The sequence below is a fragment of the Oceanobacter sp. 3_MG-2023 genome, assembly GCF_030688925.1.
Taxonomy (GTDB): Bacteria; Pseudomonadota; Gammaproteobacteria; order Pseudomonadales; family Oceanobacteraceae; genus Oceanobacter.
Map to the genome: position 1 here is coordinate 1 of NZ_JAUYVX010000008.1, position 57,671 is coordinate 57,671.

General features: G+C 51.8%; 45 protein-coding genes and 2 CRISPR repeat arrays (1 of these 47 running past the window's edge). Of the genes, 23 read left to right on the plus strand and 22 right to left on the minus strand.

Annotation, left to right across the window (positions count from 1 at the left end):
• Positions 1-414: 414 nt before the first annotated feature.
• Positions 415-963 carry a glutathione peroxidase gene (locus tag Q8W32_RS08740; RefSeq protein WP_305414554.1) on the minus strand — a complete coding sequence of 183 codons (549 nt, stop codon included), beginning with the start codon at positions 961-963 and terminating at the stop codon, positions 415-417.
• A 336-nt stretch (positions 964-1,299) separates the two neighbouring features.
• Positions 1,300-2,304: a CRISPR direct-repeat array (repeat unit 36 nt; unit sequence GTAGAAAACCAACCCTGATTTAAAAGGGATTAAGAC).
• Positions 2,305-2,567: 263 nt separating this feature from the next.
• On the opposite strand from Q8W32_RS08740, the gene cas10 reads away from it, so the two are divergent.
• From cas10 to csx16, 9 genes are read left to right on the plus strand one after another with little or no spacing between them, the layout of a single operon-like run.
• Positions 2,568-5,267, plus strand: a complete 2,700-nt coding sequence (gene cas10, locus Q8W32_RS08745; protein ID WP_305414555.1) for a type III-A CRISPR-associated protein Cas10/Csm1 — start codon at positions 2,568-2,570, stop codon at positions 5,265-5,267.
• 10 nt (positions 5,268-5,277) lie between these two features.
• Positions 5,278-5,733, plus strand: coding sequence for a type III-A CRISPR-associated protein Csm2 (gene csm2 / locus Q8W32_RS08750; RefSeq protein WP_305414556.1), 456 nt, complete (start codon positions 5,278-5,280; stop codon positions 5,731-5,733).
• Between the two features lie 30 nt (positions 5,734-5,763).
• On the plus strand, positions 5,764-6,471 hold the full coding sequence (gene csm3, locus Q8W32_RS08755; RefSeq protein ID WP_305414557.1) for a type III-A CRISPR-associated RAMP protein Csm3: 708 nt from the start codon (positions 5,764-5,766) through the stop codon (positions 6,469-6,471).
• A gap of 10 nt (positions 6,472-6,481) precedes the next feature.
• Positions 6,482-7,519 (plus strand): hypothetical protein, encoded by a 1,038-nt coding sequence (locus Q8W32_RS08760; protein WP_305414559.1) that lies wholly within the window; start codon positions 6,482-6,484, stop codon positions 7,517-7,519.
• Positions 7,516-9,162 carry a hypothetical protein gene (locus tag Q8W32_RS08765; RefSeq protein WP_305414561.1) on the plus strand — a complete coding sequence of 549 codons (1,647 nt, stop codon included), beginning with the start codon at positions 7,516-7,518 and terminating at the stop codon, positions 9,160-9,162. Before Q8W32_RS08760 ends, Q8W32_RS08765 begins: the two co-directional genes overlap by 4 nt.
• Positions 9,162-10,133: a CRISPR system precrRNA processing endoribonuclease RAMP protein Cas6 gene (gene cas6 / locus Q8W32_RS08770; RefSeq protein ID WP_305414563.1), complete on the plus strand. Its 972-nt coding sequence runs from the start codon at positions 9,162-9,164 to the stop codon at positions 10,131-10,133. Before Q8W32_RS08765 ends, cas6 begins: the two co-directional genes overlap by 1 nt.
• Positions 10,130-11,335 carry a Card1-like endonuclease domain-containing protein gene (locus Q8W32_RS08775; protein WP_305414564.1) on the plus strand — a complete coding sequence of 402 codons (1,206 nt, stop codon included), beginning with the start codon at positions 10,130-10,132 and terminating at the stop codon, positions 11,333-11,335. The genes cas6 and Q8W32_RS08775 overlap by 4 nt, the downstream gene beginning before the upstream one ends.
• 4 nt (positions 11,336-11,339) lie before the next feature.
• Positions 11,340-12,665, plus strand: a complete 1,326-nt coding sequence (gene csm6, locus Q8W32_RS08780; protein WP_305414565.1) for a CRISPR-associated ring nuclease Csm6 — start codon at positions 11,340-11,342, stop codon at positions 12,663-12,665.
• On the plus strand, positions 12,662-13,006 hold the full coding sequence (csx16, locus tag Q8W32_RS08785) for a CRISPR-associated protein Csx16 (protein WP_305414566.1): 345 nt from the start codon (positions 12,662-12,664) through the stop codon (positions 13,004-13,006). Before csm6 ends, csx16 begins: the two co-directional genes overlap by 4 nt.
• Before the next feature lie 362 nt (positions 13,007-13,368).
• Positions 13,369-15,136: a CRISPR direct-repeat array (repeat unit 36 nt; unit sequence GTAGAAAACCAACCCTGAATTAAAAGGGATTAAGAC).
• A gap of 145 nt (positions 15,137-15,281) precedes the next feature.
• Here csx16 and Q8W32_RS08790 read toward each other — a convergent pair.
• From Q8W32_RS08790 to Q8W32_RS08820, 7 genes are all read right to left on the minus strand, one after another.
• Positions 15,282-16,040 (minus strand): type 1 glutamine amidotransferase, encoded by a 759-nt coding sequence (locus tag Q8W32_RS08790; protein WP_303433601.1) that lies wholly within the window; start codon positions 16,038-16,040, stop codon positions 15,282-15,284.
• Between the two features lie 55 nt (positions 16,041-16,095).
• A complete protein-coding gene (locus Q8W32_RS08795; protein ID WP_303433599.1) occupies positions 16,096-16,902 on the minus strand; it encodes an ABC transporter permease subunit in 807 nt (268 codons plus the stop codon).
• On the minus strand, positions 16,902-17,843 hold the full coding sequence (locus Q8W32_RS08800) for an ABC transporter permease subunit (RefSeq protein WP_305414569.1): 942 nt from the start codon (positions 17,841-17,843) through the stop codon (positions 16,902-16,904). Before Q8W32_RS08800 ends, Q8W32_RS08795 begins: the two co-directional genes overlap by 1 nt.
• Before the next feature lie 15 nt (positions 17,844-17,858).
• Positions 17,859-19,025: an ABC transporter ATP-binding protein gene (locus Q8W32_RS08805; protein WP_305414570.1), complete on the minus strand. Its 1,167-nt coding sequence runs from the start codon at positions 19,023-19,025 to the stop codon at positions 17,859-17,861.
• Positions 19,026-19,113: 88 nt separating this feature from the next.
• A complete protein-coding gene (locus tag Q8W32_RS08810) occupies positions 19,114-20,208 on the minus strand; it encodes a polyamine ABC transporter substrate-binding protein (protein WP_305414572.1) in 1,095 nt (364 codons plus the stop codon).
• A 430-nt stretch (positions 20,209-20,638) separates the two neighbouring features.
• Entirely contained in the window at positions 20,639-21,721 is a 1,083-nt protein-coding gene (locus Q8W32_RS08815; protein WP_303433591.1) for a polyamine ABC transporter substrate-binding protein, read from the minus strand.
• A 300-nt stretch (positions 21,722-22,021) separates the two neighbouring features.
• Positions 22,022-23,347, minus strand: a complete 1,326-nt coding sequence (locus Q8W32_RS08820) for a glutamine synthetase family protein (protein WP_303433589.1) — start codon at positions 23,345-23,347, stop codon at positions 22,022-22,024.
• Positions 23,348-23,504: 157 nt separating this feature from the next.
• On the opposite strand from Q8W32_RS08820, the gene Q8W32_RS08825 reads away from it, so the two are divergent.
• The 3 genes from Q8W32_RS08825 (at position 23,505) to Q8W32_RS08835 (ending at position 26,604) form a co-directional block, all read left to right on the plus strand.
• Entirely contained in the window at positions 23,505-24,200 is a 696-nt protein-coding gene (locus Q8W32_RS08825) for a GntR family transcriptional regulator (RefSeq protein WP_305414574.1), read from the plus strand.
• 203 nt (positions 24,201-24,403) lie between these two features.
• A complete protein-coding gene (locus Q8W32_RS08830; protein WP_305414575.1) occupies positions 24,404-25,801 on the plus strand; it encodes an aspartate aminotransferase family protein in 1,398 nt (465 codons plus the stop codon).
• Positions 25,801-26,604 carry a helix-turn-helix transcriptional regulator gene (locus Q8W32_RS08835; RefSeq protein WP_303433583.1) on the plus strand — a complete coding sequence of 268 codons (804 nt, stop codon included), beginning with the start codon at positions 25,801-25,803 and terminating at the stop codon, positions 26,602-26,604. The genes Q8W32_RS08830 and Q8W32_RS08835 overlap by 1 nt, the downstream gene beginning before the upstream one ends.
• Before the next feature lie 117 nt (positions 26,605-26,721).
• Here the strand turns inward: Q8W32_RS08835 and Q8W32_RS08840 are convergent, their stop codons facing one another.
• A complete protein-coding gene (locus Q8W32_RS08840; RefSeq protein WP_303433582.1) occupies positions 26,722-27,255 on the minus strand; it encodes an NADPH-dependent FMN reductase in 534 nt (177 codons plus the stop codon).
• A 167-nt stretch (positions 27,256-27,422) separates the two neighbouring features.
• On the opposite strand from Q8W32_RS08840, the gene Q8W32_RS08845 reads away from it, so the two are divergent.
• Entirely contained in the window at positions 27,423-28,337 is a 915-nt protein-coding gene (locus tag Q8W32_RS08845) for a LysR family transcriptional regulator (protein WP_305414578.1), read from the plus strand.
• 255 nt (positions 28,338-28,592) lie between these two features.
• Positions 28,593-33,173, plus strand: coding sequence for an NACHT domain-containing NTPase (locus tag Q8W32_RS08850; RefSeq protein ID WP_305414580.1), 4,581 nt, complete (start codon positions 28,593-28,595; stop codon positions 33,171-33,173).
• Between the two features lie 280 nt (positions 33,174-33,453).
• Here the strand turns inward: Q8W32_RS08850 and Q8W32_RS08855 are convergent, their stop codons facing one another.
• Positions 33,454-34,392: a LysR family transcriptional regulator gene (locus tag Q8W32_RS08855; RefSeq protein WP_305414582.1), complete on the minus strand. Its 939-nt coding sequence runs from the start codon at positions 34,390-34,392 to the stop codon at positions 33,454-33,456.
• A 160-nt stretch (positions 34,393-34,552) separates the two neighbouring features.
• Between Q8W32_RS08855 and Q8W32_RS08860 the strand changes: the two genes are divergently transcribed.
• Complete coding sequence (locus Q8W32_RS08860) at positions 34,553-36,487, plus strand: FAD-dependent monooxygenase (RefSeq protein ID WP_305414583.1); 1,935 nt, start codon at positions 34,553-34,555, stop codon at positions 36,485-36,487.
• 54 nt (positions 36,488-36,541) lie between these two features.
• Here Q8W32_RS08860 and Q8W32_RS08865 read toward each other — a convergent pair whose 3' ends face one another.
• The 5 genes from Q8W32_RS08865 to Q8W32_RS08885 all read right to left on the minus strand — a co-directional run bounded on the left by Q8W32_RS08865 (position 36,542) and on the right by Q8W32_RS08885 (position 42,801).
• Positions 36,542-37,711, minus strand: coding sequence for a benzoate/H(+) symporter BenE family transporter (locus Q8W32_RS08865; protein WP_305414585.1), 1,170 nt, complete (start codon positions 37,709-37,711; stop codon positions 36,542-36,544).
• A gap of 19 nt (positions 37,712-37,730) precedes the next feature.
• A complete protein-coding gene (locus tag Q8W32_RS08870; protein WP_305414587.1) occupies positions 37,731-38,129 on the minus strand; it encodes a RidA family protein in 399 nt (132 codons plus the stop codon).
• A 167-nt stretch (positions 38,130-38,296) separates the two neighbouring features.
• Complete coding sequence (locus Q8W32_RS08875) at positions 38,297-39,931, minus strand: amino acid ABC transporter ATP-binding/permease protein (RefSeq protein WP_305414588.1); 1,635 nt, start codon at positions 39,929-39,931, stop codon at positions 38,297-38,299.
• Positions 39,928-41,685 carry a thiol reductant ABC exporter subunit CydD gene (cydD, locus tag Q8W32_RS08880; protein WP_305414589.1) on the minus strand — a complete coding sequence of 586 codons (1,758 nt, stop codon included), beginning with the start codon at positions 41,683-41,685 and terminating at the stop codon, positions 39,928-39,930. The genes Q8W32_RS08875 and cydD overlap by 4 nt, the downstream gene beginning before the upstream one ends.
• Before the next feature lie 192 nt (positions 41,686-41,877).
• Positions 41,878-42,801, minus strand: a complete 924-nt coding sequence (locus Q8W32_RS08885) for a LysR family transcriptional regulator (RefSeq protein WP_305414590.1) — start codon at positions 42,799-42,801, stop codon at positions 41,878-41,880.
• A gap of 162 nt (positions 42,802-42,963) precedes the next feature.
• Here Q8W32_RS08885 and speB point away from each other — a divergent pair, with 162 nt between their 5' ends.
• On the plus strand, positions 42,964-43,938 hold the full coding sequence (gene speB, locus Q8W32_RS08890) for an agmatinase (RefSeq protein WP_303433566.1): 975 nt from the start codon (positions 42,964-42,966) through the stop codon (positions 43,936-43,938).
• Positions 43,939-44,510: 572 nt separating this feature from the next.
• On the opposite strand, the gene Q8W32_RS08895 is transcribed toward speB, so the two are convergent.
• From Q8W32_RS08895 to Q8W32_RS08920, 7 genes are all read right to left on the minus strand, one after another.
• Complete coding sequence (locus tag Q8W32_RS08895; RefSeq protein WP_305414591.1) at positions 44,511-45,230, minus strand: hypothetical protein; 720 nt, start codon at positions 45,228-45,230, stop codon at positions 44,511-44,513.
• A 105-nt stretch (positions 45,231-45,335) separates the two neighbouring features.
• The gene (locus tag Q8W32_RS08900) at positions 45,336-45,932 is read right to left on the minus strand and encodes a hypothetical protein (RefSeq protein ID WP_305414593.1); all 597 of its coding nucleotides are present in this window, start codon (positions 45,930-45,932) and stop codon (positions 45,336-45,338) included.
• 89 nt (positions 45,933-46,021) lie between these two features.
• On the minus strand, positions 46,022-47,482 hold the full coding sequence (locus Q8W32_RS08905) for a hypothetical protein (protein ID WP_305414594.1): 1,461 nt from the start codon (positions 47,480-47,482) through the stop codon (positions 46,022-46,024).
• Between the two features lie 312 nt (positions 47,483-47,794).
• Positions 47,795-48,022 carry a transposase gene (locus Q8W32_RS16605; RefSeq protein WP_370693676.1) on the minus strand — a complete coding sequence of 76 codons (228 nt, stop codon included), beginning with the start codon at positions 48,020-48,022 and terminating at the stop codon, positions 47,795-47,797.
• 179 nt (positions 48,023-48,201) lie between these two features.
• Positions 48,202-49,266 (minus strand): hypothetical protein, encoded by a 1,065-nt coding sequence (locus Q8W32_RS08910; protein WP_305414595.1) that lies wholly within the window; start codon positions 49,264-49,266, stop codon positions 48,202-48,204.
• Between the two features lie 70 nt (positions 49,267-49,336).
• Complete coding sequence (locus Q8W32_RS08915) at positions 49,337-50,431, minus strand: serine/threonine-protein kinase (RefSeq protein ID WP_305414596.1); 1,095 nt, start codon at positions 50,429-50,431, stop codon at positions 49,337-49,339.
• Between the two features lie 3 nt (positions 50,432-50,434).
• Positions 50,435-50,845, minus strand: a complete 411-nt coding sequence (locus tag Q8W32_RS08920) for a DUF3010 family protein (RefSeq protein ID WP_305414598.1) — start codon at positions 50,843-50,845, stop codon at positions 50,435-50,437.
• Between the two features lie 833 nt (positions 50,846-51,678).
• Here Q8W32_RS08920 and benA point away from each other — a divergent pair.
• The 7 genes from benA to Q8W32_RS08955 form a co-directional block, all read left to right on the plus strand.
• Positions 51,679-53,034 carry a benzoate 1,2-dioxygenase large subunit gene (benA, locus tag Q8W32_RS08925; RefSeq protein WP_303433559.1) on the plus strand — a complete coding sequence of 452 codons (1,356 nt, stop codon included), beginning with the start codon at positions 51,679-51,681 and terminating at the stop codon, positions 53,032-53,034.
• Between the two features lie 11 nt (positions 53,035-53,045).
• A complete protein-coding gene (benB, locus tag Q8W32_RS08930) occupies positions 53,046-53,537 on the plus strand; it encodes a benzoate 1,2-dioxygenase small subunit (RefSeq protein ID WP_303433558.1) in 492 nt (163 codons plus the stop codon).
• Positions 53,538-53,600: 63 nt separating this feature from the next.
• The gene (gene benC, locus Q8W32_RS08935; RefSeq protein ID WP_303433557.1) at positions 53,601-54,611 is read left to right on the plus strand and encodes a benzoate 1,2-dioxygenase electron transfer component BenC; all 1,011 of its coding nucleotides are present in this window, start codon (positions 53,601-53,603) and stop codon (positions 54,609-54,611) included.
• Positions 54,612-54,669: 58 nt separating this feature from the next.
• Positions 54,670-55,455, plus strand: a complete 786-nt coding sequence (locus Q8W32_RS08940) for a 1,6-dihydroxycyclohexa-2,4-diene-1-carboxylate dehydrogenase (RefSeq protein WP_303433555.1) — start codon at positions 54,670-54,672, stop codon at positions 55,453-55,455.
• A 154-nt stretch (positions 55,456-55,609) separates the two neighbouring features.
• Complete coding sequence (locus Q8W32_RS08945) at positions 55,610-55,912, plus strand: hypothetical protein (protein ID WP_305414600.1); 303 nt, start codon at positions 55,610-55,612, stop codon at positions 55,910-55,912.
• 115 nt (positions 55,913-56,027) lie between these two features.
• Positions 56,028-56,591, plus strand: a complete 564-nt coding sequence (locus tag Q8W32_RS08950; RefSeq protein ID WP_305414601.1) for a CBS domain-containing protein — start codon at positions 56,028-56,030, stop codon at positions 56,589-56,591.
• Positions 56,592-57,180: 589 nt separating this feature from the next.
• Positions 57,181-57,671 carry the start of a multidrug effflux MFS transporter gene (locus tag Q8W32_RS08955; protein ID WP_303433550.1) on the plus strand. Its footprint extends 700 nt past the window's final position, so only the first 491 of its 1,191 coding nucleotides appear in the window; the start codon lies at positions 57,181-57,183; its stop codon lies beyond the right edge, outside the window.

A 57,671-nucleotide genomic window follows, 5' to 3' on the forward strand; every position in this document is an offset into this window, starting at 1 on the left:
CGTCATTTCGCTGCATTCGTCGCCTTGCCCTGAACAACGGCAACACTCGCGCAGAGCCGTGCAGGATTAAATAGATGTCCCCATTAGTGCTTCGCTAGCACGTTGATAGTCAAAAAATCACCAGATAGTGGGCTTCCAACACATCAAGGAGCGTAACGACTCAAACTCGGCATTAAAAAAGCGGGCCTGCAATATCACTGCAATAATTGATCCAGACAAACCAGAAACGCCAACCGCCACAAAACAAAGCATGGCCAGACAGTCCGCGCCCGGTTATAGGGAGAAGTGTGAACTAACACATAGAAAACGAGCTAAAAGAGTGCAAAGAAAGGTCACGAAAATGAGCCACACCCCCGGATGGATGGCCAGCCCCAGCCAATAACCGTCGCCCGGCAGCACCGGGCGACCCGCAGATCAGAGCGCCAGCGCGGCATCGATTGCCGCTTGCAGAACCGGCGAATTCACCGTCATATCCGGAGCAAAACGACCGATCACCGTACCGTCTTTACCGATCAGGAATTTTTCAAAATTCCACATCACATCGCTGTCATCGTCCGACAACAGATTCATACCGGCCAGCTTGTCCCTGAAGCCACTCCCCTCTTCGGTCGTACGCTGTGGCTGGGCAGCAATCAACTGCTGATACAAGGGATGACGGCCCTCACCGTTCACCTCAACCTTGCTGAACATCGGAAACGACACGCCATAAGTCAGCGAACAGAACGACTTCACCTCTGCTTCGCTACCCGGCTCCTGACCCAGAAACTGGTTACACGGAAACCCCAGAATCTCCAGACCACTGGCGTGCTTCGCCTGATACAAGGCCTCCAGCTGCTCGTACTGTGGCGTCAGACCACACTTGGACGCGACATTCACCACCAACAATACCTTACCGGCATAGTCAGACAGCGATTGAGAAACACCATCAATGGTGTTTACCGTGGTGTCGTAAATCGTACTCATAATCTATCTCCAGAAGCAGTGCGTTTCAGCCATCCATCAAGACAGCCAGACTCTCACCGTCAGCATAGCAGCCTCAAGGATAAACAGACGCTCCGTTCGTGACCGGTTTCGTCCGTGGCCGTTTTGCAGCAAACAGCCCCCGGCACAGACAACAAAAGCTTTTAACCATCATCAGGCTGACTTTGCTGCGGCAACGGGGTAAAGTACTCAGGTAAGAAATAACGGGTGCTTTGGCAACCATATGCTGTTTAAAAATCAGTCAACTTTTGCAAATGCGGTGATTTTTGCAACCCCCTTGGCAAGCCATTGTTTTATAAGAATTTTTCACAAGGAGGGGTAGAAAACCAACCCTGATTTAAAAGGGATTAAGACTGTAATAGAAAATCCTCATATTGAATGCCGCGTTCGTAGAAAACCAACCCTGATTTAAAAGGGATTAAGACCCAAAGCGGCTGAAGGTGTCAGCATGGCCGCCGTAGAAAACCAACCCTGATTTAAAAGGGATTAAGACGGTTTAGCGCGAGATGCGCGAGGCTTTGGAGCAGGTAGAAAACCAACCCTGATTTAAAAGGGATTAAGACTAACGCACCGTGTTCATCAGATAACCTTATAGTGTGGTAGAAAACCAACCCTGATTTAAAAAGGATTAAGACTCACCACTCTCTTTACTTGCTGCCATCCAACGGTAGAAAACCAACCCTGATTTAAAAGGGATTAAGACACAACTACTTCCCCCACTTCACCATATGCTACATGTAGAAAACCAACCCTGATTTAAAAGGGATTAAGACCAAATAACTTCGGTTTGAATATCCTCCAGATCAGTAGAAAACCAACCCTGATTTAAAAGGGATTAAGACGGCTTCCTGACGCTGCATGTCAGTTCGTGCGCACGGTAGAAAACCAACCCTGATTTAAAAGGGATTAAGACCATAGGCATGGCTTATTTTGTTGAAATAGTAACGTAGAAAACCAACCCTGATTTAAAAGGGATTAAGACCCCTCTTGGTTGTAATTGACAAAAGTGACTGATGTAGAAAACCAACCCTGATTTAAAAGGGATTAAGACTGGTAGCTCGTTCCTCCGGTTTCAATGGACGTGTAGAAAACCAACCCTGATTTAAAAGGGATTAAGACTGTGATAAACCCTGCACTCTTGCGAAGTCGATGTAGAAAACCAACCCTGATTTAAAAGGGATTAAGACTTTTTGTGTGCCGCGCTGATGTTACGGTCGGGTAGAAAACCAACCCTGATTTAAAAGGGATTAAGACGTTTCAGCCTCGCAAATTACCCGTATTCCTGCGGTAGAAAACCAACCCTGAATTAAAAGGGATTAAGATAAACCCCACCGCCGTTGCGAGCAGCCACGGTAACATCCCTACGCTGTTGTCAGATGTGTCAATACAGTGTTAATCCGGCGTTAGCTACTACTTTTTTCTCATTTCTCAGAAAAAAGTGCTACCGTTACGTACCTTCTGTCATGGACGATGATCATTCAGTGGTATGTCAAAAGCTTTTAAGCCGCTGATTCCCGCCTCTCCGTGACAAGCTTGGTGCTGTTCCCAGGTTGTACAACGTAGCCATAGCTACCACGGAGTCATACATGCCTACCCCTTTACTGGAGCCGTCTACCCGAATCGCACTGGCGGCCTTCCTGCACGACCTTGGCAAATTTGCTCAGCGGGCGGATTTACCCATCGCCAAAGAAGTACTGGATTTTGAAAAGCAGCAATACTGCCCTCAAGCGGCCAAAGCCAAAGGTGGTTATCGAACCCATGTTCACGCTGCCTATACCTCGGCAGCACTGGATCTGCTCGAACCTGCCATGCCTGAGATGAAAGGCCAGGACTTCTTTCCCTTTGGCAGCTGGAAAACCCGCGAGGTCGACAACTCTCTGCTGAATGCCGCTGCCATGCACCACAAACCCGATACTTTTTTACAGTGGATCGTCGCAACCGCCGATCGGGTCGCATCCGGCTTTGAACGAGAAACGTTCGAGAACTATAACCACAAGGAAGATATTACCGACACAGGTAAAAACCACTATCAGGCTCGCCAGCTCAGTCTGTTTGAAGCTATCCGCCTGAACGGCAGTAAACACCCGGCATTAAAAAGTGCGGCCGACCATCAGTATCGTCAACCATTACAAGCCTTGTCTGCCGCCAGCCTTTTCCCACAAAAACGCAACGACTGTGAACCAGGCAAGGATGCACTTGCACGCCAGCAATACCGGGTACTCTGGGATGACTTTATCTCTGCCATGGCCAAAACCCCCGACAGTCATCGCCAGTCACTACCGCTTTGGCTCGACCACTTCGACAGCTGTTGGCAGGCCTATACACATGCCATCCCTTCCGCCACCGTCAAGGGCACCCGCCCGGACGTATCCCTGTACGATCACAGCCATACCACCGCCGCTTTGGCTACCGCGTTATGGCGCTACCACCACGAACGCAACGACAACCAACAGCACACGTCGCAAGCCATGCGATTGCATCAGGATTGGGATGAACAAAAACTGTTGCTGATTCAAGGCGACTTTTTTGGTATCCAGTCGTTTATTTTTGCCAACGGTTCAGAAACCACCAAAAATGCCGCCCGCCTGCTGCGTGGACGCTCACAGTATGTCTCACTGATTACGGAATGTGCCGCCCTGCGTATTCTGGATGCACTGGAATTGCCTTCCACCAGCCAAGTAACGAATGCCGCCGGTAAATTCCTGATCGTTGCTCCCAACACTGCTAACAGCCGTCAGAAACTGGCCGAAGTCCAGGCAGAATTTGATCAATGGTTCCTGCAATACAGCTACGGGGAGTCCGGTCTCGGGATCGCCAGTCTGCCGACCTGCTGTAATGACTTTGTTACCAAGGAACAAGGCCAAAGCCGCTTTACCGGGTTAATGAAACGCCTGTTTGAACAGCTGGAAATCAGCAAATACCAACGTCTTGATCTGTGTGGCCAACAGCCAGCGCCAGCGGTCTTTGAGCAGTATCTCGACGACGTCTCCATTGCTGGCGGTATCTGCCCGATTACCGGCAAGGCCCCTGCTACCGCCGACCCCAACCGCCAGTTCGTCAAACTCAAGGAAAATACCCTTAAAGTCTCGGACCTGGCTGCCGATCAAATTGAGATTGGCCGCTTGATTGGCGGAAAAACACAACGCCTGGCCATCACCACCGATGCGCTCAAGGGCAAACAGCTGAAAGTCAGCCTGTTTGGCTACCACCTGCATTTTACTGGCGACGAAGACGCCAGCGGCAAGTTTGGGGCAGAGGTCATCAACGGCAACCTGCGCCGCCTGTTCGACTTTTCATTGCCCGAAACGACAGAGCAGGTGCTCTGGAACGGCTACGCCCGCCGCGCTATTAATGGTTATGTACCCAAATTCAGCCGGGAAGATGAGCTCGACGGATTCCGCTACACCAACTTGCCAACCGATGCCGCTGAAGTAGAAGCTGGCAAGCTGAAAGAATTCAGCCATATTGCCTGCGAAGATCGTGAGGCCTCGCTACTTGGCAATAAAGCATCCGTCGGCATCGCCGGCCTGGGTGTATTAAAAGGCGATGTCGACAACCTCGGTGCTATTTTTCAGCAAGGGCTGCAGCAGCCAACCTTTGCCAAAATGGCCGCCCTGTCACGACAGATGAATGCCTTTTTCTCGGTGTATCTACCGGCCTTGTGCGCCAGCGAATACCCCAACACCTACACCGTGTTTGCCGGTGGTGATGACTTTTTCCTGATTGGCCCCTGGCACAGCCTGATGCAACTGGCGGCCCGCCTGCGCGACGACTTTAGCCGCTACGTTGCCCATAACGGCGATATCACCTTTTCTTCTGGCATTGTTGTCTGCAAGCCCGGTATGCCCGTCCCCCAGCTGGCCCGGCTGGGTGAAGAAGCACTGGAAACCGCCAAAGGTTTTATCGGCAAGGATGGCAGCCATAAAAACGCCCTGCATGTCTTTGGTGAAACCGTCGGCTGGGATCAATACCAACAACTGACAAAAGCTTTTGATGAACTGAATGGCCTGTCTTATCGGGCACAATTATCAACAGCATTCACCTACAGCCTGCTTGGCCTGATAGACCTTGCCAGCAAGACTGACGAACCAGAATCCGGTTTATGGCGCTCACGGTTGTCGTATCGCGCCATTCGCCATCTGGAAAGCGTGATCAAAAACAAAGAAGAACGCCAGCCAGTACTCGACGAACTGTTGAACCTGTTTGCGGGCAACAATGGCATCCACGAACACCATTCGGCCTACCGGATTCCGGTAACCACCTACCTCTACAAGAATCGGGATTAAGGAAAAGATCATGGCAAACGAACCTCGCGCAACCCTGCGCCCACGCAATAACGACAACAACCGCGAACACACACCGGCTGCCGTATTGGATACCAACGCCATCCAGCTGGAAACACCCGTGGCCAGCCTGTTCGACACCATCGCCGACAATACGGCCAAGACCATTGCCAATCCGAGTAACAACAACCACAACAAATCTACCCAATTACGCGGGTTTTACGACGAAATTGTGTCCTGGGAACAAAAAAGTCGAAATATGAGCCAAGAACAGTTTGAAGAAGTGCTGCCACTCATCCGTATGATCAACGCCAAGGTGGCTTACGCCAAAGGCCGAGGCCTGGTCGACCAGAACTTTTTCGACCTTATTCGCCACTGCCTGCATCAAGTGAAATCACCCGCCACCATGCGCAGCTGCAAACTGTTTCTCGAAGCCCTTATGGGGTTTTTCAAAGTTTACGGCAAATAACCAGTTACCAAGGAACAAGGACTCTCTACTATGCAACTGAACAAAATTCATACACTGGAAGCGACTCTGGAACTGGTGACTGGCCTGCACATTGGTGGCAGTACTGGCGAAATGCATATCGGCGGTATCGACAACTCGGTGCTCAAGCACCCCTACACACTGGAACCTTATATTCCTGGTTCCAGCCTCAAGGGCAAAATGCGCAGTCTGCTGGAATGGCGGGCGGGCGTCGTTGGCGAATGCAGCGGCAAGCCAGTATCTGCCCAGGCCATCAAGGAATTAAGTGGCGAGAAAAAAGAACGCGCCGAGCGTATTGCTCGCCTGTTTGGACTCTCCGGTGATGCCAAGGATGATTTTATCAAAGAGATCGGCCCAACCCGTTTGTCATTCTGGGATTGCGCCCTAAAACCCGAATGGGTCGCCCAGCGTCAGGCGGGGGAGCTGCTGACCGAAGCCAAAAGCGAAAACCTCATCGACCGCATCAGCGGTGTGGCACAACATCCGCGCCAGACTGAACGCGTCCCTGCCGGTGCCTTGTTCGACTTCAAACTTTCGTTCAAGGAATTGGATATCGACACCGCTTTGCTCGATACCATTCTGCAGGGCCTGAAACTGCTGGAACTCGATGCGATTGGCGGCTCTGGCTCCCGAGGCTACGGCAAGATCAAATTCAACCAACTGACCCTCAACGGCGAAGCCATTGACGAGCGTTTTGCCACCATCGACCCATTTGCCTGAGGGAACCGGCATGACCCACCGCCTGTATAAAATTTGCATCCGGCCCCGCAGTGCCTTCGCCACGCCGCTGCGTGGCGACACCTTGTTCGGCCAGTGCTGTCAGCTGATCAGCGAAAGCGGCCCGGACGCCTTGCCACCACTGCTGCAAGGCTACACCGAAGGCAACCCGTTTCTGGTGCTATCAGATGCCTTTCCAGCTGGTTATCTGCCACGCCCGAACCTGCCATTAAGCTGGTTCGGCTTTGACTCAACCGATGCAACCGGCCGCAAGGCCGCCAAAAGCCAACAATGGTTACCCGCCGAACACAGCAGCAGACCGCTCTCCGCATGGAGCAGCCATTTGCAATCATCCAGCAAACTGAGTGAGGTGCTGGCCGCACTGTATCAGCAGCCCAAAGCTCCGCTTTGGCAAGAAGCCGTTCGCACTCATAACAGCATTAACCGCCTGACCAGTACCACCAGCAGCGGTATCGAAGGCTTTGCTCCATTTGATCGGGAGCTCACCTGGTATCACCCACAACTGTCTCTGGAGCTGTACGCCGTTACAGACGAACGTTTGCCAACCGAACAGCTACACCAGCTGCTGGAAGGTATCGGAGCCTTTGGTTACGGCAAGGAAGCCAGTACCGGCTGCGGCCGATTTACCCTGGAATCCATCAGTGAATATCAACCAGCTGTTCACCCAACAGCCAATGCCTGGTTGACGCTGGCCCCTTGTGCACCACAAGGCTGGCAAGACCAGGATGGCAACAGCTGGCAGTCAGCGCAGTGCTTCTATCAGATCCATGTACGCTTTGGTCGCCACGCCGGAGGAATACAACCCACCCTGCCAGGCAAACGCACACCATGGAAAAACCCGGTACTGATGGCCGATCGCGCTGCCCTGCTCACCCCGATCAACATCAATACCCACACCCTGTTTTGTGGCCAGGGCCTGAGCGGCTTGTCACATCTGCAACCCGGCACCGTACATCAAGGCTACAGCCCGGTAATACCGGTTTATCTGGACACAGACACATCGGCAACCCAAAAGGATATCTGTGCATGAACCCATTTATGCAAAGCCATCGCTGCACACTGAGCACACTGGGGCCGGTACATCTGGGTACCGGTGAAGATTATCTGCCTACCCACTATATTATCGACGACGGCTACCTGCATGCCTTCGACGATATGACCCTGTTAAAAGGGCTGGGGGCAAAGGGACTGAACAACCTGCTGAGCATTGTTGAGCGTGGTGACGACAGCGCCCTGTTGGCGGTACGCCGCGAAATTCTCAAACACAAGGACAAGCTGATTCCTCTGGCCAGCCACAGTGTGTACGTACGCAGAGGCATTGAAAATACCTACCAGAAACGCGTCGTTAACATTGCCCAGCGAGAAGATGGTCAAGCAGCCCGCAACATCAACAACGCCCTGAAAATCGCCCGTACAGCGGCCAACCCTTACAGCCACCAGCCGGAACTGACCGGTTCAGCCATCAAGGGGGCAATTCGTACCGCCTGGCTGGACACTCTGTTGAAGAAAGACCCACAAGCCCAGAACGACCGCGATTTCGATCAGAATCACAGCAAGGTACTGCTGCAAAACCACAGTGTCACCGACGACCCGTTCTACAGCCTCAAAGTCAGCGACGGCAGTTATCACCACCACGAAGGATTGGCCCCTACCGAAACCCTGTTTGCGGTTAGTGTCCGTCGAATTCATTCGGCAGATCGCGACGCTCAAAAACTGAACACCATGCTCGAATGCATCAGCCCCTGGCGTGACCGCTGCTTCAACTTTGATATCCGTTTTCTGGATAACCGCCTGCGTACTGAAACCGGCAAAGACTCCGGGATTGTGCCGACCTCGCTGGCAGAAATGGCCAAAGCCTGTAATGACTATTATCTGCCCAAGCTCTACGACGAACTGGCCCAACTGGGTGATGAAGGCCAATACCTGGAACAGGACTGGATCAACAGCTTCAAAACATTACTCAGCGGCCAAAGCCCATTACTGAAAGCTTTGCTGGGGCAAAAAGCCATGCTGCTGCGCATTGGCAAACATTCTGGAGCCGTAGATAAAACCCTGAACAAGGCTCGCAGTATCAAAATTATGGGAAAAAAAGGTGAAAAACCCACCGATCGCGATACCACCACGGAGGTTCGGTTGGCAGGCAGTCGCGAAAACGAACAATCCAACTTACTGCCATTTGGCTGGGTAGTGATCGAATTCGACGACACTAACATTCCAGAACTACGGCAGATAATGCACCAACAATCGGCCAATGCCCGTCAGCGCCTGGTAAAAGAACAACAACGCCTGCAAGACAAAAAAGAAGCCGCTCGCAAACTGGCCGAAGCGGAAGCCGAAAAACAACGTCAGGCTGCCGCAGCAGAAGCCCAGCGGAAGGCCGAAGACGCCGCCGAACAAGCACGTCAGGCCGAACTCGCCAACATGAGCGAAGAGCAACGCCTGTTAGCGCAGCTGCGCCACACACTGGCCAACAGCCAACAACTGCAAGGCAGAGGGCCGGGGAACCCACTCTACGAAGAACTGAGAGTCCTGGTTGCGGCAGCAACCAACTGGAACAATACAAACAAGGCTCAGGCACGGGAGCTGACCACAGACATCTTCACCCTGTTGGGCATCAACCGTAAAAAAGCCAAAGCCGCCAAAAAACTCTGGGATATGCTCAAGGACGCCTGATGACCGAACCTGCCCTGACCTTGCCACCGCTACAATACGCCCGCTTCCGTTTTGACGTCGCCCCCACGGCCGACTTCAAACTGCCCGACTACGCTGGTTCCATGCTGCGCGGTGCGTTTGGTCATGCGTTTCGACGACTGTCCTGCATGACCCGGCAGCCAGGCTGTAGCGACTGCCCGCTCATCAACACCTGCCCCTACACACAGGTGTACGAAAACAGCGCGGGCCAGCTACATACCAACCGCTATGTTATCGAACCACCCCAATCCGGTTATCGCTGGCTCAAGGCCGGTGAAATCTTCACCTTTCATATGGTGTTGTTTGGTTACGGGCTGGCCCAACTGCCACTGATTCTACTGGCCTGGCAACAAGCGCTGGAACGGGGATTAGGCAAGCACAACACGCCCGCCAGACTGATCGCCGTTTACTGCGATAACGATGACCAGCCCTGCTACCGTCCGGGCGACCAGATTGGTCATTGGCAACCCAGTCAGGCCGAGCTGCCACCGGTGCCCGAACAGGTCGTATTGCAACTGCACACCCCCGTGTACCTGAAACACCAGGGCAAACCGGTGCGTAAAAACAGCCTCAGTGCCTACCCACTGCTGATGGCACTGGCCCGGCGTTACCATATGCTAACCACCAGCAACCCCAGTCGAACCGCGTCCGAGATCGACTTCAAACGCCTGACAGCACTGGCCAACACCATCAAACTTGACGAACAAGTCCACTGGCAGGAATGGACTCGCTACTCCAACCGCCAACAACAAACCATGCAGCTGGGTGGCTTGATCGGACAAATAACCCTGAGCGGCAAGCTGGCACCGGTCTGGCCGCTGCTGATTGCAGGCCAATGGACACACCTGGGCAAACACGCCAGTTTTGGATTAGGGCAATACCACTGCCACTTGCCAACACAGCAACCATCCCCATCACACAATCAGGCCATACAGGAAGCAACCAACGAATGAATATCCAGATTTGCATACTGACCGGCCAACCCCTGGCTAACCTGATTCCACTGCTGCAATACAAGCCAGATCGAATTGCGCTACTGGTTTCAGATGAACTAGCACCCAAACTGCCCGGCTTTTTAGAAACGTTACACATCGCGGGCTGGCAACAAGATCAGATCGACTGCTTCGAGCACATGCCAGATCAGGGCTATGAACAAATCATCAACTTTGTTGAGCAACTCGGTAACCAACTCAAACAGCAACACCCTGCTGCCACTCTGTCGGTTAACCTCACCGGCGGCAACAAGCTGATGAGTCTGGGCACCATGATGGCACTGGACAGCTACGACAACGCCCTGTTCTATACCGACACCAAACACCAACAGATCGAATTTCTGAATCACAACCGTATGGGCGTCGAACCCATGCAAGCCGTGCTCAACTTGCCACTGTGCCTGAAAGCCGCCGGGCTGACGCTCCGTAATCAACAAGACACCGACACAATCTGGATAGAACGAGCCATTCAACGCAAAAAAGCCACCAAATACCTGGCCGACCATGCCGACGAACTGGCAGTCCTGATCAGCCAACTTAATTACAACTATGCCAACGACAGTCAGCAGGAATACAGCAGTCGCCCATTCAATCTGAAGAACAACCCCAAAGGCCCCTGGCGGATCGCATTAAAAGAGCTACAACAAGCTGGCGTACTCGACTGGGGAAACAATACCAGCCACTGGCGGCCCGCCCAGGAAGATACTGCCCGTTATCTTAGTGGTGGCTGGCTGGAAGAATACGCCTGGCATTGCGCTCGCGACGCCGGGCTAGATAGCGGACACCTCGGAATCAGCGTCGTCGTTACCGACGACAGCAACCGCAAGGCCGACATTCGCAATGAAGCCGACGTCATGCTGGTCGCCAAAAACCGCCTGCTACTCATCGAATGTAAAACCGGCAACCTGGCCCGTGACGGCAAAGACCAAGACACCATCAACAAACTGGCTATATTGGCTGACAAAACCGGCGGCATCATGGCAGAAGGATTGCTGATCTCATCCCAACCCCTGGAACGTGAAACCCGCGAAAAACGCACCGTCAACAGCCGTGCCCGCGCGCGCAGCATGGATCTGCGCACCTGTGAAGCCGGAGAGCTAAAAACCCTGAGAAAACAACTGGAATGCTGGATAAAACAAGGCCATTGGCTGGATGCGAAATAACCCAATGAAACAGCTGCTCCTCGCCGTTACCGGCATGTCACCCCAGGTTATCACCGAAACCCTCTACGCCCTGCATCACCAACACAACCAATGGCCGGACGAACTCTGCCTCATCACCACCGCCAAAGGCCGTGATCGCGTTTGGCAAGGACTGATCACCGACGGCCACCTGCAAGCACTGGCACAACAACTCGGGCGACCCTGCATCCCACTGACCGCAGAACAAATACAGGTTGTCCCCAATGCCCACGGTACACCGGTGGACGATGCCCGCTCCCTCGAAGACCACGAAGCCCTGGCCGACTTCATCACCCACACCGTACGCAACCGCACCGCCGACCCCGAACTGGCCATCCATGCCTCCATTGCCGGAGGTCGCAAAACCATGACGTTTTACCTGGGATACGCCATGAGCCTGTTTGGCCGCCCGCAAGACCAGCTATCCCACGTACTGGTCAGCGAAGCCTACGAAGGACGGGCCGATTTTTACTACCCGACCGCCACCCCCCAGCCACTGGCTCAGCGCAACGGCGACACAAACCCACTGGATGCCAGCCTGGCCCAGGTCACTCTGGCCGATATCCCCTTTGTACGCCAGCGAACCCAAATCAACGACCTGCTCCAGTCCGGTGAAAGCGAAGGCCTCAGCTACCGGCAACTGACCCGCATGATCAACCTCGGTGACAGCCCCGGCAACCTGCGACTCGACATCGACGAAACCCAAGCCAACATCCGGCTGATCGACGCCAGCCGCAACAGCCAGGTATTACAACTATCACTTGGCCACAACCTGCTGCGATATGCGTTTTACCTTATGATTATCGACGCCACCCGCGAACAGGAAAACGACCTCACCCGCCCTACCGGCGACAACCAGCAAGAACAGCAAAAAGAACAGGCACTGCTGGGCAAACAACTGCTGCAAAGACTGTATCGGTTACTGCCACATCCAAAGACCCTGCGACTCGACACCCTCCACCGCGACAGCTGTGAAACCCTGGCCACCCGGCTGCTGGAAGACGACTTCTACCTGCCACTGCTGAACAAACAACTGCCCGTCAAAACACTGGAAAGCCTGCAAAAGCATCAAGGCCTCACCGCCGGGCAATTCGACAACCTGCTCGACCGGCTAAAACGACAATTCACCACCCGACTGCCCGCCAACCTCTGCCAGGCCCTGATACCAGCTCCCATTGCAGGCATCGGCATCGACAGCAGCGTCGATAACAGCCACACCAACAGCCGAAAAAAACACCACAAAAAAGCCGGTTATCAACTTCGCCTGAAGCCAGAACAAATCCACTATATTCATCAGGACACAACATCATGACCATATGGCTGATTACCCGGCACCCCGGTGCCCTCAATTGGGCCAACCAACAGCAACTGCCCTACGACCAACATTGCAACCACCTGGCCATCACCCAGATCCGGGCTGGCGACCTGATATATGGCACCTTGCCCATCCCTTTGATCGCCGCCGCCAACAAGCGGGGAGCACGTTATTTTCACTTGGAAATGAATTTGCCAGAAACACAGCGAGGAACAGAACTCACAGCAGAACAGCTGGAGCAACTCAAAGCCCATTGGGTCGAATACCGGGCCACAACAATCAACAATAACGACCAACCGGAAAAACAAGCGCCACTTCTACAGAGAGACCGCCACTAATTCAGTGACTTGCGCAAACGCCGTGGATCACGAATATCGTAAGCAGCCAAATACAACTTCCGTACCGCCATCGCCTCTCTCCCGATTCTGTGATCGTATGTATCGTAATGATCGCGCTGTTGTGATCATGTTGTGATGCCGACATCTTGGCCGCCAGCACGGCCCGCAGTGACGACAAAAGCTTTTACCCAACATCATGCTGACTTTGCCGCCACAACCGGGTAAAGTGCTCTGATGAAGGAAAAGAAGAGGGGCTTCGGCCACCTGATGCTGTTTAAAAATCAGTCAACTTTTGCAAATGCGGTGATTTTTGCAACCCCCTTGGCAAGCCATTGTTTTATAAGTATTTTTCAGATCAAGGGGTAGAAAACCAACCCTGAATTAAAAGGGATTAAGACTAGACATAAGATGGATTGCCGTTGATATTATACCGTAGAAAACCAACCCTGAATTAAAAGGGATTAAGACCAAGGCGCAGTGGGCCGACAGTGACTTTGACCTTAGTAGAAAACCAACCCTGAATTAAAAGGGATTAAGACACATAGTTTGACTTAATAAGTTTTGCAGCTTCGTAGAAAACCAACCCTGAATTAAAAGGGATTAAGACTTGTGATCTTCGTCCGACACCATTAGCGTGTATCGTAGAAAACCAACCCTGAATTAAAAGGGATTAAGACACTTTTTCTACGTAATCTGTAACTGCTTGCGATGTAGAAAACCAACCCTGAATTAAAAGGGATTAAGACTTGGTTTATATTGTATTTATTTAATAGCGCCTTTGTAGAAAACCAACCCTGAATTAAAAGGGATTAAGACCAAAGGCCCGACTGTTATCTTGACCCTGTCACGTAGAAAACCAACCCTGAATTAAAAGGGATTAAGACATGACTGCGCAAATCAATAATTGTTTTCATAACGTAGAAAACCAACCCTGAATTAAAAGGGATTAAGACTCCTTTGATAACGTGGAATTGTGGGTACTTTTCACGTAGAAAACCAACCCTGAATTAAAAGGGATTAAGACCGTCATCAGCCTGGGGCAGCCCATCGGGAACGTAGAAAACCAACCCTGAATTAAAAGGGATTAAGACATGTTTCAATATCCATGGCATTGTAGTCGTCCCAGTAGAAAACCAACCCTGAATTAAAAGGGATTAAGACGCCTTTGCAACCAGTTCGCCGTCTTTGCTGAGGTAGAAAACCAACCCTGAATTAAAAGGGATTAAGACACAAACGACAGCGCCTCATCTATTTCTGCCATTGGTAGAAAACCAACCCTGAATTAAAAGGGATTAAGACAGTGGATACAGCAGTACATTGACAAGAGAGAAAAAGTAGAAAACCAACCCTGAATTAAAAGGGATTAAGACCTGGACGGCTTGTATGCAAACGGCAAAGCAGGTAGAAAACCAACCCTGAATTAAAAGGGATTAAGACCAAATGAAGTCGCCAAACAATCCTGGTTCTGGCGGTAGAAAACCAACCCTGAATTAAAAGGGATTAAGACTTCGTCCAACTCTGTAGAGCTGAACAGTGAGCGTAGAAAACCAACCCTGAATTAAAAGGGATTAAGACTAAATAGATATTTTTAGCTATTTATCATAAAAAGTAGAAAACCAACCCTGAATTAAAAGGGATTAAGACACTTCGGCATACGCTTCTGTGTATTCCCGGATGGTAGAAAACCAACCCTGAATTAAAAGGGATTAAGACAGTGGATACAGCAGTACATTGACAAGAGAGAAAAAGTAGAAAACCAACCCTGAATTAAAAGGGATTAAGACCTGGGCGGCTTGTATGCAAACGGCAAAGCAGGTAGAAAACCAACCCTGAATTAAAATGGATTAAGACTAAATAGATATTTTTAGCTATTTATCATAAAAAGTAGAAAACCAACCCTGAATTAAAAGGGATTAAGACCGCATATTTTGAGTTGTGGCCGCGTTTCAGCTTCTGTAGAAAACCAACCCTGAATTAAAAGGGATTAAGACCTGTCCGCTCGACTGATTTCTTCCTGCAGCTCTTGTAGAAAACCAACCCTGAATTAAAAGGGATTAAGACTGCCGGGAACTGTTCAGGCTCAGCAATGCATTCGTAGAAAACCAACCCTGAATTAAAAGGGATTAAGAGCACCCACACCGCCGTTGCGGACAGCCATAGCGAGCGTCTCTACGGTCGTGCGGAGGATTCCGGGGCAAGCCCGGAATGACGCGGATCGCCGCTACGGGGACAACCCCGGACGGCGTCCCTGCGGCTGTTTATTGTTGCAGCTGTTTTATTGTTGCTGCAACACAGCCACCAGCCAGCCTGCGATCACTGGGGAATCCAGGCAAGCGTCGGGTTGACGAACGCTGATCAGTCCTTGTTCGGTGTCTTGCAGCGGGATGCCTTTGCCTCCCCGGTCGGTGAGCAGGGCGTCTTCAAAGTCGAGGGTGAATTCCGGGTGCGGTTGCAGGCTGACGATGCGGTTGTTGAAGTAGCCCAGAACGGCATAGCGGCAGAAGTCGGAATGCGCCAGTACGGTGGCACTGGCGGGCAGAATGGTCACCTGGTCCTGATGCACGGCGTTGATGCTGAGTGTTTGTGGTGCGTGCCCGGTGGCTTGTTCGAGCTGTTGGGCAAAGCCGTTGTCGAGCTGGTAGGTGTTGACTCCGAGACCCCAGCCGCCGTGGTATCTTTCGACCTTGCCGCCAAGTGCTTCGGCAATCAGTTGGTGACCAAAACAAATCCCGACTAACGGTCGTTCGGAATCAGCAATCTGGCGGACAAAATCCTTGAGCTGGACAATCCAGTCCAGTTCTTCGTAAACGCTGTGTCTGGAGCCGGTAATTACCCAGCCGTCGCAGTCGTTTGCCGCCGCCGGGAAGTCGCCCCGGCTGACGCTGTAAACGGTGTATTCAAAGCCGGGGTTATGGGGTTGGAACAGGCGCTGAAACATATCGGCGTAGCTGCCGTATTGGTCGATGAGGGTATCCGGGGTGAGCCCGGTGACCAGAATACCGATTTTCATAAAGTGCTCGTTGTTAACGGTCATAGGGTACGCATAACGCACCGTGATGCGTTATGCGGCTGCCGGTTGGCGGCAGGTATTACGGCTTGGGCCGCTTTCGCATTTGTAACATGGCCACGACAACGCCCACGGCAACAATCAGGATCATCAGGGTGGCCAGGGCGTTGACTTCCGGGGTCACACCCAGGCGTACCTTGGAGAAGATGACCATCGGCAAGGTGCTGTCCCCAGGCCCGGAGACAAAGCTGGCGATCACCAGGTCGTCGAGCGACAGGGTAAACGACAGCAGCCAGCCTGATAAGATCGCCGGTGCAATTAATGGCAGGGTCACCAGAAAAAACAGCGAGGAGGGTTTGGCGCCCAGGTCCATTGCGGCTTCTTCCAGCGAGGTATCAAAGTCTGCCATGCGGGCTTGCACCACCACCGCCACATAGGCCATGCAGAAGGTGGTATGGGCCAGAATAATGGTCAGGGTGCCCCGTCCGGCAGGCCAGCCAAACAGGTCTTCCATGGCGACAAACAGCAGCAGTAACGATAGGCCGGTAATCACTTCGGGCATGATCAGTGGTGCCGAGATCCAGCCCGACAGCAGCATCTTGCCGCGAAAGCGCCCCATCCGGCTGAGGGCAAAACCAGCCATGGTGCCGAATACCACTGCCAGCGAGGCGGAGATAAACGCAATTTTGATACTGAGCCAGGCGGCGCTGAGAATCTGCTCGTTCTGGAACAGTTCGCCATACCACTTGAACGACCAGCCGCCCCAAACGGTCACCAGTTTGGATTTGTTAAAGCTGTAGATGATCAGTGAAATTATCGGCACGTAGAGAAACAGGAACCCCAGTGCCGAGGAGGTATATAAAAACCAGGAACGACGTTGCACGGCCATTATTCAGCCTCCTTGCGGTTGCGCAGCAGCATAATGGGTAGCACCAGTACCACCAGCATCACGGTGGCAACGGCGGAGGCCATGGGCCAGTCGCGGTTGAGTGAGAATTCATCCCACAGTACCCGGCCAATCATCAGGGTATCGGAGCCACCCAGCAATGTGGGGATCACGTATTCCCCCACCGCGGGAATAAACACCAGGGTGCAGCCTGCCAGAATGCCCGGCATGGCCAGCGGAATGGTCACCAGAAAGAAACTCTGGAACGGCCGACAGCCCAGGTCTTCAGCGGCTTCCAGCAATGACATGTCCATTTTTTCCAGCGCGGTATACAGCGGCAAGATCATAAACGGCAGGTAGGTGTAAACGATGCCAATGTAGACGGCAAAATCGGTTTGCAGCATCTGGATCGGTTCGCTGACGATGCCGAGGTTAATCAGGATATCGTTAACCAGGCCGTTTTTTTTCAGTAATCCGACCCAGGCGTAAACCCGCAGCAGGAATGATGTCCAGAAAGGCAAAATAACCAGCGCCAGCAAGATGGTGCGGGTGCGGGATTCGCTACGGGCAATCAGGTAAGCCATCGGGAAGCCGATGATCAGTGCCAGCAAGGTCGAGACGCCAGCAATGCGGATCGAACTCAGGTACGCCTCCAGATAAAAGGAGTCTTCCCACAAAAACAGGTAGTTGCCGAGGTTCAGCTTGATATTGAGCAGCGCGTCTTCCAGCTCGATCAGGGCGGTATACGGCGGAATGGCAATGGCGGTTTCAGAAAGTGAGATTTTGAACACCACCAGAAACGGCACAAAAAAGAACACCGCCAGCCATACAAACGGCATCGAGATCACCAGCTGGCGACCCCAGTTGATCCGTTTTAGTGGCAGCTTGTGCAACACCCGTTGCAACCGCGAGTGGGCAGCGGTATCGCCCTTGGCTTGACTCATAAAAAGTATCCTCTCTCAGCTGGTCAGTACGACGGCGCTGTCCACATCCCAGTACAGATGCACCCGTTCATTCCAGGTAAAGCGGGCACCACTGTCGCGGGAGATATTGGGCTGGGTAACGCGGAGTTCTTTACCGCTGTCGAGGCGCACACGGAAGACCGACAGGCTGCCCATATAGGCGATGTCTTCGATCACCCCGGAGCAGGTGTTGTCGGTCTGTGCTGGCGGCTCATGGCTGATCAGCATTTTTTCGGGCCGAATGGCAACACACACTTCCTGGTTGGGGGCGCAGCTGATGCCGTGGTTGAGGTAGACCGGTGGTTCAAAATCGTTGCAGCGGATACGCACCCGGTCTGGCTCGTCTTCGGTTACGCGTCCATTCAGCAGGTTGACCGAGCCAATAAAGCGGGCCACAAACCGGCTGTTGGGGTATTCATAAATATCGTGGGGTTCGCCCACCTGGACGATATTGCCCTGGTTCATCACGCCGATGCGGGTTGCCAGGGTCATGGCTTCTTCCTGGTCGTGGGTCACCACCACAAAGGTGACGCCCAGTTCTTCCTGGATGTTGATCAGTTCAAACTGGGTTTCTTCGCGCAGTTTTTTATCCAGCGCTCCCAGCGGTTCATCCAGCAGCAGCAGCTTGGGGCGTTTGACCAGCGAGCGCGCCAGTGCTACCCGTTGACGCTGACCACCAGACAGTTGATGCGGCTTGCGCTTGCCCAGATGGCCCAGCTGTACCATGTCGAGCATATCGGCAACACGACGTTTGATGTCGACATCGGCCAGCCGCTGGCGCTTGAGGCCAAAGGCAATGTTCTTTTCTACTGTCAGGTGCGGAAACAGTGCATACGACTGGAACATCATATTAACCGGACGGTTCCAGGGCTGAATGCCAGCCATATCCACATCGTCTATCAGGATGCGGCCCTGGGTCGGCTGTTCAAATCCGGCCAGCATCCGCAGCAGGGTGCTTTTGCCGGAGCCAGAACCACCCAGTAAACAAAACAGCTCGCGCTTGTAGATTTTCAGGCTGATGTTATCCACAGCGGTAAAGTCATCAAATGTTTTGGTGACCCCATCAAAAAACACAAACGGTCGGGCATCCGGATCACGCCATAAATCGGGAGCTGGCGCGGTAAGCGGATTCTTATTCGAAACGGGAGATTTTGCGCTTGTCATAACCTGGCTACCAGTGAGATGGGGGGACAGTCCCCCCTCAGGAATGGTAACACCGCCGGGCGTTCTGCCCGACTGATGCGACGATCAATTAACGGCCGGTTTTTACATTTGACCAGGCGCGGTTCAGTATGCGATCAAATTTGGCGCTGTGGGCTTGCTGGGTAAACAGCTTGGCTTTTACTTCGGCACTGGGGTAGATCCCTGGGTTGCCGATCACGTCTTCGTTCAACAATGGCTCGGCGGCGGTGTTGGGTACGGCGTAATACACATAGTTAGAGATACCAGCGGCTGTTTTTGGCTCCAGAACGAAGTTGATAAACTGGTAAGCCGCGTCTTTATGGGGTGCATCGGCAGGAATGGCCATCAGGTCAAACCATACCAGCGTGCCTTCTTTTGGAATCGCATAGGTCACTTCTACGCCCTGCCCGGCTTCTTCAGCACGGCTCTGGGATTGCAGAATGTCGCCGTTGTAACCCAAGGCTACGCAGATTTCACCATTGGCCAGATCAGAAATGTACTGGCTGGAGTGGAAATAGCGGTAGTTGTCACGGTTGGCTTTCATCAGGGCTTCGGCTTTGCCGAGGTCGCTTTTGCTTTCTGAGTTAGGATCAAGACCGGCGTAGTTGAGGGCAATCGACATCACTTCTGCCGGGGAGTCCAGAATACCAATACCACAGTCTTGCAGTTTGGCAGAGATTTTGGGGTCAAAGATCAGGTCGAGGGTATCGGCGGGCATATCACCCAGTCGCGCCTTGATCATTTCCACGTTGTAACCCAGTCCAATGGTGCCCCAGGCCCATGGCACGCTGTGGGCATTGTTGGCGTCGTGACGGGCGACTTTTTCCAGCAAGGTGCTGTCGAGGTTGCCGTAGTTACTCAGTTTGCTGCTGTCGATGGTGGTGTAGATACCAGCCTGGATCTGACGCTCCAGAAACGCTCCGGTTGGAATCACCAAATCATAACCGCTGCTGCCGGTCATCAACTTGGCCTCCAGCACTTCGTTGGAGTCGTAAACGTCGTAGTTCACCTTGATGCCGGTTTTCTGTTCAAACTCAGACACCGCTTCCGGGTAAATGTAGTCCGACCAGTTATAGATATTCAATTCCTTGTTATCAGCGGCCAATACGCTGGATGCGGCCGTCAGCGCACATACAGAGGCCATCAGAGCAGACAGTTTGAGCATACGTTTCTCCAGAAATAAGACGTTATCGATCAAGCTTGATCGTCACGCTACGGATGCCGCTCAGGCATTCCCATACCCCCCAGGGGCTATATCCCCCAGATGCCGGGCGCAGGCCAGTAAAATCAAGCGTTACAGACACATGAATGGCTTACCACAGGTACAAGCCGACCGACAATGTTCACATTATGGACAACGTGTCCGCAGCCCGGCTGGTTGGCAGGTTATCGCGCTTGGGCAATCTTGATAGCGACCGTCAATCGATCAGGAAAAACAGGCTGGCGGCGACCGGCAAGTCGCGGCAGTGAAATGGGGGAAAACAGGTGTAAAAAACGGCGCTGCAAACAGCTACAAGAACAAGAACAGAAAAACAAAGCCGCCTTGCAGCGGCCGCACAACAGCAGCGCATAAAACAAAGCCGGCTACCGGCGAGTTAAATGCCGCTCTTGATGTTTGTCCAGGTGCTCTCCAGTACACGATTGAACTTGTCACTATGGGCTCTCAGAGAAAACAGGTTGGATTTCAAGCTCGAGACCGGATACACCCCTTCGTTACTGCTCACGTCCTTATCCAGAAAAGGGGCTGCCGCTCGATTGGGGACCGCGTAATAAACATGGTTGGAAATGCGCGCAGCCGTTTCTGGCTGCAGAATAAAATCGATAAACTGATAAGCCGCTTCCTTGTTTGCGGCATCCGCCGGAATAGCCATCAGATCAAACCAGATCGCGGTGCCTTCCTGAGGAATTTCATACGCCACGTTAACCCCGTTACCCGCTTCTTCGGCATTGATTTGGGATTGCAGAATATCGCCGTTGTAACCCAGTGCCAGACAGATATCGCCGTTAGCGAGATCTTCTGTGTATTGGGAGGCATGGATATAACGGTAGTTGTCCCGATTGGCCAGTAGCATCTGTTCTACTTTTTTCAGGTGCCGGGTACTTTCGGAGTCCGGCATGATGCCTTTGTAGTTCAGGGCGATGGCGATCACGTCGGAGGGCGAGTCCAGCACACCAATGCCACAGTCTTTCAGCTTGGCGGTGATGGCGGGGTTGAAGATCAGATCCAGGGTATTGGTGGGCATATCCCCCAGCCGCTCGCGGATCATATCGACGTTGTAGCCTAACCCGATGGTGCCCCAGGCCCAGGGGACTCCGTGGGTATTACCTTCATCGTAGGATGAGACCTTGGCCAATAGCACCCGATCGAGGTTGTTGTAGTTATCCAGCTTGCTCCGGTCGATTGGCGCATGTAACCCGGCCTGGATTTGCCGTTCCAGAAAGAGACCAGACGGTACCACAAGGTCATAACCGCTGTTGCCTGCCTTGAGCACGTCATCCAGGGTCTGGTCTGTTTCGTAAACGTCGTAATTCACTTTGATACCGGTTTGCTGCTCGAATTCAGCAACCGCTTCCGGGTAGATATAATCATCCCAGTTATAGATATTCAGCTCCTTGTCTGCGCCCCAGGCGCTGGATGCTATGGTCAGTGCACATATGGATGCTGCCAACTTCCGCATACGTTCCTCCTTGATACGTCGATTAAGCGGCGGACTGTATATCAGGCAGGCGGCACAAACAGGCTGCTATAAATCAAGAAAAGCCCAATCGGTGGGCAGAATAAATCCTTCCCTGATGGGCAAAACGGGGTAATGGACGTGGTGTTATGGTAATCGGTGTTATGGCAATCGGTGTTGTGGGAATAGGTGTTATGGGAGTCGCCCCGTCAATCACGCGATGGTGACTGACGAGAACGACTGACCAAAAACGGCGGGTGCGACAGCGAAAAGCCGGCAAAAGTCGGTCGGAATACGCCGCCCCTACAACAGGCCCAGGTAAGACTCGTATTCAATATCAGAAATACGGCTGTTCAGTTCCGTAATTTCCTGACGCTTGATGGCACAAAACACATCCACAAATTCGTCTCCCAGGTACTCCCGTATCACCGCACTCTTGTCCAGTGCCTTGATGGCGTCATCCCAGCGATACGGCAAGCGGGTGGACTCATCAGAATCGGCATAGGCATCACCTTCCATGGGTTCCGGCGGGGTCAGCTTGTTGTTCAAGCCATACAAAGCGCCGGCCAAAACAGCCGCCAGCACCAGATACGGGTTGGCATCCGCACCGGATACCCGATGCTCCAGACGCCGTGCTTCCGGGTCGCCTTCCGGTACTCGAACCGCGGTGGTGCGGTTTTCATAACCCCAGCACGCAAAAACCGGCGCGTGCGAGCCATCCTGAAAGCGGCGATAGGAGTTCAGATGCGGTGCGAACATCAGCATTGAGCTGGGCATCAATTGCAACAGACCGGCAATCGCCTGGGTCAGCATCTCGGTGCCTTCTTCGCCACCGTTGTCGAACAGGTTATTGCCGTCTTTATCGAGCAGGCTGAAATGCACATGGAAGCCGTTGCCTGAGTGTTCCGCGTATGGCTTGGCCATAAAGGTCGAGGTGTAACCGTGCTTGCGGGCAATCCCCTTGACCAGGCGTTTGAACCAGATCGACTGATCCCCGGCGTTAAGCGGGTCGGACACGTGTTTGAGGTTGATCTCAAACTGGCCCGGCCCCAGCTCGGAAATAATGGTATCGGCCAGTACGCCCTGCACATCACAGGCGGCACGGACTTCGGCAAAAAACGATTCCAGACCATCCACATCTTCGATCGAATAGGCATCGGTGGTATTGAGGCGACGGCCATGACCCCGGTCCAGCACCGGCGGCCGCGGACGCTGTACTTCTTCCGAGTCACCATCCATCAGATAAAATTCCAGCTCCGTTGCCATCACCGGATACCAGCCCTGCTCATGGAAACGGTCGACGATATTTTTTAATACCTGACGCGGATCGACATTAAACGGCGAGTAATCCGGGTTCATCATCATCGCTTGTAGTTGATGACGCTCCTGACCGGCCCAGGGCACCGGAGTCGGTTTTTCTTGCACCGGCACACAGATGCCATCGTTATCACCGGTTTCAAAAACCAGTCCGTTATCTGGCACATCGCCGCCCCAGAAATCGACACCGATAACAGAGCGTGGCAGCTTGACGCCCTCTTCATAAACTTTTTCCAGCGAGCTGCCTAACAGGCGTTTGCCTCGCAGGTTGCCGTTCAGATCGACGATAAAAAGATCAAAATCATTTTGCATGGAACACCTGGTCATGAAGGAGCACAAGAAAAGGAGGGGTCATAAACACTCTGGCTGACACGCCCGTGTTGTGCTTGAATGTCTGAATTGTGATCACATATTCGATGACAGGCAAGTAAAAAACACCGGTATAACCAGCAGAAAGAGCGCTATCAGCATGGATAAACACACCCCGATTGATCTCACCCTAACTGAGCGCCACAGCGCTGTAACTATCACCCAGTGGGTATACAGCACTCTGCGGCAAGCGGTATTACTGGGCAAAATACCACCAGGACGGGCACTGACAATTCGGGAACTGGCCACATTGCTGGATGTTTCGCCGATGCCAATCCGGGAGGCCCTGCGGCAATTGTCTGCTGAAGGCGCACTGGAGATTCAGGGAAACCGGCGCGTGATGGTGCCCAAAATGACGGCGATGAAATTTGCCGAACTGGTCGAAGCCCGCATCTGCCTTGAAACCCACAGTGCCGTCCGCGCCATGCCCTATATCGACGAAGCGCGCTTGGCACAACTCGAAGACCTCGATCACCGCATCGACATCGCCACCGAGCACGGCAACGGCCACGATGTGACCCGTTACAACCAGGAGTTTCACCGCCTGCTGTACACCGCCAGCCCGCATCAGGTGACCCAGTCGCTGATCGAAAGCCTGTGGCTGCAACTTGCGCCCTTTATGCAGGTAGCCATCGAAAACCTCGACGATTATTACCAGGTCGATCGCCACAAGGAAGCCATCAGCGCCATTCGTGAGCGCGACTCCCTGGCCCTGCAAATGGCCATCAGCGCCGATATTCGTGACGGCTGCGCCTTTGCTTCATCGCCGGAGCAGCTGCAACAACTGCTGGGTTAGGGGCCGCCGACGGACACTTGTTGCGGCTTGTTTGCCCGGTAATGTTAATTCCCTCACAGATCATGACCAGCCCGGTATCACCCGGCACGCTGACAGACAATCTGGACGATTGGTCATTTCAGGCCAGTGCTTTTGTACAGCCCTTGACCAAATCATTTTGTGATCACAAAATTGTGATCACATTTTAAAACACGGTCAGCGCCATGAAACACGACTCCACTACTGCTTCCGCCAGCCACTCATCCTTGCAGCAAACCGATGCCCGCTTCCATCTGCATCCGTTCAGCAACGCCACCCGCCTCAATAACAAGGGCGCACGGGTGATCACACACGCCGATGGTGTGTACATCTGGGATGATCAGGGCAACAAGATTCTGGATGGAATGGCAGGTCTGTGGTGTGTGAACCTGGGCTATGGCCGTGAAGAACTGGCAGCGGTCGCCGAACAACAAATGCGCACGCTGCCGTATTACAACACCTTCTTCCAGACCACTCATGGCCCGGTGGCCCAGCTGGCAGAAGCCATCGCCAGTGTGACGCCCGGCGACCTCAACCGGATCTTTTTTGCCAGCTCCGGCTCGGAAGCCATTGATACCCTAATGCGGCTGACCCGCCACTACTGGGCCATCAAGGGCAAACCATGGCGTAATATTCTGATCAGCCGTGACAACGCTTACCACGGCAGCACCATCGGCGGCACCAGCCTCGGCGGCATGAGCGGCATGCACCAACAGGGTGGCCCGCTGGTACCGAACATCGAGCGCATCCGACAGCCTTACTGGTATGGCGAAGGCGGAGATCAAAGCGAAGAGGCATTTGGTCTGACGGCTGCACGGGCGCTGGAAGAAAAAATTCTCGCCGTTGGCCCCGACAACGTTGCCGCGTTTGTAGCGGAGCCAATCCAGGGAGCCGGTGGCGTGATCGTGCCACCCGCCAGCTACTGGCCAGAAATCCAGCGTATTTGCCGCCAGTACGACATTCTGCTGGCAGTGGATGAAGTCATTTGTGGTTTTGGACGTACCGGCAACTGGTTCGGCAGCAATACCTTCAATATCCAGCCCGACATTATTTCGATGGCCAAGGGTTTGTCCTCAGGCTATCTGCCCATCGCCGCCGTGGCGGTCGGGGATCGCATCAGCAACGCCCTGATGGAGCACGATAACGACTTTAACCACGGCTTTACCTATTCCGGTCATCCGGTGGCCGCCGCCGTGGCGCTGAAAACCATCGAAATAATGAAAACCGAAGGCATTGTTGAGCAGGTACGCGACAGCACCGGCCCCTACTTCCAGAAAGCCCTGCGTGAAAGCCTCGCCGACCACCCGTTAGTGGGCCAGATTGATGGCGTTGGTCTGGTAGCCGGTATCGCTCTGGTGCAGGACAAAGCCACAAAAACCCTGTTCCCGTCCAGCCTCGACATCGGCATGATCTGCCGCGACCACTGTTTTGCCAATGGCCTGATCATGCGCGCCGTCGGCAGCCGTATGGTGTTGTCACCGCCGCTGATCATCAGCAAAACCGAGATCAACGAGCTGTGCCAGAAAATCCGTACCTGCCTCGACCTGACCCTCACCAGCGCCCAACAAGCCGGAGCACTCTGATGGCCGATATCATCGCAACCAAAGCCTTGGCCAGTCTGGTCGACCATATTCGCCTGACCAGTTTTCCGAAAGAACTGGCCGATTACCTGGCGACGCTGGCGCATTTCGACACCTGCCTGATGCTGGTGTTTGTTCCCGGTGCCAAGCCAACGCTGGTATACACCGAGACCAGCGAACCCAGCCCGGCGCTGGAAACCTACCTGCATCACAGTTACCTGCTCGACCCGCTCTATAGTGCCTTGCAGAACAACGCCAGCAGCAGCCAGATTACCGGCCTGAGCCGCCTCAGCAGCATCGCACCGGACTCCTTCACCCAGACGGAATACTTCCACAACTGCTATCAGGAATTTGATCTGGTCGACGAGATCAACCTGGTGATCGAGCTGGCAGAAAGCAGCTACTTCACCCTGTCTCTTGGTCGCAAATCCAGCCTCGGCAGCATCACCCGCGCAGAAATGAACCGGCTACAGGAACACTGCGCCATGATCAGCGCGCTGATTCGCCAGTTCTGGCTTTCCAACGCCGACGAATACTTGCCCAACGGCAAAAGTCGCAGCACCCTGACCCAGGCCCTGCGCACCTTCGGCCAGGGCGTACTGACCCGCCGCGAACAAGAGATTACCGCGCTGATTCTGCAAGGCCACAGCTCCCAATCCATCGCCGACCTGCTTAATATCTGTGTCGGCACCGTCAAGGTGCATCGCAAAAATATCCACGGCCGCCTGAATACCTCACAACAAAGCGAGATTTTCACGCTGTTCCTCAACCACCTCAGTGAGATGGATATGCGTATCGTCGCCTGAGAGGATAGGCCTTGCCCGTAGGAACCGCCTCCGTCCGTATCCGCAAACCTATTTCAGGCACAAAAAAACCGGCAGAGCCGGTTTTTTTAATTTACAGCAATCAGGCCATACAAGGCCTCAAGCCAGCGTCGCCAACGCCTCGGTCAGCGCTGCAGACAATTCCGCATTGCTCAGCTCACCTTTCTCAACATCAAAATTATCGTAGAACGACGGTACCGACAATTGCGCTTTCACGTCCATGGCGAAATACGGCGCAGACCCCACCGCTGCCGCCAATACACTCTGCGCACCCCCGGGGCCTGGGGACGTTGCCATTACACACACTGGCTTGTTCTGATAAACCTTTTGGTCGATGCGGGAAGCCCAATCAAACACGTTTTTATACGCCACACTGAATGACCCATTAAACTCACCAAACGAGATCAGCACGGCATCGGCTTCGCCGACTTTCTTGAAAAACGTCTGAGCCGGTTCAGGAATGCCAGACTCCTGTTCACGGTCAACACTGTAAATCGGCATCTCGAAGTCATTCAGATCGAGGATTTCCAACTCAGCACCAGTGGTCTGTTGCAGCTGCTTGGCCGCATGAGTGACCAGCTGCTTGTTAATGGACTGACGGCTGTTAGTAGCGGCAAACGCTAATATTTTCATGCGGTGGCTCCTTTAAGGTGAAGATTGATTGATGAGGTATACCTTACATTAGCCACACAGATTGATTAATAGAGCTTTTGTGGAGTTATTGTTTCCATACAACTATCAATAAGCCATTATTCACGCCGTCAAAAGCCAACACGTCGTGAGCGAGAAAAGGAGACAGCATGACCTACAACGCCCATCTGCTGGACGGCATCATCATCTTCGCCGAAGTAGTCAGTGCTGGCAGCTTCACCCGCGCCGCCGACAACACCGGGCACTCCACCTCCTATATCAGCAAAGAAATCGCCCGGCTTGAAGAACGTCTCGGCACCCGCCTGCTCAACCGCACCACCCGCTCACAGCACTTGACCGCCGAAGGCCGACTCTACTACCAGCAATGCCAGCAAATCATCGCAGACGTCAGCAATGCTCAAAATGCCCTGATGGGGCAGCAGCAACAACCGGCCGGCACCCTCAAGGTCAGCTGCCCGGTCAGCTTTGGCATGGCCCAGATGCGCGGCATATTCTCCGACTTTTTGCAGTATTACCCGCAGGTCGGCCTCGAAATCGACTTCAACAACCTCAAGGTCGACATCGTCGCAGACGGCTTCGACGTTGTGATACGAGCCACCCCGCAACTGGAAGACTCCAGCCTCATCAGCCGTCGCGTCATGCGCTCACGGGCCGTGACACTCGCCGCCCCGTCCTATTTGCAACAATACGGAACCCCGCAACGACCGGAAGAACTCGCCGAACATCACTGCATCACCTACAGCGGTTTGAAAACACCGCGCCTCTGGCACTATCGCAACCAATACGGCAAAGATATCCAAGTCGAAGTGAATAGCCGGGTCAGCAGCAACAGCTCGGAAATGGAAATTTCCCTCTGCCTTGCTGGCCACGGCATCGTCTGTATGCCCTCATTCCTATTTACCAACGAAATCAGCAGTGGCCGACTCATCGAACTGTTTACCGACTACCAACCGATGGTGATTGATATCTACCTGATCTATCCCAGCCGCAAACACATGTCCGCCAAAGTACGCTGCTTTATCGATTTTGTTGCCGGGCGACTGGCACAACGCACCGGGATATAAACCTGGCGCTTGCTGTTTCCCTTTGCAAATTTCACACTCCCGATATTCGGTAGCCGTACCAAACCAGCCAATCAGGAGGCAGTCTGCCCAATACCGGCCTCGCAACCGTGCCATCCGGCATCGACTGATCCATGGCTATTCCGGCATTGTGACGATACGGTGTGGAGCATTATTCAGGACGAGTTGCCAGCGCTGGAACTGCAGCTGAATGTGATTGTGCAAAATACCTGAACCCTAGTAACAGTAAGGAATGCCATGAGCCTGGCCGGAATAAGATCGACACGTGGAGATTACTATCAAAAGCTGGTTGCTTTTGATTGGATGTTAGATGCTTTGGCCAGCAACAATATCGACTGGCTGGAAGTCGACTCTGCTCATCACGACGTCGATGATATCGTTATCAAAAAAGTCGATGGCTCTCTGATTTGCTGTCAGTGCAAAAAGAATCAACCAGATTTTAAAGCCTGGTCCATTGCAGACTTGAAAGACGAGCTTGATAAAGCAGCCAAAGAGCTGGCGAGCTCTCCCATCACGGCTTTGTTTTTCTATTCCCGCGGTGCGTTCGGAGACATAGCCAAACTTCAGGAATTCGCAACCAACTACGAAGATGACAGGCAACTAGAGCAGCAACTTACCAGAGAGCACCAGAAAAGCTACGATGCGATTCTCAAGATTATTTCCGATGCCAAGGCATCTCTAACGCCATTTGATCTGCTGCAACGTACTACTTTTGAAACAACTCCAGCTGACTTTAGTCGCCATGAACAGCTTCAAATAGAGCGACTGGAAAGACTGGCTTCAAATTCAAAAATTGCCTACGAATCGATATGGCTGGTACTGGATAAACTGGGTGGTCGGGTACCGAATGGTAGAGTGACAGCCAGTAAGCATCGCCTCACTCGTGATGATCTTCTGTCTGTACTGAACCAATCAGGCGCCATGCTGGTGCCTCCGATCTCAGAACAAGAAGTCCGAAAATCCTTTCAACAAACGTCTCTGATAGGCAGAAGCTGGAAAACGGATATTGCCGGACAACATCTCGGCAACCCGATACTGCAACCAGTGCTTGATGCTATTGATGCGAAGGCCAAATCCATACTGATCACAGGTCAACCAGGCTCTGGAAAAACCTGTTTGATGCTTCAGCTACAGCAAATACTAGAAGAAAGGGCTAAACAGCAAAACTGCTTTATTTCCCTCTTTATTCAGTCCAGGGAGTTTGCCGAAGCAGAGAACTCTGAAGAGAGGCATCATCAGGGATTATCAACCCAATGGGTCGAGCAAGCAGCCCGAAAGGCCGAGTCATCAAGAGTTGTCGTCATTATCGACTCACTGGATGTGCTCTCGATTTCCCGAGAGCACAGTGTTCTGTCCTATTTTCTGGCACAAATAGATCTTCTGAAAAACATTCCCAAAGTCACGGTGATTACAGCCTGTAGAGACTTTGATCGGCAATATGACCGGCGAATCAGCGAAAAGGACTGGGACCAGGAGCTGAAGATTCCTCCTCTGGATTGGGAGGATCAGATTGAACCGTTTCTTGCCAACCTCGATATCGATACCTCCGCTATTGATCAAACAACACAAATGCTCGTTACCAACCCGAGAGAACTGGATCTCTATATCGAACTCGCCCGACATTCCGGGAGCTTCAACGTCGTCACCAGTCAGGCTTTGGCTCAACAATATCTGGCTACTTTTGTAGCGGATGATCCTGCTCTTGGCGATGAAGCTATGGTTGCTATCGAACAGGCTGCTCGCAGAATGCTGGAGACCCGAGCACTGTCGATTCCTTATCAACAATTCTCTGGATCAGAAGCCATTAAGAGAAGCTTATTAAGCCTGGGCTTGCTTCAGAGGACTCACGACAAGGGTCTGACTTTTGGCCACCAAACCCTTCTGGATGTACTGGTCATCAGTAATGCGATTCGATTCGGGACGTCACTCAAGGAATTTATTAGTACATTACCTCCCGTCCCCTTTGTAAGACCCAGTATTCGCAGTTTTGTTAACCAGCTCGCTGCGGGGGAGAAGAAAGTTTTCAGAGCGCAAATTCGCTCTGTTTTAACCGGTCAATTTCCTTTTCATATTCGCCGCCTGGTCGCTGAAACCTACGCGCACCAGCCTGTTGATCAAAGTGATTGGCCATTACTTCGGGACTTACGCAATCAGCACAAGGATGTCTTTCAGGTTGTTTACACCCATAGCAGCCATATCAGCTGGTTCCAGTTATGGCAGCAGAACCTGTTACCAGAATTGAAACAAATTCAAGATCAGGAGGGGCTTGAAGATTATCTCTATCGAATTAGCCAGTGGTTAAATGAAGCAACCGAAGCCGTTGTTGCTCTCTGGACTGAGGCATTGGGTTGCCACTGGATCAAAACTGACAATCTGGCGAGGCAAGTCTCTTGCTACTTACACAATTTGGGTACCGAGAAATTACACGTAGCCAAACCTCTGGTGCTAAAGCTACTTAAAAACCTGAACTCTGATCAGGATTTTCTCGGGGAAACCGTTGCTCGGTGCGTAGCAGCTGAAGTATTGACCGATCAAGAGTTGTGGGTATACATCACTGACGCGGTACAACCTGAACATATACGCAGCTACCGGTTTGAAAATAAATTGAATTGCCGACCATACCAGTTCGGAAGTAAAAATCAGGATTTTTTGAAAAACCGAATGGCCACGTCTCCGACTTTACTCACTCTCGCCATCAATACAGTCAATACATGGGCCGCAATACTTCTGGAAGACTACAGGGACAGCAAGACACGTCTCTCCAGCTATTTCCTCGAATATACCTCCTATGAAAAGACTCACTCCGAACGCGGCACAAGCCCATACGATGATGTAAATGTTATTTTTAATGCCATTGAATATGGAATCAAAGTAAACGCTGAAAATCATACTCAATGGTGGCAAGAAAATCGTTTTCTACTATCTGAAAGCAAAGACCTATCCGTTATATACTTTTTGACCCTGGCGATCACTTCAAACCCAGAGAGAAATATAGAAATCATCCAAAACCTGCTACTTAATGAAAATGTGTTGAGATCAATAATTTATTTCGAGATCGAAGAGTTAATCAGCAGGTCATCGGTTTACTTGAGCGAAAAAACCATAACCTCATTAAACAAGATAATAACTTCGCTGTACCAAGATGAAATCACCTACGGTGGAAATATAGCGTGGATAAATAGAAAAAAAACCTCCTATATTACTGCCATCCCCTGTTTCCTTCGAACAGAATCTAGCCAAAATGCTATTGACTCATATGAAAAGCTCAATGGAAAACTCATTCGTGAGCCGGAAATTAATAGTAGAGGAGGTTTTATCAGAGTACCATTTTCTTACGAACTGATCATCAGTACCTCAGACGAAGCACTACTCAAACTACTGGCTCACTACTCAGGCTACCCAGATCGTTTTGATGATTTTCTTGTTGGTGGCGAAGAGGATGTTCAACGGCAATTAAGCGAAGCATCATCCCGAAAACCCATCCGGTTTATCAATTATCTCACTCAATATTGGCGTTATCTATCTACTGGCTTCCGCCAGTCTATCCTTGATGGAATATCGAATCATCTCAAGTACCTATACAGTAATCACAGCTCCAACCAAAACTGGGAAACCATCGAACAGCCTGATAAACACCGGCTTGCGGAGCAACTCCTGTGCGAGTTGGAAAGACACTCCGGCCACTGGCAACGAACGAAGAGCAAGGCAAAGGCACTGAAAGCCTGTGCCCATGTTATCCAAAATCCCAGCCTTGTCGATAGGCTGGTTTTCCAAATGCTGGAATTCGCTTTCATATTTGAGGAAAGATTTCACTCAAGTGATACCAGACTGGGACTGATTCATAATGGAATTAACATGAATACCAGTGAGGTAGCAGATGCCGTCATGGTCCTGGTTACTGAAATTGCCGAAGCTGGACGTGAAATTTCCAACCTGTCCATATCGGCATTACAGTTATTTTCACAATCAGGGTGCTCTGAAGTAAAGGAGATGATTCTTCATCGATTACCTTATCTAAAAAATGACGCTCCCGCACTGGCCTGGGAAATATTCGAGCGAGTGATGCAAAAAAGCGATGATTTATGGCCTTATGCCGAATCATTTCTCTATTACAGCTACAACAATGAATTCGAGAGAGTTGAACCCTATCTGGCCCAAATGAAAACGAGTCATGATAAAGAATCTCTGGCTACCTGGGGACGTTTGTCGGCGTTGTCTGGTTTACAGGACTCAATCAAAAGTTCGTTGTTGTTGCAGGAGCTATTGTCGCTTAGCAGTAACAGCGCCTGGGAGGGCGCACTGGATGTTTGGTCATATAGAGATAATTTCAATTCTCATCCAGAGGTATGCCTGAAAGGTCTATCTATAGCTTTCAATCAAAGCGACGACATAAAAACATTAGCCAGCGATGATTTTGCTGGCTTGCTGGGTGATACAGAACCTGTCATTCACTTTAGAGAATCAATTTTTAAAACGTTCATTGACTCGTTGGATAGCAGCCAAAATAAGGGTAACAATAAACGAGATTACTTCCAGGAAATTAACGAATGGTTAAACCTTATTGCCCAGTCTGACCCCGTCAAGGCACTCAACTGCGCAGAGATATTCATTCCCAAGCTGCAGCAATGGAAGCCTTATTTTTATGACCACAACAAGAACCTTGTTCAACTTATGAATCAGTTATTTGCCTACGCCGAAGAACTCGAAGAATCAGACGAGGGAGAACTGCTGACTCGAGTCGTCAGTCTTCAAGACGTTTTACTATCAATAGAGGGTAGAGAAATACAGGAATGGCTTAGAGCAGCAGAGCGACCATGAGGCATCCAATCCGGCTCAATAATCCTGTCATTTATCGACAACAAAACACTTCCTGTTCGCCAAACGCCGTACCCACCAATGCAATACCTGACAGGCTGCGAGGGCAGAGTAGCTTTTATCAGTAACAAGAGAAACGGTTTCCAATTTAAATTCTGGTGTAAGGGATTGACGTTTTCCAACTATGGACACCTCGTTGTTGGCGCCAATGCAGTATCTTATCAAGTGCTCGGAATCATTGAACTACGATGCATAGCTGGACGATTGCTCTTCTATGCTGTCTTCACAACGCCAGCCCGAACTCTCCCACGGTTTGATCCAGCCCGGTCACCCAATCCCGAATAAAGCTGCGTACTTTCTGGCTGTCGGGCCGTTCGCTGTCTTGCTGTCGAGACCAGAGGGCGATATCCCGTCGGGCGCTGGTTTGATCTTCTATCTGGATCAGTTGCTGCGGGGCGATTTCTCCGGTCATCAGTGCCAGCCGGGCGGGTAGCCGCACCAGCATATCAGTGGTGTTGAGCAGGTGTATCACCGAGCGAATCCCACCGGTAAAGGCAATACGAGCGGCTTGTTGTGCTGCCGGGTCTTCGACCCCGGACAGGAATCCGGCGCTGGCACCCGCAATCAGCCAGCGCTGCTGCGCCACCATATCGAGGGAAACCGGTTGCTGTGAACCCAGCAAGGGCGACTGCTTGCCAACAAAGACGCCGGAGCGGTCGCGGAACACTACTTGCCGTTGCAGCGCCTCCTGGCGATCGCAAGCGTGTGCCACCGACAAGTGTGCCGGGGCCAGCAGAAAGTCCAGCTCACCGTTTTGCAGCCATTCAATCTGGGTAGCAGCAGACCCCACCCGGCAATGGAATACATAACGGCTCTGGCTTAAAAAGCCGCTGGTCATCTCGGCGACGGTGGCGTATTCCCACAGAGGATCAATGCCGATGGTGAACTGGTTGTCGTAACCGCTGTGCCACTGGCGAATGATTTCATCGCCCTGTTCGGTGTCGGCCAGTATCCGTTCACCAAGGTGTGCCAGCCGGGCACCGATGTCAGTCGGCACCATGCCGTAGCGAGTACGCGTCAGCACCGGTGCGCCGACGCGCATTTCCAATTGCTGCAGCGCACGGCTCAGGGTTGGCTGGGTAATAAACAATTGTTCAGCAGCTGCACTGATCGACCCTTGTTTTACAACCATTGCCAGTTGTTTCAGCAGGTTAGGATTCATATATGTGTTTTCTTTGCATCTGAATATAAAAACCAATTTTTCCTGATAACTGGCCACAGGTACAGTGTGATGGCTGATTTATAAAAATAATTCATCACACCTCATCACACCATCCACGACCTGGCTGGGCAACGGCTCAGCCCTGCTGTAGGAGTACCTTATGCAATTTCACCTTAACGGCTTTAACCCCGGCGATCCTCGTTTTGCTGATCCCATGGATGCTGTCGTCGCGCCGCCGCTCAAACGCCCATTGCCGGAATATGTCGATGTGCTGATTGTCGGTTGTGGCCCTGCGGGTCTGAATCTGGCGGCGCAGCTGTCGCAGTTTGGCGATATTTCGGTCGCCATCGTTGACCAGAAAGACGACCGTCTGCTGGTCGGTCAAGCCGATGGCATTGCCTGTCGTACTCTGGAAATGTTCCAGGCCTACGGCTTTGCTGATCAGGTTATTCAGGAAGCCTGCCAGATCAGCGAAGCGGCATTCTGGAAGCCGGATGCCCATCACCCCGAGCAGATTATCCGCAGTGGCAAGGTGCAGGATGTGGCTGACGATCTGTCCGAGATGCCGCACCTGATCATTAACCAGGCCCGTATTCACGATATGTTTCTGGAGGTAATGCGCCAAGGCCCGGGCAAGGTGGAGCCGCACTACCAGCGTAAATTGCTGGGACTGGAGGTCGACCCGGAAGGCGGCGAGTATCCGGTTACGGTCAAGCTGGAGCGCGGTGTTAACTACTCCCAGTACAGCCAGGAAATCGAGACCGTTAAAGCCAAGTATGTCGTCGGTTGTGATGGTGCCCGTTCCAGCGTGCGCAGTGCGATTGGTCAGGAGCTGGTCGGTGATGCTCTCAACCAGGCCTGGGGCGTGATGGATGTGCTGTTGAATACCGATTTCCCGGATATTCGCCTGAAATCGCTGATCCACTCCAACAACGAAGGCAATATGCTGATCATCCCGCGTGAGGGTGGTTACATGGCCCGCTTGTACATCGAGCTGGACAAACTCAAGGAGAATGAGCGTGTCGCCCGTAACGAGATGACTGCCGACGTACTGATTGCCGGTGCCAATCGCATCATGCAACCGTACACCATTGATGTGAAAGAAGTGGCCTGGTGGAGTGTGTATGAGATTGGTCAGCGCATCACCACCGCCTTTGATGATTCAACTCCCGAGCGCCCGGCACGGGTTTTTCTGGCCGGTGATGCCTGCCACACCCACAGCCCGAAAGCCGGTCAGGGATTGAATACATCGGTTATGGATACCTGGAACCTGGGCTGGAAACTGGCTCACGTACTGACCGGGCTGGCCGAAGAGGATCTGCTAAAAACCTATTCTGCCGAACGACGTGAGTACGGTCAGGCGCTGATCGATTTCGACCGCGAGTTCTCACGCATGTTCAGTGCCAGACCGAAGTCGGCCGAGTATCCGGAGGGGATCGATCCCGCCGGATTCCAGCGCTATTTCCAGCTCTTTGGCCAATACACGGCCGGGGTTTCCATTCAGTACAAGCCATCCGTCCTGGTGTCTGACGACCGCTATCAGTACCTCGCCAGTGGCCTCACGGTAGGGAAACGTTTTCACTCTGCGCCGGTTGTCCGTCAGGGCGACGCCAAACCGGTGCAGCTGGGCCACTGTCATACCGCCAATGGCGCTTATCGGATTTATGCCTTTGGCGGCAGTGCAGACGCCATGTCGGATCAGTGTAGCGTCAACGCCTTGTGTGACTTTCTCGCCAACGATCCCCGTTCACCGTTATTGCGTCATACCCCGGCAGGAGCTGATAGGGATACGGTCATTGATGTCCGTGCGGTGTTTAACCAGCCACATCAGACTCTGGAAACCAGCAGCATACACCCGGTGCTGGCACCACAAAAAGGCAAGTACGGCCTGCGTGACTACGAGAAAGTTTTCTGTGCCGATCATCGCCCGGAGTCGTCTGGTGGTGGCCAGAATATCTACGACCTGCGCGGTATTCATAAAGCACAGGGTTGCCTTGTGATCGTGCGGCCAGATCAGTACGTTGCCGATGTGCTGCCACTGGATGACTACACCCGCCTGACAGCCTTGTTTGAGGGCCTGTTGAAGTTGCAGTAAACCAGCACGACTCACCGGGGCTGATACCGGTGAGTTTATCGACGCCGTCGTGTTTCAGCGCGCCACCCGTCGCAGCTGGTTGGTCATCACAAACACCGCGGTTCCCAGTACCACGCCCCAGAATGCCGAGCCGATACCATAAATACTGATACCGGATGCGGTGGTCATAAAGGCCACCATCGAGGCTTCCAGGTGCTCCTTGTCATCCAGCATCCCCGCGAGGCTGCCACTGATGGCTCCCAGCAAGGCCAGTCCGGCAATAATGGCAATCATCTCCGTTGGAAAGCTGGTAAAAAACAGCACCACACTGCCAGCAAACAAACCCGCCAACAGATAAAAAAAGCCGCTGGCAATACCAGCAATATAACGCTTGTCCGATTCCGGGTGAGCATCCGCACTGGTACACATGGAAGCGGTAATGGCCGCCACAACGGTCGTAATGCCGCCAAACAGGGCAATAGGAATCGAGGTCAGCGACAAGACGGTAATGACCGGTCGGGTCGAGACCGTATAACCGGCCGATTTGAGAATGGTAAACCCCGGCAAGAACTGCCCGGTCAGGCTGACGATCATCAGCGGTAACGCCAGGCTCAGGGTCGAGCTGATCGTCCACTCCGGCATAATCAGGGTCGGGGTCGCCATTTCCCAGCGCAGCGAACTGAGATCGGCATCCAGCACGGTAAACGACAAACCAAAGCCAAGCACAACCAGCAGCACCAGAAAATAGCTGCGGCTAAAAAACTTGAACATCACAAACGCCATCACCATCACCACCGCCACGACCGGTGTCGACTCCAGCGTACGGAATGCCCCCAAACCAAAATCAAACAGAATACCGGCCATCATGGCGCTCGCCACTCCGCGCGGAATCAGATGCACCACCCGGTCAAACAAACCACTGATGCCAATCAGCAGCAGGATCACCGCCGCCGTGATATAGGCACCAATCGCTTCGTTTAACGACAACTCAGGGAACAGCGTCACCAGTAATACCGCCCCCGGTGACGACCAGGCCGTGATCACAGGTACCCGCAGCCAGGCGCTCAGACAGATCCCGGTGATGCCAGCGCCAAACGACAAGGCCCACACCCAGGAAGTCATCATCGCATGAGAGACACCGGCCTGTTCAGCCGCCTGAAATACAATCGCCAGTGGCCCGGAGAACGACACCAGCACCACCATAAATCCCGCAATCAACGCGGACGCAGAGACATCTTTGATCATCGAGCCTGTTCCTGATAAATCATTCAAATTGGGCGACACCCTTCACTTCCAGAAAATACCCGGGCGCACCACATAAAGAGGCCGCACCAATTGCCGTCCAGGCAACCAGGATACCGTCCAGATAGCGGTCACGTACTTGCATAAATAACGGCAGGTCACGCATATCGGTGTGAAAGCTGGTCATTTCGACCAGGTCGCCAAACGAACCACCTGCCGATTCTAACACCCGCTTCATATCCTCGAACACCATAACAAACTGGGCTTCTTTATCTACCACCAGCTGGCGTTGGGAATCCCGGCCAATCTGGCCGGAGATATACAGTGTCTTGCCGACCAGAACACCCGGTGCATAACCGATGTCATCGCGAATAAATTCCATGCCTGCTGGCACAATGGCTTGTGATTGAAGAGTCGTCATAACAGTACCCGTATACATCATGGTGATGGATGGTCAGTCGAATGGTTACCGGTAAAAAGCAACCAGAGAACAGGCTAGCCGGGCGAGATGCCCGGCCACTATCCATATCACTTCAATTTGTATCCAGTCACTGCAGAGCGGCAGTAAAACAGCAGGCGGGGAGCCTGCTAGCCCAGCTCCAGTACTTGCTGGCCCGGCAAAATCAGATCCCGATCATGGCTGTTGGCAATCACCAGCTGGTGTTGCCAGTGGTCGGCCAGGTTGGCAAAGACCTGTTGGGCCAGATCAACGTCCATTCCGGCTCCCGGCTCATCCAGCAGAATAATCCGCGGCTGCTGCAACACCAGTCGTGCCAGCCCCAGTCGTTTGCATTCACCGCCCGATGCTTGCCACTCACCATCGCCAAGCCAGGTATCCAGCCCCTGCGGCAGCTGCATGGCCCACTCGTCCAACTGCACCAGAGCCAATGCCGCCAGAATATCGTCATCGCTGTGCGGGTGGTTCAGACACACGTTGTCACGCAGACTGGCACGCAAGATATCGATACGCTGTGGCATCAAGCCTATCCCTTCAGGGCTGTCCAGCGACAGCCGAATGGCACCGGCCGAAGCCTGCAACTGACCAGCCAGCAAGGCAATCAGCGTGCTTTTGCCACAGCCACTGGGGCCATAAATCCAATGCCAGCGGGTGCGTCCCGCCTGCGTTTCAAAACGATGGCTGAAACCATCAAACACCGCCGCTGGCTGGCCAGGGTAGCGATAGTGCAACTGCTCCAGCACCACGGCCAGATCCTCCCGGTCGCCGACGAACTCACGGCCATCGACAGCAACATGATCACTGGCGGCCAGTTGATCAAGCCGTTGTAATGCTTTCATACCCAGCTGCCAGGCTGCCACCACCGGGCCAGCCGTCAACAACACTTCGCCACTCCCCAGCGTCAGCAACAGCAACATAAACAGGTTGGCTCCGGCCAGCTCACCCGCTTGATAGGCAACAAATCCTTGCCAGAAAATCACCACCACCAGCGCCACCAGTCCAGCCTCAGCCAGCAGCAGCAGTGTATGCTGGCGAGACACCGCCCGTACTTCCTGACGATCGGCGTCACCGGCCTGTTCGACCAGTTGCTCCCCGGCCGCCTGTAAACGGCCATGCAGCGTCAGCGTGCGCATATTACTGAGCAAGGCACTGGAGCGTCGCCATTGCTCTGACCGCAGCTGATGGCTGCCATCCTGCGCCTGCAACACTGCCCGGCTGTACAGTAACGGCATCACCAGCACCACCAGCACCAACAGAGGGATGGCCCAGGGCACCACGGCAGGCAATACCAGCGCCAGGGTCAACAGATAGCCCAATACCGTCGCTACATTCACCACCGCCGGTAATACTGCCGACAGATAGATGGACTCGATATGCTGCACGTCTTGTAGCAAGCGGCTGGTTGATTCATGCCGGTCCAGCTGGATTTCCTGCCACTGCCGCCGACCAATCAGCCGGAACAGATCCCCTCGCAAGCGGGATATAATCCGGAAGGTCGCTTCATGACTGGCCAGCCGTTCACCATAACGCCCCAGGGTTCGTGAGATCGACAGGCCGCGAACCATGGCCGCCGGGGTAAAATAATTAAACTGATGCGCCGCCACAGCATTCAGCCCCGCCATGGCCGCGGCACTGATAAACCAACCCGAGACGGCCAGCAAGGCAACCCCGGAAAATGCCGTCAGCACCGCCAGAAAAATCCCCAGCAGAGCCAGCTTTTGCTCAGCCGCCAGCTGGCGAAAATAATGTTGTGACAAGGACTTCATAACAAGGCCTCCGCTGCTGCCGCTTTGGTCAGCGAGATCTCCAGATCAAACAACTCACGCTCCCCCGGGCGATGACTGGCCATTACCAGCATGCCGCCATCCGCCGCAAAAACCGCCAGCTGCTGCATAAATTCAGCCGCGGTATCCTGATCGAGATTGGCCGTTGGTTCATCCAGCAACAACAAGGCAGGCCGATGCAGAAACACCCGCGCCAAGGCAATCCGCTGGGCCTGGCCACCCGACAGATAACCGCCGCTGTCGCTGATAAGATAATCCAGCTGACCCGGCAAGGCCGCTACCAGCACATCGACACGCGCATTGCTCAAGGCTGCCCACAGCGCCTCATCGCTGAACGTGCGCCCCAGGGTCAGGTTCTCGCGAATGGTGGCAAAGAGCAGTTCCGGCTTTTGCGACAGATAACCAATCTGCTGAAACCAATCCGCCTGACGATACACAGAGGCCGGTTGGCCATTGATACACAACGCCCCGGCCAGCACTGGCCGCAAGCCCGCCAGCGTATCCAGCAAGGTGGTTTTACCCGACCCGGAAGGGCCGTTTAACAAGACTTTCTGGCCTGGGTGCAGCTCCAGATCAACCGGCCCATGCACCGGTTTGTCGAGCTCACCACTTTGCACACCACGCAGCTGCAACGACGTCAGTGCCGCCACCTCATGGGGTTGGCTGTCTACCGCCAGTTGGCGATGCCAGCTATCCAGCTGCAGCAGGTGTTCGGCAACACTGACCGCATCCGAACGGTCGTGATACAAGGCTCCCATACGCCGTAATGGCTGGTAGAACTCCGGTGCCAGCATCAATAAAAAGATACCGTCAAACAGACCATACCCGGCCGCGTAACTGCCAACATCGTATTTATCGAGAAAGAACAGCCCCAGATACAGCGCCACAATCGCCACACTGATGGCACTGAAAAACTCCAGTACCGTGCCCGACAAAAATGCCAGCTTCAGCACCTGCATGGTCGATTTGCGATAATCTTCCGACTGTTCAAACAGCCGATCGCCTTCCTGCTCTACCGCACCTGCCAGTTGTAATGCCTGCAGATTCTTCAGGCGGTCGGCCAACAAGTCCCCGAGGCGGTTGAGCTGCTGCAAATTGGCGCGGCTGACATCGGCAGCTTTGGAACCCACCAGCACCATAAACAAGGGCACCAGAGGAGCGGTCAGTAACAGAATCACAGGCACCAGCCAGCTGACAAACGCCGACGCCAGCAGAATCACCAGCGGCATCAGACCGGCCAGCCGCTGCTGCGGTATAAAATCGGCAAAATAACCCCGTTGTTTGTCGATTTCGGTGGTCAGCAAATTGCTGACTTCCGCAGCGTTAAAGTGAGGAAACAAACGAATATTGAGGCCAAAACAGCGTTGTAAGGCAAATTGTCGCAGCGCCGCCCGAATCCGCAGACTGGCGCGATTACCCAGTAATCCTTGACCCCAGACCGCCAGCGCCCGCAATAACAGAATCGCCGCCAACTGCAGCCAGTCCTGTAATGATGGCAATACCGATGAAGGCTGGTACACCGCCCGATCCAGCAAGGTCGCCACCTGCCAGGCCAAGGCAATGGTCATCGCCACCTGTAACAACCCCAGCAGGGTTGAAAAAGCGTTATAAAAGCGGGCTTTGCGGCCAAAATATTTAAGTAACGCCGCCGCAGTGGCAAATTCCGGCGTCTGGTCTGGCGATTTCATCATGGCGGGGCCTGTGCAGAAGTCGAGGCTATATAAACGGCGAGACATACTATCAGAACCCATGGCAGGAAACTGTAAGCACGGACTGAAGAATACTGTTTCAGATTCGCTGTTAGCACTCTGACCAATACCGCCACCCGGCTCCTCTCACTACCCGCTCACTACCCGCTCACTACCCTCTCACTACCCGCTCACTACCGCTGCGGATATCCATGGTTCTAACCGGGCTGATGTCTGGGCTTATATCCGCGCACCAATCACTTGCTCGATCAACCACTGCAAGGCCGGGTCCTGTACGTGCAGCGGATGTTGGATCAGGGTCATATCCCAATGCGGCATATCCGCTGGCCCATCCACCGTACGTACCGGCAGCCAGTCACTAAACAGTTCGGCCATACGACGCGGCAGGGTTAATAAGGCCCGGCGTTCGGCAACCAGACGGGCGGCGGCTAGATAATTGATCATTTGAGCCAGGCGCTGGCGCTGACGTTGCTGGCCAGCCAGCCAGCGGTCGATGCCATTGGTGCTGGTATCGGTCTGGTCCAGCATCACCACATGAGGAAAATCCAGGTACTGATCAAGGGTGAGCTGGTCGGGAATATCATCGAAGCGTGTGCCCGCCAGGCAGACCAGTTGTTCGGTCAGCCAGGGCTGCCGTAACAGGTGCGGGGGAATGCTGAGATTTTCATCCAGACCAATGACCAGATCCACCGAGCCATTTTCCAGCCGCTCCAGCGAGGCGTGCGGGCCAATCATTTCCAGGTCAAAGATAACCCCGGGGGCTTGCTGTTGCAGCGTCGGCATCATGTCTGGCAATACCACCGCCTCAAAGTAGTCCGTGGCTGCAATGGTAAATACCCGCTGGCTATGGGCCGGTTCAAATTGTTTCGGCGGTGCCAGCGTCAGCTCCAGTTGTTTCAGAATGGCTTTGACTTCAGGCAGCATCGCCAGCGCCCGAGGCGTGGCCTGCAAGCCACTGCCACAACGTACCAGCAAGGGATCGTTGAGTTGCTGACGCAGCCGATTGAGGGCATGACTGGTGGCCGACTGACTCAGAAACAGCCGTTCCGAGGCCCGCGAGACATGGCATTCGCTGATCAGGGCATCAAATACCTGCAACAGGTTAAGGTCAAAATGTCTTAGTGGTGACGTGGTATCCGACATATTCAGAGTCTCCGCCAATTATGTACAGCGTGCATTATGTCAGGAATATTATTCATTTCTCTAATAATTTGGCGACGCTTATTCTGCGCTTCATACCGTATCGAGACACAGGTAACACCCTGATCTCAGCTTCTGACAACCCAATGAGTGACTGGAATATTCATGTACCCGACGTCCGCTTCCCATAATCCGCTGGCTACCTCCTCTGCCAATGCCGACCTGCCGCTCTACGGGGCGTTAGGTATGACCTTTATGCAGTGCCCGTTGATGACAGATATCCGCACCTCCCTCGCCGATGTCATTGTCGCGGGAGTGCCGTTTGATATGGCTACGTCTGGTCGTCCCGGTGCCCGCTTCGGGCCTCAGGGAGTGCGTCAGGCATCGGCCAATCTGATTTGGGAAGGCAAGCGTTGGCCATGGACTTTTGCGCTGGATGACGTGTTAAAACTGGAGGATGCCGGGAACCTTGCGTTCCGCCATGGCGAACCACAGACGCTGGTCGACAACCTCGAAGCCTTTGCCGCTGCTTTGGTACAGGCCGGGAAAAAGACACTGTTTTTGGGTGGCGATCACTTTGTCACCCTGCCGATCCTGCGGGCCCAGGCAAAGCAACACGGGCCGCTGGCACTGATTCATTTTGATGCTCATACCGACACCTATGACGGTGGCAGCCAATACGATCACGGCACCCTGTTTCACCATGCCGTAGTGGAGGGACTGGTGGATACAGAACACTCGATCCAGCTGGGAATTCGTACCGCGTATGAATCAGACGGACACCCGTTCGAAGTTATTGACGCCGCAGAACTGAATGACCTTGGCCCGGCCGCGACACTGACGCGTATTCGTCAGCGAGTGGCAGGACGGCCGGTTTATATCAGTTTTGATATCGATGCCCTCGACCCGGCATTTGCCCCAGGTACCGGCACACCAGTATCCGCGGGTCTGACAATGGATGGGGCACTAAAAATCATCCGGGGCCTGGCTGGAATGGATATACGTGGCATGGATGTGGTGGAAGTAGCACCCGCTTACGACCATGCAGAAATCACCTCGCTGGCAGGAGCAACCCTGGCGCTGGACATGCTGTACGCCGTTGCCGCAGGAAAAATGCAGGCCGGGTTACCGGCAGCATAGACGGCAGAACCGTCCAGGGACGATGCAATCACAACCCGGTCAGCGTTGAACCCCAATGCCCTTGCTGATCTGGGTTGCTGCTCACGAGATTCCTTTCTTCTTGCATAGAACCCGGAAGGTGTTGGATAACCTCCCAAAAGCCTGAAAACAGATACTCGTGGATAAATAACCCTGGCATTTTGTTATGTTCAATACAAATGAACGTTCATTTATATTGAACACCTGTGAGTAAAGCGAACGAAACGGGATTTACTGCAACTCTGCGCGGATCAACTGCCCAGGCAAGCCCGAATAGCGGCGGAATTGCGGGCAGTCAATTCTGATGAGCTCTGTAATACCGGAATGGCTCTTTGCTTACCCCGGCAAGCAGTCCTGCCTATTTATTGGGAAAAGGAGCTCAATACCGATCGGATAGCCAACCTGATCAATAAGATTGGTACTGAACGGATTCTGGCTGCGGAATATATCCCCGCAGGAATCGCCACTCAGCTGGGGCACCGTAAACACTAAATTTGACCCAAACCAAAAAGGCCAAGCGTGGGGAATCACTCTTAAATTGTTTGTTAGGTAAATTATTTCGACCAAAACTCATTAGCCACAAACTCATGATGCTTCAAAGCACTCTGACTATCAAAATGAGCTTTAGTAAACAAAGAGTATAACGAAAATATGATGTCATGTGACTGCTCAACAATGTCAGCAGCATCAGAATAGACCAAACCAAAATCTGCAGCGTCAAATACTCTTCTACCCGTGGTTTCCGTTGATTGAAACTGTTTATGGGAAATCATTTTGTTACGAGCATTATTTACTCGAATGCCAAGTTCTGAACTAGTGAGAGTTTGATATTTTCCAATCGCGACTTCAATTAATTCATCAAAGGCACGCATTTTTCTAGTTGCTTCTTCCACTCGAAAATACTCAACAGACTCATCTGAAACTGAGCCGTTTACAGAGTAGACTTGCAAATCCTTTGAATCTGAAAACCATTTTTTAAGTTGGCTTTTAAAATTGGTGTCTTCTAGGGCTTTCATAACATTATGTACACTAGCCACTTTGGGCTGTGTATCAAACATAATTGCACGCATCTCTGATAGAACATGCATGTACAGTGAAAAACGAAGAGTATTTACACCACTGGCAGCGTAAGACCCATCCCATCTTTTTAGGTGCTCGGAATCACCGATAAGGTGAGAAAGTAAATTTTGATTCTGGTCTGCTAAAAAGTAGGCATTCACAATACTCGAAAGCATCATTGCATTCTTATCAATTCTTTTAATTATTACGCTCATACTTCCCCAATTTACCTGACGCCTCATTCAGAGGCAAAAATTAGTTGGCTATAATATTGAGGAACGAAAACAGCCAACTGTATTTTTGTCCTTTGCAATGACTTGTTAGGCATTTGTATCTCGGTTAGCCACAGAATCCATTTTTTGTTTGAATTTCTTTCTTAACTCAAGTGACTCGGGAGACTTAAGTTTTTCAATATAATCAGCAAAGTCTTTCTTTAATGCTTCGTGAACAGCATTTCTATTTAGTACTTTCATACCTTCAATTCGTTCATACATATCACCGAAAGACCACACTAAGGCAGAACTTTGAATTTCTGCTTGATGTAGGATTCCACAGCGAAACTCTTTATAAAAATTGTCACGTTGTTCTTTCGTATGGAAATATTCACAAAAGTAAGGACTTGTTTTAAGAAACCTCACGAAAACTTTTTTTGATTTTCCATCAGTTGATTCCAATCCTTCTTTAAAAGCCTGGAGAGTTTCGATTAATAATAAATCTATTTCTAAAACAGTAAAACCAAAGCGCTTTTCGGAATTTTTTAATTTTTTTTCAAATTCAATAAGTTTATCTACAGGTTCTAAATACCTAGATGATAATCTCGAACAAAGAACACCAATAGCTTTCTGCCAATCATCTTCGTTACTTTCTAAATCAAGTGACTTCCACTGCTTTGCAGTAAAATTAGGTGCAATCTCCAAGTACGACTCCTTGAATGCCTAACGCCGCGCTCTGCGGAAATTTAGGAGCGCCAGCGAGTAAATTTTCCGTAGCAGCGCCTTGTTATATTTCATTTCCCTTTTGCTCTCGAGATCACACCCATCATTGAATGAGAAAACTGTCCAAACTCAGCTTTCTCGTTAAGCTTATCGGAAACATATTTACCTGTGGCTGCGGTCGCACCTAGTGGAAGTAGCGCACCTAAGAATGGTGCTAAAACTGGAAACATTGTTACACCCAATGTGCCAGCAGCAATTAAAACCGTGTACTTATGCTTTGCTTGATATTTATCATTAAATAATGAAACCTGCTTCTCATGTTTCGATATTGCTCTTTCAATATGAGAGCATACTTCGGCAGCAACATACCCTAAATCTTCGAGCTTGGTATTAGGCAAGCTGTTAACTAAATCTCTTAATTCCTTCCTAAACTCAACATTTTCATCTGTTTTTCTCAGTGCCACGAGCTGGGAGTCTTTAATATTAGCTAAATAATCAAGTCTTTTAGACATAAGAGACTGTAGAATTGCTGAGGTAGATGGATCAAATGACGCAACATTACCTGCAGATACATTCTTCATCCCTGCAATAAGCTGGTAATAATGCGCCTGTGCATTAACACAGAGAAATGGATGACTTCTGAATTCATCGGAATTTTCCAGCAAATGGTAGTTTGGCATAATACGCTCAAAGATCGCGTTAGTTACAACACTAACATCACCTTTCGAAAACAACTCATTACACCAATCTACCGACCTCCATTGTTTCATTTCAGCCTTGTAATTTTCTAACTCTACGTTTAGAGACTCGCCGGGTTCCGAACCCTGCGAGACAAAAAGTCTTGATTCTTCAATTTTTCTAAAGTATAGATCAGGGTGCTTAGTAGCAAACTCCATAATATCTTGAGGGTGTGCTATGCCTGAATCCACATAATGTGAAAATACATCAGTGATAAGTTGAAGACTATTTTCTTGCGTTTGCTGATCATGCTCTTCAAGTGACTTCTCAAAGCTTGGAAATACAAAAAACGGAGGAAGATCAAATTCATTCCCTTTAAGGTCACACAGATGCAATATGAAAAATACCATTTGGAGAGGAATAATATGACTAAACTGTTCTTTATCACGTTTTTTCTCCAGCCAAGGCATTACAGGGTCAGGAATTAACACTGTATCGGAATATAGAAGAGATTTTCGCGTAGCATTTAACTGTGTATGTAAGAAGCGGCTACTCCCGCCTAGGTTCAACTTACATGCATCTAATTTCTTAGCTGCACTAAAAGCTTTACCACCTTCTTCCGAATATAATTTCTTAAGTTTCTTTTCGAGAGTTGAATATGCCACCATAGACCTTTCAGCTCTGCTAGGATTTTCCCTTAAAGTAACAGCCATTTCTTGGATCGATTCGGAGAAACCATCCAGTGCTGAAAAGTCACGCGGTAAGCAGCCTGTAACGTTGAGGAAAAACTCGGTCAATACCTCAAAGTATCTATCTTGATAAATAATTAAATCGTGTAATTCCTGCTGACTCACTTAGATACTCCGTTTGAAACATAACAGTTTATTAGTGCGCATGCGCGGTTCCTGGGCAAGCCGGTTCCTGGGAAATTACCGTAACTACTTGAATGATAAGAAGTAATATCCATTTCCAGATCTGTCCATTCTGTGAAAGCGAGCATGCGCATTAACTCCGTTGTGCCTTGTGCATTAATCTGTCAACCTGCGCAACAACTTTCCGTGTATCAATGCCTTGACGATAACAACGTCCGGGAAAGCGCGCAAGGCTTCTGAAAAAGCGCGCATTAATTTGGGTAATCTTTCAATTATACTGGATATGCATACACATCAGATCAAGGAGTGATGAATCTGCTCGACCAGTTGCCGTTCGCTGCGAATACTGAAGAGGATTTGCAGCAGCAAGGCTCTCAATAAAGGCTCCGGTGGAATGGATTCCTGCCCACGCTCGGAATAGATCAGGCTGAGTTTCCAGTCGATGTGGGTGAGTGCCTGATCGAATAGGGTTTTGATGGATCGTAAAGGGTGATCGTGTGGAACCCGTTCATCCAGTTTGATGGTGGTTTACCGAAGCCAGTAGGCATCAGGGATAAAATCAACAGCCTGCTAGAGCACCCTAAATCTCATCTATTCCTTTATTTGTTAGTAGTTTTATACTCGGAAATATAACGCCGCATTTTGGGCTGGTTTGGAGCGCAGCGTAAAACCAGTCCGACAACATGCACTTGTTAACACTTCTATCCACGATCTCGACGCCCGGAAATTATGGATAAAATATTTATTACAGCATTAGTTGATTCAGCACACATAGCAGCCAACCTAAATTCTGCCGTACGTCTGTGTGTTAGATCGTTAGCTAGATCAAGAGATGCCCTTGCGTGACGCCTGATGTTTTCGTTGCTTTTGCTTGGCAAAACAGATGAAATATAGGCTTCAAGCATGCGCTTCGCGTCTGTCTTCGATGGTATTGTCCCATCAGTAGAAGGGTGTAGTTCTGGATCATATACCGCTTGCGCAAGGGATATTAGAGTTTCTCGCGCCAGTAACCCAATACCTTGATATTGCTCCTCAGAGTCTGCCTGAACCAAGCGCAGTTTGATTTCACCCATGCTTCGATCTACGCGATTCCAGCCGGTAGGTTCTTCAAATACCGGATTTACAGATGCAGTTTTCATCCCTTTAATCGTTTCTATTGTCGAGGAATACATTTCTGACAGAAAAGCTCGCCTTGACTGATATGTGGGTAGCGATCCATCACTCCACTTTCCATACCACTCCCATAAATCTTTAAACGGATTAGGATTGTGCAACTCCCTTTCTCTAAGAGCCTCTGAAATTTCTGGGAGGGTTGACTGGTAATCGCTATTTACTTCTTGAATTCTGGCGCCGCCTGTAGATACAGAAACCATTACACTCTTTTGAGTTTCGAGTAACTTAACCAGATCTTCATGTGATATTTTGTATGCCTTACCGTGAATCTCATCAGCTAGCTCAGGGGAAATCACCACTTCACCAATCCAGGATTCTGGGTATGACCGAAACAAAGTTTCAGCCTTGTCCTTTATACTTTGCTCAATAGCCTGAATTTCTAATTCAATATTAGAATACAGCTCCAATGGAATCCGACAAGAAATGCCATATATAGTAGTTCCGCCATTCCAGTTATCGTATCCACTTACCTCAATATTTGTCTTTCCTTGAGATAGTACCTGAAATTCAGGCGCGAGGTTTTCTCTTTTGAAAAGATTTGCCAAGGTTACGATTATTCTTCTTGAATCTTGTATTAATGGGTCCATGGTCATGTAGTGTTAACGCCTAGCTTTGCGGTTATTTGGGAGCGCAGCGGAAAAATAGTCCGACAACATGCGCTTGTTAGACCCTGGCTTCAATTTCACTTACCACTTTCGATAGATCATCAGATTTTATGGTGTTATCTTTCTGCCATGTTCCGGTTTTCCTTTTTAATACTTGAATCCCTTTCTCGGTGAACTCGATACGATAGCTAGTCTTAGCATTTAACATTGTTACACCACCACATATTTCCCAGTCCAGCACAGTTGGTCGAATTTTATGTAGATCAGCCTTAAATTCGGTTGCGTTTTTATATCTCTTACCTGGATTGACGTTTGTTGATTTACGAATTATGCGTTTAACAGATTCCGGAACCCATGGCGGTAATGTTTTTAGGTCTATTATTTTCCCTTTCGTAATCTTGGATTTAATACACTGATCCACGTAAATAGATCGATCCGCATAGCCGGTTAACTCGTTATAATGCTTTAGCTCGCGTTTACTCATCCATGCCAGCTCATCGTAAGGCAAGTGACCACCCAACAGCTGATAAAACACTAGTCCAACTTGGTAAATATCCCCTCGACTGCTGAATGTATTATGCAGTATAGATTCAGGAGGGCGATACAAAATGGAGTGTCTCGATGCAGGAATCTCATCCTTACCTTCAGGAATAACTTTAAGAGACCCAAAGTCACCGATCACAGCTTGCTTAGCGTCATTTAGATAAATATTAGCTGGCTTTAAATCTCTGTGTAGAAATCTTTCGGCATGTAAATACGACAAGCCAGACAACACTGCACTAATAAAGTCTATAGCGGCTAGATTACCAAACCATGTTACGTCTATATAGTTATCCAGGTCTCCATTTGGGCAATATGGCGTTACGAAATACGCCCAGTCATTATCTATAAGCGAGGCATCTAGAATGGCTAAAATATTATCTGATTCAATAGCAGCAAGGTTTTTGGGCTCAGCATGATACTCCTTATCACCTCCCCAATAGTAGAATTTAACTGCAACCTCAGTTCCAAGTATGCGATTCCTTCCAAAAAACAAGTATCCGTTCGCGCCCTTTTCCACTTCTTTCGTGAAAACATAGTTCTTAGAAAGATCTTTAAGGGCGTTTTTTATTTCATCCGGTGCACTCAGACCATCTATATAAAGTCCGGACATTTTCTATGCTGCTCCGGTAATAGCAGTCAAGTATGCTGAATGTTGGTACTTATTCAATTCATCAGGAATTGTAACTTCTTCTCTTTTTTGCATTGCTGCAATAGATTGTGGTGAAATTAGTGATACTGCAGGCACATTGGATACCTGTATGATGCCTTCCATTTTAAATGTATCTGGTCCGCCCGCGTACTCTCCTTTCTTTCCTCGTTTTTTAATACAAATCAAATCGATCGCATTATCTCTACAAAAGCTTTCGAATGTATCCATAAAAGATTTTGCTTGAATACTACATTCTCCATCACCCAATGGGATTTTCTTGGTTGCAACGTCACAGTGCTCGAAGCCTTGGTCAGTTTTTTTGATTACCGCCAGTCTTGCGTCACTGCCCTTGAGCTCTATACCACATATTTTCATTAATCATCCTTAAAGATGCTGGGTTTTGTTGAATGGCCTAACGGTTTATTAGTGCGCATGCGCGCTTTCTGGGCAAGCCGGTTTCTGGGAAATCACCGTAACTACTTGAATGATAAGAAGTAAAATCCATTTCCAGATCAGTCCATTCTGTGAAAACGAGCATGCGCATTAACTCCTGTGTGCCTTGCGCATTAATCTGTCAACCTGCGCAACAACTTTCCGTATATCAATGCCTTGACGATAACAACGTCCGGGAAAGCGCGCAAGGCTTCTGAAAAAGCGCGCATTAATTTGGGTAATCTTTCAATTATACTGGATATGCACACATATCAGATCAAGGAGTGATGAATCTGCTCGACCAGTTGCCGTTCGCTGCGAATACCGAATACTGAAGAGGATTTTCAGCAGCAAGGCTCTCAATAAAGGCTCCGGAGGAATGGATTCCTGCCCACGCTCGAAATAGATCAGGCTGAGTTTCCAGTCGATGTGGGTGAGTGCCTAATCGAACAGGGTTTTGATGGATCGTAAAGGGTGATCGTCTGGAACCCGTTCATCCAGTTTGATGGTGGTTTACCGAAGCCAGTAGGCATCAGGGGTAAAATCAATAGCCTGCCAGAGCCACTTTCCCTTCTTTCCGCCCTTTTTACTCCTTCACTCCCTCATCCACCACTTGCCAGCTTCCCTCTGTCTTTAACTGCTCTATTTCCCTGCGCCAGCCACCAGCCATTGGCTTAAATCATCTCTGTGCACAAAACGGATAAACCTTATCCGGCTCTGGATAGTTCGTTTTTCGTCAGGCTTTTAACCTGATCATAAATACGGAGGGTCCATTGATGAACGAGCAACTGATAACAAAAATCCAGGGCATGATGGAAGAAGACAAGGAGCAAGGTCTGTTCCGCTGTCGCCGTGACATGTTTACCGATCCGGAACTGTTTGAGCTGGAGATGAAGCATATCTTCGAAGGCAACTGGATCTATCTGGCCCACGAGAGCCAGATTGCTGAAAATAACGATTTTTTCACCACTTATATGGGCCGCCAGCCGGTATTTATTGCCCGTAACAAGGAAGGTGAGCTGAACTGTTTTATCAATGCCTGCTCCCACCGGGGCGCGGTGTTGTGCCGTACCAAAAAGGGCAACAAGTCGGTATTGACCTGTCCTTTCCATGGCTGGAGCTTTAATAACTCCGGCAAGCTGCTGAAAGTAAAAGATCCGAAAGAAGCCGGTTACCCGGATTCTTTCAACTGCGATGGTTCCCACGATCTGGCCAAGGTCGCCCGCTTCGAATCCTATCGTGGCTTTCTGTTTGGCTCGCTGCGAGACGACGTCAAACCACTGACCGAACACCTGGGCGAAGCAGCCAAGATTATCGATATGATCGTCGATCAGTCACCGCAAGGTCTGGAAGTGGTCAAGGGTGCCTCCAGCTATATCTATGATGGCAACTGGAAGGTTCAGGCTGAAAACGGTGCCGATGGTTACCATGTCTCGTCCGTGCACTGGAACTATGTAGCCACCACCGCCCGCCGCAAAAACGGCATGTCGGATGATGACGTCAAAGCCATGGATGCGTCGACCTGGAACAAACAGAAAGGCGGCTTCTACGCCTTTGAACAAGGCCATATCCTGCTGTGGATGCAATGGCCGAATCCGCAAGACCGCCCACTGTATGAACGCCGCGACGAGCTGGTTTCTCAATATGGTGAAGCCAAGGCCGACTGGATGATCGGCAACCTGCGTAACCTGTGTTTGTACCCGAACGTGTTCCTGATGGATCAGTTCAGTTCGCAGATTCGTCATTTCCGGCCGATCTCGGTCGACAAGACCGAAGTCACCATCTACTGCATCGCCCCTAAAGGCGAGAGCGCCGACGCCCGTACCCACCGCATTCGCCAGTATGAAGATTTCTTCAACGCATCAGGCATGGCAACGCCGGATGACCTGGAAGAATTCCGCGCCTGTCAGGAAGGCTTCAAGGCCGGTGGCCTGCCCTGGAACGATATGTGCCGGGGTGCCACCCACTGGATTGACGGCCCGGACGACGCCGCCAAGGCCATCGACCTCAAACCTGTGATGAGTGGTGCCAAATCGGAAGATGAAGGCCTGTACACCATTCAGCACCGTTACTGGGTGGATTATCTGTCTGCCTGTGTCGATAAAACCGGTTCTGATAAAGCCAACGGCTAAGGAGCAAGACCATGAGCTTTGATTACCAACAGATTCTGAATTTTCTCTACTCCGAAGCCCGGGCGCTGGATGACAAACAGTGGGACCAGTGGCTGGAACACTACGACCCGGAAGCCGAGTTCTGGATTCCCAGCTGGGATGACGATGGCGAGCTGGTGACCGATCCCCAGGCCCACGTCTCGCTGATGTATTACCGCCGTCGCGATGGCCTCGAAGACCGGGTGTTCCGTATCAAGACCGAACGCTCCAGCGCCTCCAGTTTGCCGGAGCCGCGCACCAGCCATAACACCAGCAATGTTGAAATTGTTGCCGACCATGGTGACCGCTGCGAGATCCGCTACAACTGGTGCACCCACAGCATGCGTTACCACACCGTGGATTCTTATTTCGGCAACGCCTTTGTCACGCTGATCAAGACCGAAGCCGGCCTGAAGATCCTGCAGAAAACCGTTGTGATCAAGAATGACTACATTCATCACGTCGTCGACATCTATCACGTGTAAGACGCTGGCCGGTGCGCTGCCACATAACAACAAAAGCCCTCAACAAAGGCTGGAGATACCGCTATGCCCAAAGTAGCCCTCAATTTTGAAGACGGAGTTACCCGTTTTATCGACGCCATGGCGGGCGAAACCGTGGCCGATGCCGCCTACCGCTCGCAAATCAATATTCCGATGGACTGCCGAGACGGTGCCTGCGGTACCTGCAAATGCCAATGGGAATCCGGCCAGTTCGAGATGGACGATTACATAGACGACGCCCTGTCCGAGCAGGAAGCAGAAGCAGGCAAGGTGCTTACCTGTTGCATGGTGGCAGAAACGGATTGCGTGATTAACGTCCCGGCGCTGTCATCCCTGTGTGTACAGACCCAGATGGCGGATATTCATGCCGAGGTGGTCGAGCTTGACCGGCTGTCACCTTCTACCCTCAGCTTTACCCTGGCCAGTGATCAGGTTCGTGCCCTGCATTTTTTGCCGGGGCAATACGTCAATCTGCAAGTACCTGGCACCGATCAGAGCCGGGCCTATTCGTTCAGCTCACTGGTGCAGGCAGACAGCGGCGCAGTGTCGTTTCTGGTGCGGGTGGTACCGGACGGTTTGATGAGCCACTGGCTGACCCACGATGCCAAGCCGGGCGATAGCATGACCTTGCGCGGCCCGTTCGGCAGCTTCTACCTGCGGGATGTCAAACGTCCGCTGTTGATGCTGGCGGGCGGTACCGGTCTGGCGCCGTTTCTGGCGATGCTGGAAAAACTCGAACGCGATGGCTGCCCGCAACCCGTACATCTGATTTACGGCGTTACCAACGACAGCGATCTGGTTGAACTGGACACTCTGGAAGGCTTGGCAGCCCGCATCGACAACTTCAGTTTTACCGCCTGTGCCGCCAACCCGGAGGCAGAGTACCCGGTAAAAGGGTTTGTAACCCATCATATGAACGACGCCGTATTACACCACGGCGACCTCGATATTTACCTCTGCGGGCCACCACCCATGGTCGACGCCGTCAACGGTTTTATCACCGACAAAGGCATCCAGCCGGTGAATTTCTATTACGAGAAATTTGCTTCCAGTTGATCCGCGCCCGTTTGTGGCGGTGTGTCTGGCACATCGCCCCGCTTCAGGAGAACACCTTATGCGTCCCTCTCGTTTTGAAAATAAAGTCGTTATTGTCACCGGTGCCGCTCAGGGTATTGGCCGGACGGTGGCGGAATCCCTGGCGGCGGAAGGCGCAATACTGGCGCTGATCGATCTGTCGCCCATCGTCGAAGAAGTGGTTGCAGCCTGTCTTGCCGCAGGCTCACCCAACACCATTCACCGGCTCGCCAATCTGGAGCAGTTCAAAAGTGCCAACGACGCCATTCGTTCGGTCATTGCGGAGCTGGGCCGGGTCGATGTGCTGGTGAATAACGTTGGTGGCACCATCTGGGCCAAACCCTATGAAGCCTACAAGCCGACCCAGATTGAAAAAGAAATCCGCCGCTCGTTGTTCCCGACCTTGTGGGGCTGTCATGCGGTGCTCGATACCATGCAGGCGCAACGCAGCGGCACCATTGTGAATGTGTCGTCCATTGCCACCCGGAGCCGTAATCGCGTGCCGTATGCGGCTGCCAAGGGCGGCGTCAATGCCATCACGGCCTGCCTGGCATTCGAGAACGCCGAATACGGCATCCGCGTCAACGCCACCGCACCGGGCGGTACTGATGCAGCCCCACGCCGGATTCCCCGCAACACCAACAAGCAAAGCAAACAGGAAGCCATCTGGTATCAGCAGATTGTCGACCAGACCGTCGACTCAACCCTGATGAAACGTTATTCCACCTTGCAGGAGCAAGCCGATGCGATTCTGTTTCTGGCGTCGGATGAGTCGTCTTACCTGACCGGTTCGGTGATTCCGGTTGGTGGTGGTGATTTGGGCTAGGCCGGTGGCCAGCTTGTGCCCGCCAGGGCTGTGACGGTGCGGTGGATACAAGCGGAGAGGTTGTCCTGTTTTAATGCGTCTCGTACTGAACCTGATGCCAGTTATCTGTCTATACTGGAGCAGTACACCATCACGTATTCAACAGGGGGAGCACATGATCAATCGTCGCATAATGCTGCGCCTCTGTGTCTGTATTGCTCTGCTCGGTACGTTAGGGGCACTCAATCTGCTGGATACCCGGGGCGAGCACAACGTCCTCTGGAGTAACCAGCTCACCTTCAGCGATCTGCCAGCCCTGCTGGATCATGATAACGATCGCCACTATTTCAGCGTCGCTTCCCCTTTTCAACTGCTCACTCTGGTCCTGACCGCCGTCTTGTTCTTTGCCCCGCTCTCGGGTTATCTGACACGTCAGCGCGACAGCCTCCGGGCGCGCGGCCCTCCTCCTTCATTCTGATTCCCAGGCTCCCGTACGGAGTGGCCTGGACAACGCCTGACGTTTTTGTACCCAACAATCAGAATTTGGCCTGACTGGGACGCCGCTGTGCGCCACAGGCCGTGGAGTATTTCTTATGAGCAAATTGACCCTGCATTCCGTCCAGAGCATTGATGATCTGGCCTTCCCGGAAAAACCGGTGTGTATCTCCATGAATAGCCCTGCCAAGACGGTTTTTACCGATTTTATCGACCATGAGCCCATGGTGGTTGATGCCTCGATGACCGCCCTTGAAGCCCGCAACATGATGATCAAAACCCATGTACGCCTGAAGCTGGTGGTGGATGAACACAATCAGTTTCTGGGCGTTATTGGAGCAGAGCATCTATCCGATCAGTACGTTCTGTTGCAAGCAGCCAATACCGGCTTGCGCAGCCTGAAAGAAGTGCTGGTGGCGGAGCTGATGGTGCGCAAAAAAGATCTGGTGGCGCTGGATTATGCCGAGCTGGATAAGTCGACGATTGGGAATGTGGTGAATTTCCTGCAAGACAATCACCAGCAACATTGTTTGGTGATTGATCAAGACAATCACACTATTCGTGGGTTGTTTTCCGCCAGCGATATCTCTCGCAAGCTGCGGCTGCCGATTGATATTCATGAGCAGTCCAGCTTTGCCCGGGTATTTTCAGCGGTATCGTGATATTACGCCCCAGGGATGGGGCTGATCGGATCGCCAGCGTTCTCTCTGTTACTGAATCCCCTTCTCTTCTCCTATACTCCGGCTCCTATACTCCGGCTACTTGCACTGGCGCACTGACTGATTACTATGCCAGCCATATCGAGACCACCAGCCACCAGCCACCAACCACCAACCATCAGCCATCAGCCATCAGCCATCAGCCATCAGGGCCATTGACGCCAATTCTCCCTGGCTAAACAGGCTTGTTGAACAGAATGGTTATTGTTGTCGATTACGGATCAATTCATACCGGGAACATCTATTGATAGCATTAAGCTTCATACTGTATGGTCGCGTCTCTGTTTCTCCAGCCGGTTGATAACAACCATCGGTGGGAACAGCGTGTTTTCGCCAGCTACTTGATCCGGCACCCTTCTTCCTGAATCCAGCCTGCGTTTTTTATGCTGCACGAGCGGTCGGTGACGAGGTCGCCCTATAACACCGGCCATCGTCCGGATGTCGAGCAGCTCTCGGCGTTCTATCTGAATTTATTGCCAACGCTCGTGGTTATCCAACCGGCGTGGTACGTTTTTTGTCTTTCCGGAGAATTATGTCTGCTATGACGGCTCGCCTGACCCCTGGCTTCTTGTTAATGCTTTCAGCGTTAACAGCGCTGGCGCCTTTGGGCACTGATATCTATTTATCCGCAGTACCTGTAATCGCCAGTGAGTTCAGTAAATCACTGCACGAGGTTGAACTGTCGGTCAGTGTTTTTCTGATGGGTTTCAGCCTTGGGCAACTGCTGGGTGGGCCGTTGTCGGATCGTTATGGTCGTCGCACCATGGTGATTACCGGGCTGGCCATTTTTGCTGTCGGTGCCGGCGGTATCCTGCTGTCGCAATCGCTGGATGAAATGTTGGTCTTCCGGGCCGTGCAGGCCCTCGGCGGTGGACTCGCCGTCGTCAACAGCACCGCGATTATTCGCGACCTTGCCAGTGGCCGTGAAGGTGCTTCGGCCATGATCCGGGTTATTCAGGTCATGATGGTTGCGCCGCTGATTGCGCCGCTGCTGGGTATGTTTATTCTGAAACTGCTGGGCTG

Bases quoted from the DNA above. Each gene is read 5' to 3' on its own strand.
- Q8W32_RS08740 (WP_305414554.1), bottom strand. From the start codon at position 963: ATGAGTACGATTTACGACACCACGGTAAACACCATTGATGGTGTTTCT.
- cas10 (WP_305414555.1), top strand. From the start codon at position 2,568: ATGCCTACCCCTTTACTGGAGCCGTCTACCCGAATCGCACTGGCGGCC.
- csm2 (WP_305414556.1), top strand. From the start codon at position 5,278: ATGGCAAACGAACCTCGCGCAACCCTGCGCCCACGCAATAACGACAAC.
- csm3 (WP_305414557.1), top strand. From the start codon at position 5,764: ATGCAACTGAACAAAATTCATACACTGGAAGCGACTCTGGAACTGGTG.
- Q8W32_RS08760 (WP_305414559.1), top strand. From the start codon at position 6,482: ATGACCCACCGCCTGTATAAAATTTGCATCCGGCCCCGCAGTGCCTTC.
- Q8W32_RS08765 (WP_305414561.1), top strand. From the start codon at position 7,516: ATGAACCCATTTATGCAAAGCCATCGCTGCACACTGAGCACACTGGGG.
- cas6 (WP_305414563.1), top strand. From the start codon at position 9,162: ATGACCGAACCTGCCCTGACCTTGCCACCGCTACAATACGCCCGCTTC.
- Q8W32_RS08775 (WP_305414564.1), top strand. From the start codon at position 10,130: ATGAATATCCAGATTTGCATACTGACCGGCCAACCCCTGGCTAACCTG.
- csm6 (WP_305414565.1), top strand. From the start codon at position 11,340: ATGAAACAGCTGCTCCTCGCCGTTACCGGCATGTCACCCCAGGTTATC.
- csx16 (WP_305414566.1), top strand. From the start codon at position 12,662: ATGACCATATGGCTGATTACCCGGCACCCCGGTGCCCTCAATTGGGCC.
- Q8W32_RS08790 (WP_303433601.1), bottom strand. From the start codon at position 16,040: ATGACCGTTAACAACGAGCACTTTATGAAAATCGGTATTCTGGTCACC.
- Q8W32_RS08795 (WP_303433599.1), bottom strand. From the start codon at position 16,902: ATGGCCGTGCAACGTCGTTCCTGGTTTTTATATACCTCCTCGGCACTG.
- Q8W32_RS08800 (WP_305414569.1), bottom strand. From the start codon at position 17,843: ATGAGTCAAGCCAAGGGCGATACCGCTGCCCACTCGCGGTTGCAACGG.
- Q8W32_RS08805 (WP_305414570.1), bottom strand. From the start codon at position 19,025: ATGACAAGCGCAAAATCTCCCGTTTCGAATAAGAATCCGCTTACCGCG.
- Q8W32_RS08810 (WP_305414572.1), bottom strand. From the start codon at position 20,208: ATGCTCAAACTGTCTGCTCTGATGGCCTCTGTATGTGCGCTGACGGCC.
- Q8W32_RS08815 (WP_303433591.1), bottom strand. From the start codon at position 21,721: ATGCGGAAGTTGGCAGCATCCATATGTGCACTGACCATAGCATCCAGC.
- Q8W32_RS08820 (WP_303433589.1), bottom strand. From the start codon at position 23,347: ATGCAAAATGATTTTGATCTTTTTATCGTCGATCTGAACGGCAACCTG.
- Q8W32_RS08825 (WP_305414574.1), top strand. From the start codon at position 23,505: ATGGATAAACACACCCCGATTGATCTCACCCTAACTGAGCGCCACAGC.
- Q8W32_RS08830 (WP_305414575.1), top strand. From the start codon at position 24,404: ATGAAACACGACTCCACTACTGCTTCCGCCAGCCACTCATCCTTGCAG.
- Q8W32_RS08835 (WP_303433583.1), top strand. From the start codon at position 25,801: ATGGCCGATATCATCGCAACCAAAGCCTTGGCCAGTCTGGTCGACCAT.
- Q8W32_RS08840 (WP_303433582.1), bottom strand. From the start codon at position 27,255: ATGAAAATATTAGCGTTTGCCGCTACTAACAGCCGTCAGTCCATTAAC.
- Q8W32_RS08845 (WP_305414578.1), top strand. From the start codon at position 27,423: ATGACCTACAACGCCCATCTGCTGGACGGCATCATCATCTTCGCCGAA.
- Q8W32_RS08850 (WP_305414580.1), top strand. From the start codon at position 28,593: ATGAGCCTGGCCGGAATAAGATCGACACGTGGAGATTACTATCAAAAG.
- Q8W32_RS08855 (WP_305414582.1), bottom strand. From the start codon at position 34,392: ATGAATCCTAACCTGCTGAAACAACTGGCAATGGTTGTAAAACAAGGG.
- Q8W32_RS08860 (WP_305414583.1), top strand. From the start codon at position 34,553: ATGCAATTTCACCTTAACGGCTTTAACCCCGGCGATCCTCGTTTTGCT.
- Q8W32_RS08865 (WP_305414585.1), bottom strand. From the start codon at position 37,711: ATGATCAAAGATGTCTCTGCGTCCGCGTTGATTGCGGGATTTATGGTG.
- Q8W32_RS08870 (WP_305414587.1), bottom strand. From the start codon at position 38,129: ATGACGACTCTTCAATCACAAGCCATTGTGCCAGCAGGCATGGAATTT.
- Q8W32_RS08875 (WP_305414588.1), bottom strand. From the start codon at position 39,931: ATGAAGTCCTTGTCACAACATTATTTTCGCCAGCTGGCGGCTGAGCAA.
- cydD (WP_305414589.1), bottom strand. From the start codon at position 41,685: ATGTCTCGCCGTTTATATAGCCTCGACTTCTGCACAGGCCCCGCCATG.
- Q8W32_RS08885 (WP_305414590.1), bottom strand. From the start codon at position 42,801: ATGTCGGATACCACGTCACCACTAAGACATTTTGACCTTAACCTGTTG.
- speB (WP_303433566.1), top strand. From the start codon at position 42,964: ATGTACCCGACGTCCGCTTCCCATAATCCGCTGGCTACCTCCTCTGCC.
- Q8W32_RS08895 (WP_305414591.1), bottom strand. From the start codon at position 45,230: ATGAGCGTAATAATTAAAAGAATTGATAAGAATGCAATGATGCTTTCG.
- Q8W32_RS08910 (WP_305414595.1), bottom strand. From the start codon at position 49,266: ATGACCATGGACCCATTAATACAAGATTCAAGAAGAATAATCGTAACC.
- Q8W32_RS08915 (WP_305414596.1), bottom strand. From the start codon at position 50,431: ATGTCCGGACTTTATATAGATGGTCTGAGTGCACCGGATGAAATAAAA.
- Q8W32_RS08920 (WP_305414598.1), bottom strand. From the start codon at position 50,845: ATGAAAATATGTGGTATAGAGCTCAAGGGCAGTGACGCAAGACTGGCG.
- benA (WP_303433559.1), top strand. From the start codon at position 51,679: ATGAACGAGCAACTGATAACAAAAATCCAGGGCATGATGGAAGAAGAC.
- benB (WP_303433558.1), top strand. From the start codon at position 53,046: ATGAGCTTTGATTACCAACAGATTCTGAATTTTCTCTACTCCGAAGCC.
- benC (WP_303433557.1), top strand. From the start codon at position 53,601: ATGCCCAAAGTAGCCCTCAATTTTGAAGACGGAGTTACCCGTTTTATC.
- Q8W32_RS08940 (WP_303433555.1), top strand. From the start codon at position 54,670: ATGCGTCCCTCTCGTTTTGAAAATAAAGTCGTTATTGTCACCGGTGCC.
- Q8W32_RS08945 (WP_305414600.1), top strand. From the start codon at position 55,610: ATGATCAATCGTCGCATAATGCTGCGCCTCTGTGTCTGTATTGCTCTG.
- Q8W32_RS08950 (WP_305414601.1), top strand. From the start codon at position 56,028: ATGAGCAAATTGACCCTGCATTCCGTCCAGAGCATTGATGATCTGGCC.